The 57,671-nt window shown below is 40.3% G+C and carries 44 protein-coding genes and 3 pseudogenes (1 of these 47 running past the window's edge); 11 read left to right on the top strand and 36 right to left on the bottom strand.

Going from position 1 to position 57,671, the window contains the following annotated elements; translation table 11 throughout:
- Window positions 1–316: the final stretch of an anthranilate phosphoribosyltransferase family protein gene (locus H6G68_RS14805; protein WP_190907326.1), read on the top strand. It extends 725 nt beyond the left edge of the window; the window shows 316 of its 1,041 coding nt (coding positions 726–1,041); its start codon lies off the left edge, out of view; it ends in the stop codon at window positions 314–316.
- A gap of 7 nt (window positions 317–323) precedes the next feature.
- Here the strand turns inward: H6G68_RS14805 and H6G68_RS14800 are convergent, their stop codons facing one another.
- The 5 genes from H6G68_RS14800 to H6G68_RS14780 all read right to left on the bottom strand — a co-directional run bounded on the left by H6G68_RS14800 (window position 324) and on the right by H6G68_RS14780 (window position 4,551).
- Window positions 324–1,226 (bottom strand): MBL fold metallo-hydrolase, encoded by a 903-nt coding sequence (locus tag H6G68_RS14800; protein ID WP_190907325.1) that lies wholly within the window; start codon window positions 1,224–1,226, stop codon window positions 324–326.
- Between the two features lie 11 nt (window positions 1,227–1,237).
- Entirely contained in the window at window positions 1,238–1,621 is a 384-nt protein-coding gene (gene panD / locus H6G68_RS14795) for an aspartate 1-decarboxylase (protein WP_127051860.1), read from the bottom strand.
- A 140-nt stretch (window positions 1,622–1,761) separates the two neighbouring features.
- Window positions 1,762–2,274, bottom strand: a complete 513-nt coding sequence (locus H6G68_RS14790; RefSeq protein ID WP_190648268.1) for an inorganic diphosphatase — start codon at window positions 2,272–2,274, stop codon at window positions 1,762–1,764.
- A 193-nt stretch (window positions 2,275–2,467) separates the two neighbouring features.
- Window positions 2,468–2,656, bottom strand: coding sequence for a TLTLP motif-containing protein (locus H6G68_RS14785; RefSeq protein ID WP_190907324.1), 189 nt, complete (start codon window positions 2,654–2,656; stop codon window positions 2,468–2,470).
- A 923-nt stretch (window positions 2,657–3,579) separates the two neighbouring features.
- Window positions 3,580–4,551, bottom strand: a complete 972-nt coding sequence (locus H6G68_RS14780) for an Npun_F2552 family protein (protein WP_190907323.1) — start codon at window positions 4,549–4,551, stop codon at window positions 3,580–3,582.
- A 660-nt stretch (window positions 4,552–5,211) separates the two neighbouring features.
- Between H6G68_RS14780 and H6G68_RS14775 the strand changes: the two genes are divergently transcribed.
- Window positions 5,212–11,790 (top strand): HAMP domain-containing protein, encoded by a 6,579-nt coding sequence (locus H6G68_RS14775; protein ID WP_190907322.1) that lies wholly within the window; start codon window positions 5,212–5,214, stop codon window positions 11,788–11,790.
- Here H6G68_RS14775 and H6G68_RS14770 read toward each other — a convergent pair.
- Both H6G68_RS14770 and H6G68_RS14765 read right to left on the bottom strand, forming a co-directional pair.
- A complete protein-coding gene (locus tag H6G68_RS14770; protein ID WP_190907321.1) occupies window positions 11,787–13,214 on the bottom strand; it encodes a sensor histidine kinase in 1,428 nt (475 codons plus the stop codon). The two genes, H6G68_RS14775 and H6G68_RS14770, sit on opposite strands and share 4 nt — an antisense overlap.
- A gap of 132 nt (window positions 13,215–13,346) precedes the next feature.
- On the bottom strand, window positions 13,347–13,724 hold the full coding sequence (locus H6G68_RS14765) for a response regulator transcription factor (protein ID WP_190907320.1): 378 nt from the start codon (window positions 13,722–13,724) through the stop codon (window positions 13,347–13,349).
- A gap of 393 nt (window positions 13,725–14,117) precedes the next feature.
- Between H6G68_RS14765 and H6G68_RS14760 the strand changes: the two genes are divergently transcribed.
- Window positions 14,118–16,292 (top strand): hybrid sensor histidine kinase/response regulator, encoded by a 2,175-nt coding sequence (locus H6G68_RS14760; RefSeq protein ID WP_190907319.1) that lies wholly within the window; start codon window positions 14,118–14,120, stop codon window positions 16,290–16,292.
- 369 nt (window positions 16,293–16,661) lie between these two features.
- Here the strand turns inward: H6G68_RS14760 and H6G68_RS14755 are convergent, their stop codons facing one another.
- From H6G68_RS14755 to H6G68_RS14740, 4 genes are all read right to left on the bottom strand, one after another.
- Window positions 16,662–18,080, bottom strand: coding sequence for an aspartate ammonia-lyase (locus H6G68_RS14755; protein ID WP_190907318.1), 1,419 nt, complete (start codon window positions 18,078–18,080; stop codon window positions 16,662–16,664).
- 406 nt (window positions 18,081–18,486) lie between these two features.
- Window positions 18,487–21,450 carry a UPF0182 family protein gene (locus H6G68_RS14750; protein WP_190907355.1) on the bottom strand — a complete coding sequence of 988 codons (2,964 nt, stop codon included), beginning with the start codon at window positions 21,448–21,450 and terminating at the stop codon, window positions 18,487–18,489.
- A gap of 127 nt (window positions 21,451–21,577) precedes the next feature.
- Complete coding sequence (locus H6G68_RS14745) at window positions 21,578–23,134, bottom strand: CHAT domain-containing protein (RefSeq protein ID WP_190907317.1); 1,557 nt, start codon at window positions 23,132–23,134, stop codon at window positions 21,578–21,580.
- A gap of 32 nt (window positions 23,135–23,166) precedes the next feature.
- Window positions 23,167–24,159, bottom strand: coding sequence for a hypothetical protein (locus tag H6G68_RS14740; RefSeq protein WP_242045273.1), 993 nt, complete (start codon window positions 24,157–24,159; stop codon window positions 23,167–23,169).
- Between the two features lie 574 nt (window positions 24,160–24,733).
- Between H6G68_RS14740 and H6G68_RS14735 the strand changes: the two genes are divergently transcribed.
- Entirely contained in the window at window positions 24,734–25,159 is a 426-nt protein-coding gene (locus tag H6G68_RS14735) for a cyclic nucleotide-binding domain-containing protein (RefSeq protein WP_127051866.1), read from the top strand.
- Window positions 25,160–25,183: 24 nt separating this feature from the next.
- Window positions 25,184–26,197, top strand: coding sequence for an arginase family protein (locus H6G68_RS14730; protein WP_190907316.1), 1,014 nt, complete (start codon window positions 25,184–25,186; stop codon window positions 26,195–26,197).
- Window positions 26,198–26,224: 27 nt separating this feature from the next.
- Here the strand turns inward: H6G68_RS14730 and H6G68_RS14725 are convergent, their stop codons facing one another.
- From H6G68_RS14725 to H6G68_RS14670, 12 genes and pseudogenes are all read right to left on the bottom strand, one after another.
- Complete coding sequence (locus H6G68_RS14725) at window positions 26,225–27,613, bottom strand: cobyrinic acid a,c-diamide synthase CobB (protein ID WP_190907315.1); 1,389 nt, start codon at window positions 27,611–27,613, stop codon at window positions 26,225–26,227.
- Window positions 27,614–28,054: 441 nt separating this feature from the next.
- Entirely contained in the window at window positions 28,055–29,431 is a 1,377-nt protein-coding gene (gene opcA / locus H6G68_RS14720; protein WP_127051869.1) for a glucose-6-phosphate dehydrogenase assembly protein OpcA, read from the bottom strand.
- Between the two features lie 110 nt (window positions 29,432–29,541).
- Complete coding sequence (zwf, locus tag H6G68_RS14715; RefSeq protein ID WP_190907314.1) at window positions 29,542–31,071, bottom strand: glucose-6-phosphate dehydrogenase; 1,530 nt, start codon at window positions 31,069–31,071, stop codon at window positions 29,542–29,544.
- A 114-nt stretch (window positions 31,072–31,185) separates the two neighbouring features.
- Window positions 31,186–32,331, bottom strand: coding sequence for a transaldolase (gene tal, locus H6G68_RS14710; protein ID WP_190907313.1), 1,146 nt, complete (start codon window positions 32,329–32,331; stop codon window positions 31,186–31,188).
- A gap of 206 nt (window positions 32,332–32,537) precedes the next feature.
- Window positions 32,538–33,587: a class 1 fructose-bisphosphatase gene (fbp, locus tag H6G68_RS14705; protein WP_190907312.1), complete on the bottom strand. Its 1,050-nt coding sequence runs from the start codon at window positions 33,585–33,587 to the stop codon at window positions 32,538–32,540.
- Between the two features lie 456 nt (window positions 33,588–34,043).
- Entirely contained in the window at window positions 34,044–34,481 is a 438-nt protein-coding gene (locus tag H6G68_RS14700; RefSeq protein ID WP_190907311.1) for a DUF29 family protein, read from the bottom strand.
- Between the two features lie 107 nt (window positions 34,482–34,588).
- Window positions 34,589–34,801 carry a ssl0294 family protein gene (locus H6G68_RS14695; RefSeq protein ID WP_190907310.1) on the bottom strand — a complete coding sequence of 71 codons (213 nt, stop codon included), beginning with the start codon at window positions 34,799–34,801 and terminating at the stop codon, window positions 34,589–34,591.
- Between the two features lie 134 nt (window positions 34,802–34,935).
- Window positions 34,936–36,009: pseudogene (gene nrdJ / locus H6G68_RS14690) on the bottom strand (ribonucleoside-triphosphate reductase, adenosylcobalamin-dependent); the annotation flags it as partial.
- Window positions 36,010–36,017: 8 nt separating this feature from the next.
- The gene (locus H6G68_RS14685) at window positions 36,018–36,893 is read right to left on the bottom strand and encodes an NUMOD3 domain-containing DNA-binding protein (RefSeq protein WP_190907309.1); all 876 of its coding nucleotides are present in this window, start codon (window positions 36,891–36,893) and stop codon (window positions 36,018–36,020) included.
- A gap of 272 nt (window positions 36,894–37,165) precedes the next feature.
- Window positions 37,166–38,416 (bottom strand): annotated as a pseudogene (nrdJ, locus tag H6G68_RS14680) (ribonucleoside-triphosphate reductase, adenosylcobalamin-dependent); the annotation flags it as partial.
- Between the two features lie 213 nt (window positions 38,417–38,629).
- Entirely contained in the window at window positions 38,630–38,986 is a 357-nt protein-coding gene (locus tag H6G68_RS14675) for a hypothetical protein (protein ID WP_190907308.1), read from the bottom strand.
- Between the two features lie 16 nt (window positions 38,987–39,002).
- Entirely contained in the window at window positions 39,003–39,392 is a 390-nt protein-coding gene (locus H6G68_RS14670; protein WP_190907307.1) for a hypothetical protein, read from the bottom strand.
- Between the two features lie 141 nt (window positions 39,393–39,533).
- On the opposite strand from H6G68_RS14670, the gene H6G68_RS14665 reads away from it, so the two are divergent.
- Complete coding sequence (locus H6G68_RS14665) at window positions 39,534–40,115, top strand: Npun_F5749 family FMN-dependent PPOX-type flavoprotein (RefSeq protein ID WP_190907306.1); 582 nt, start codon at window positions 39,534–39,536, stop codon at window positions 40,113–40,115.
- 69 nt (window positions 40,116–40,184) lie between these two features.
- On the opposite strand, the gene cysE is transcribed toward H6G68_RS14665, so the two are convergent.
- From cysE to H6G68_RS14650, 3 genes are all read right to left on the bottom strand, one after another.
- Window positions 40,185–40,937, bottom strand: a complete 753-nt coding sequence (gene cysE, locus H6G68_RS14660) for a serine O-acetyltransferase (RefSeq protein WP_190907305.1) — start codon at window positions 40,935–40,937, stop codon at window positions 40,185–40,187.
- Window positions 40,938–41,173: 236 nt separating this feature from the next.
- Window positions 41,174–41,659 (bottom strand): hypothetical protein, encoded by a 486-nt coding sequence (locus H6G68_RS14655; RefSeq protein WP_190907304.1) that lies wholly within the window; start codon window positions 41,657–41,659, stop codon window positions 41,174–41,176.
- A 293-nt stretch (window positions 41,660–41,952) separates the two neighbouring features.
- Window positions 41,953–43,644, bottom strand: a complete 1,692-nt coding sequence (locus H6G68_RS14650; protein WP_190907303.1) for a DUF3352 domain-containing protein — start codon at window positions 43,642–43,644, stop codon at window positions 41,953–41,955.
- Between the two features lie 127 nt (window positions 43,645–43,771).
- On the opposite strand from H6G68_RS14650, the gene H6G68_RS14645 reads away from it, so the two are divergent.
- The 3 genes from H6G68_RS14645 (at window position 43,772) to H6G68_RS14635 (ending at window position 46,563) form a co-directional block, all read left to right on the top strand.
- Complete coding sequence (locus H6G68_RS14645) at window positions 43,772–44,119, top strand: rhodanese-like domain-containing protein (protein ID WP_190712757.1); 348 nt, start codon at window positions 43,772–43,774, stop codon at window positions 44,117–44,119.
- Window positions 44,120–44,760: 641 nt separating this feature from the next.
- Window positions 44,761–45,900 (top strand): heat-inducible transcriptional repressor HrcA, encoded by a 1,140-nt coding sequence (hrcA, locus tag H6G68_RS14640; protein WP_190907302.1) that lies wholly within the window; start codon window positions 44,761–44,763, stop codon window positions 45,898–45,900.
- A gap of 12 nt (window positions 45,901–45,912) precedes the next feature.
- Window positions 45,913–46,563 carry a DUF2834 domain-containing protein gene (locus H6G68_RS14635; protein ID WP_190907301.1) on the top strand — a complete coding sequence of 217 codons (651 nt, stop codon included), beginning with the start codon at window positions 45,913–45,915 and terminating at the stop codon, window positions 46,561–46,563.
- Window positions 46,564–46,778: 215 nt separating this feature from the next.
- Here the strand turns inward: H6G68_RS14635 and crtW are convergent, their stop codons facing one another.
- The 8 genes from crtW to aroC all read right to left on the bottom strand — a co-directional run bounded on the left by crtW (window position 46,779) and on the right by aroC (window position 54,601).
- Window positions 46,779–47,522, bottom strand: a complete 744-nt coding sequence (gene crtW / locus H6G68_RS14630; RefSeq protein WP_190907300.1) for a beta-carotene ketolase CrtW — start codon at window positions 47,520–47,522, stop codon at window positions 46,779–46,781.
- A gap of 366 nt (window positions 47,523–47,888) precedes the next feature.
- Window positions 47,889–48,338, bottom strand: coding sequence for an SRPBCC family protein (locus tag H6G68_RS14625; RefSeq protein ID WP_190907299.1), 450 nt, complete (start codon window positions 48,336–48,338; stop codon window positions 47,889–47,891).
- 19 nt (window positions 48,339–48,357) lie between these two features.
- Window positions 48,358–48,546: a CPXCG motif-containing cysteine-rich protein gene (locus H6G68_RS14620; RefSeq protein WP_016948965.1), complete on the bottom strand. Its 189-nt coding sequence runs from the start codon at window positions 48,544–48,546 to the stop codon at window positions 48,358–48,360.
- Between the two features lie 67 nt (window positions 48,547–48,613).
- Window positions 48,614–50,260, bottom strand: a complete 1,647-nt coding sequence (locus H6G68_RS14615) for a radical SAM protein (RefSeq protein WP_190907298.1) — start codon at window positions 50,258–50,260, stop codon at window positions 48,614–48,616.
- A 206-nt stretch (window positions 50,261–50,466) separates the two neighbouring features.
- The gene (locus H6G68_RS14610; protein WP_190907297.1) at window positions 50,467–50,721 is read right to left on the bottom strand and encodes a SemiSWEET transporter; all 255 of its coding nucleotides are present in this window, start codon (window positions 50,719–50,721) and stop codon (window positions 50,467–50,469) included.
- Between the two features lie 169 nt (window positions 50,722–50,890).
- Window positions 50,891–52,678, bottom strand: coding sequence for a tetratricopeptide repeat protein (locus H6G68_RS14605; RefSeq protein WP_190907296.1), 1,788 nt, complete (start codon window positions 52,676–52,678; stop codon window positions 50,891–50,893).
- Between the two features lie 107 nt (window positions 52,679–52,785).
- Window positions 52,786–53,349, bottom strand: coding sequence for a hypothetical protein (locus tag H6G68_RS14600; protein ID WP_190907295.1), 564 nt, complete (start codon window positions 53,347–53,349; stop codon window positions 52,786–52,788).
- A gap of 163 nt (window positions 53,350–53,512) precedes the next feature.
- Window positions 53,513–54,601, bottom strand: coding sequence for a chorismate synthase (gene aroC, locus H6G68_RS14595; protein ID WP_190907294.1), 1,089 nt, complete (start codon window positions 54,599–54,601; stop codon window positions 53,513–53,515).
- A 247-nt stretch (window positions 54,602–54,848) separates the two neighbouring features.
- Here aroC and H6G68_RS14585 point away from each other — a divergent pair, with 247 nt between their 5' ends.
- Window positions 54,849–56,243: a PIN-like domain-containing protein gene (locus tag H6G68_RS14585; RefSeq protein WP_190907292.1), complete on the top strand. Its 1,395-nt coding sequence runs from the start codon at window positions 54,849–54,851 to the stop codon at window positions 56,241–56,243.
- A gap of 67 nt (window positions 56,244–56,310) precedes the next feature.
- On the opposite strand, the gene H6G68_RS14580 is transcribed toward H6G68_RS14585, so the two are convergent.
- A complete protein-coding gene (locus H6G68_RS14580; RefSeq protein WP_242045272.1) occupies window positions 56,311–56,715 on the bottom strand; it encodes a hypothetical protein in 405 nt (134 codons plus the stop codon).
- Window positions 56,716–56,858: 143 nt separating this feature from the next.
- Between H6G68_RS14580 and H6G68_RS14575 the strand changes: the two genes are divergently transcribed.
- Window positions 56,859–57,200: a hypothetical protein gene (locus tag H6G68_RS14575; RefSeq protein ID WP_190907291.1), complete on the top strand. Its 342-nt coding sequence runs from the start codon at window positions 56,859–56,861 to the stop codon at window positions 57,198–57,200.
- 123 nt (window positions 57,201–57,323) lie between these two features.
- On the opposite strand, the pseudogene H6G68_RS14570 reads toward H6G68_RS14575, so the two are convergent.
- A pseudogene (locus H6G68_RS14570) lies at window positions 57,324–57,671 on the bottom strand (photosystem II q(b) protein); the annotation flags it as partial.

The following is a 57,671-nucleotide window of genomic DNA, read 5'->3' as shown; positions in this document are numbered from 1 at the left end:
CACAGCAATCATTGGATTATCTTCACCAACAACATCCCCAGAATTAGAACGGCTACACCTTGTACCTCGTGAATACGGTTTTACTACCAAAAATGTTCCCCTTACCACTACAGAAGAATTAATCAAGGATATGCAATCAGTTTTGGCTGGTCAAGTAAGTGAACTCATGCAAACAGCCTTATGGAATGGTGGTTTTTATCTATGGCGCAGTGGCTTTTCTCCAGATGTACAAGCTGGGATAGCCAAAGCCACAGAATTATTTAGCAGTGGAGCAGTAGCTGCTAAACTTCAAGAACTGAAGATTGAATTCAGGTAACTGGAAGTTACTTACTCACAGGCAATACCATACCTTCACAAGCTAGTAATACATTAGGAAATGTAGACTTCAGTTTGTTTTGAATTTGGTCAAGAAAAACATCATCGTCGTCTGGATGATGGTGTGAGATTACTAACCTTTGCACACCAGCACTTTGAGCTAAATCAACTGGAGTTTTCCATAGTAATTCAGCATATTCATGGTTTTTATTAGTTGGAGGCGTATAGGTAGCATTGGTAACTAGTAAATCAACACCTTTAATGATTTTTAGAATCTGCTCTTGCTCTTCTAAATCAAGACTCTGATGTAAATCAGTCACGTAGGCCATGCTTTGATCTCCCCAACTGACCAGGTAGCCAATAGACCGCTGATTTCTATTAATTAATGCTGTTGTAATTTTTACATCACCTAACTCCACTGTATTACCAGGAGTCAAATGATGAAAAAGCAACTCTGACTGCATCACTTGTAAAGGGTAAGGAAAGTGCGGTTGGAGCATCTGATCGCACAGACATTGTTTGATTGATGCACCATTTGAGGCCGCTGTTCCATAAATATGGAAGCAGTTGCCTGTAATAAATGCAGGAGCAAAAAAGGGAAATCCTTGGATGCGATTTGATTGGGAGTTAGTAAAAAATAAATGAGCTTCTAGAGGCTCTTGCAGATGTTGCCAAGTTTTACCTAGAACCCGTAAACCAGTACCTCCATCAAAAATCAAGCGTTGTCCTGCTATATTTATTTCGACACAAGCAGTATTACTACCATAGCCGCAGGTATGACTGTTTGGGGTAGCAATTAAACCGCGTACACCCCAAAATTTAACCCAAAACTCCCCAGCAAGGTTATTTAGCGTGGGAGTTAATTCTTCATTGACGTAGCTTTGGGAATCAGACAGCTCAAAATTTGACATTTTTCTTGAAATTAGAGCTTACTGAGCAGGTCATCGTAGTTTCGTACTTCCAGCATCCGGTTTTTTTCGTCCACAATGACAACCGTAGGAGAGTAATGTTTTAACTCTTCCAGTGTAAACTGCCCGTAAGTCATTATAATCAAGCGATCGCCAATAATGCCTAAACGTGCGGCTGCTCCATTTAATTGAATGGCTCCTGAATTAGCGGTAGCAGGAATTGCGTAAGTAATAAAACGCTGACCATTAGCATTATTCACTACTTGTACTTGCTCATAAGGTAAAATACCAGCTTTATCTAAAAGTACTTCATCAATGCTGATACTACCCACGTAGTTGATATTTGCTGCCGTGAGGGTACAGTTATGAATCTTAGCCAAAAGGAGAGTGCGCTGCATTTCGGTTTGGGTTTTTCTGCAACAAGTGAGAGTGGTTTTAGTCTGGTGAGAGGGTTGTTGGTAGTTTTTTTCAGTTTTGTCATGGGTAATTGGTATTTATTATACCCATTACCCATCACTTATTACACATTACCAATCATCTATTTTTTAGCAGCTTTGATAAACTTCTCTACTAAGGGTGCAACCCTCTCTACATCCTGCCAACCGAGTATTTCTGTCACCTTTTTTTCCAAATTTTTATAAGTGCGGAAAAATTCGGCAATTTCATCTAGACGGTGGGGAGGCAAGTCTTTCAATGATCTTACATGGGCGTAGCGTGGATCTTTGTCGGGAACACAAAGAATTTTTTCATCACGATCGCCACCATCAATCATTTCCAAATAACCAATTGGTCTTGCCGCAATGACACAACCAGGAAAGGTCGGTTCATCCATTATTACCATACCATCGAGCGGATCGCCATCATCCGCTAAGGTGTTGGGTATAAAGCCGTAGTCATAAGGGTATTTTACCGAAGATGAAAGTACTCGGTCTAAGGCAAAAGCTTGCAAGTCTTTATCAAATTCGTATTTATTTTTACTCCCGCCAGGAATTTCAATCAGAACATTGATCACACCCGGTTTCGGTTGGGCAGGAATAAGGGTTAAATCCACAACAAAACTCCTCTGCTAAAAGTAAATCATGGGTACACCCAATTTGGTTCCCCGTGTAGAATTTTAGAGCAATTGTGGATCTCTGCCCAAGCTATTCATTTCCATGCCATTTTTTAGTATCTTTATACTAAATTAATTAACCATCTAGTTGCTGTACATGATATATGACTGTTGGAATGCTTTTACATCTTATTCACTCTTTACTTCTGTCCAGATAATAGGTTAGCTGTTGCTGACTATTCTGAACATCGGGTGAGGAATAGTAAGAAATGATAAATACAGGGAGGATCAGGGTTACGAGAGCGATCGCAGTTCCCACAATGTCTGCCAAACGTTGGGAATATGTATCGGAAGAATTGGCAGACTGGCTATTTGAATTCATACAAAATTGTGGTTCGTCATATCACTTGTAGGTTCACTCTCTATAAAGAGAGTCTCAATACTATTTTAGCTATTTTTTTGCTGTAAACTCTGTAGCTTTAAAGAATCTCATCCAGTTTCAAAAGTGGCATATTAGGTTTTTATACATGACATTTTTGTTACAAATTAAGTTTCAAACATTTGATACTTTATTTGCTGACTAAATATGTGCAGATAATTTCTGCATCTATGTCAGGGTTGGTTAACATTGTGATCATTATCACTGCATTATTAATTACTTTGTCCATTTAATTTGATGTTTAATCAACCGAGTTGATTGGGATGACTTTTTTTGAGTATAACATCTGAAAAGGCTTTTGGTAAGAGTATTTGCGCCGATATTATTAGGTTTGATACACCATCGATTTAGATAAACCCACTTAAAGCATTTTGGGTGTTGTCAATTTCTCAACTGTAGATACACAGAAATATCGATACATTCCGGAAAATCGGAATAATAATATTTTTTCCATAGAATATCTCCATTGCCAAATATCAGTTACTGTGAAGCTGTTTCGCCTTTTTATTAAGTGATTTTCACCAAAAGTCTTTCTGGATTTAAATTTTCCAGCATAGCGATTATTACGGTTTTTTTTGTCAATCTCTATATAAGTAGATAAATAACATCTAGATGGTAGATATTTGCTTGCAGCAAACAATTAGCAATATTAAAAGTTTATAAATAATCATCGCAGTTGCAGCAAGAGGAAGCGATGAAAAAACCGCCTTTGTACTAGGGCGGTATGCTTAAGCAATCAGAGGTGATCACAGCCTACTTACTTGTTGTGTAGATGGTTATAGTCAAGCCATCATTATCTACTATCCTGATTTTATTGAGATTAAGAAAAGATTATTTGCAGGTTAAAGTATTATCTATTTCCACCTTTATCCCTTGCCATAAGCACTCATTGGTTCCTTAATAAAGCGGATGTAAAGATGCTTAAATGTGGACTTAATCACACGAGGCATGGCAAAGTCGATAGGCATTAACTTTTCAGGTAATTGCCAATCTTCTATTTGTAGTAAATCTGGGGATAAATTAGGAAAGTCAATATCACTTAATTCGGGACAAATTCCTAACCTTTGGGAAGCGGCAACAGTGGGAACTTGTGCGGGTGAAACTTTGAGAACTTCCAACATTGCCCGATCTAAGGCAAAAACATTTGTCGAAGCTGCTAAAACCTCTAATTGACGAGGTTCACCACCACTAGGTCCATTACCTTCATGCCCAATAATTCCATCTAAAATAGTTAAATCGGGATTAATTGTTCTCGCAGTTTCTACTAACATTTCTCCGAATCTGTTAGCATCTTTGCCTGCTTCCATGTGCCACCAAGCTTTCATTTTACCGGGGACGCAACCGAAGAGATTTTTTACTCCTAAAGTTAGGGTTAATTGCATATGAGATTTAACTTTGGGTAAGTTAATAATCACATCTGCATCCATTGCTTCTTTAGATACGAGCAAATGATTAAAATTGTCGTTAACAGTTTGATAACGTTTACCGTGAAATTCGACAATTGGTAAATTCAGTTCTTCTAAAATTGGTAATAATCCATTTGCGACTGCTACACCTTTGGCACTACCAAAAGCGGGACTATCTCCTAAAAATGGCTTACCACCAACTGCAATTACCATTTCAGCAACGGCGCGAACTAATTCCGGGCGGGTGGTACACTCTTTAGTAGGACGAGAACCTGTGAGTAAGTTGGGTTTGAGTAAAACGCGATCTCCTGGTTTTACAAAAGCAGCCATTCCCCCTAAAGGTTCTAGCAGGGTTTCCAAGGATTCTCTTAAAGCCTCTTGTGCGTAAGATTTAGCCCGAATCAGGCTGACGGATGGTTTGTGTGTTTGCATGGTTAATAATTGCGTGATCTTAAAATAATATAAACGAAATTTAATTGGGAAACCACTCAATATCAATTAATTAGTCAGGAAAATAAGGGCATTCTGGATAAGAACTCACAGCATTTTGAGTTTTAATTTTCACAAACCCTAATAAATCTTTGTAGATGGAATTAGATTTAAAATCTAATTAGGAATCTTGATTTTCACTAAGTAGCCATCATGAACTGTGTACACCAGGAGGGATGAAAATAAGTCCTTTCACCTTCCCCGATTTTCAAGTCAGGTAGGTGAGAAAATTTATAACTATGTCATTGCGAACGAAGCAAAGTGTTCGCGAAGCGTGCCGGAGGCTTCAGCAATTACAATCGAGTATTTTATATTTCGTTACATAGTTCGGTTTATTTGTGCCTATCTACTTCATTCTGGGGGGTTAAAATGTATGAGTTTACTTTTGGGACTCAAAACATCGCACAGAAAGCCTGACAAACGCTGGCATAAACGGGTCGTCTCACCGTGATAGTCCAGGATCATGGCTCCTTACATACCAGCCTTAAACCTTTAACATAGGATTACAGTGCAATCAACTTTAGAAATAGAATCAGCCTGAAAGTACTCCTTCTTCAGGTACAGAGTGCAGAAAACATCAAAAAATTTCTTAAGGATTAGACTATGGCAACTGAACAGTTAACTAGAGATAGCGACAATCTCGATTTAAAACAGCTATTGACAACACTGAATGCTGTTAAAAAAGGTGACTTTTCTGTTCGGTTGCCTATAGATCAAACTGGCATCGCGGGGAAAATAGCCGATACGCTCAACGATATTATTGACCAGAATGAGCGTATGGCTACAGAGCTACAGCGAATTGGCAATATTGTTGGTAAAGAAGGTAAGATCATCGAACGCGCCTCTTTAGGAAATGTGAGCGGTTCTTGGTCAGATTGTGTTACTTCTGTCAATACTCTAATTACAGATTTAGTCCAACCGACTGCCGAAACTACTCGTGTGATCAGGGCTGTAGCCAATGGCGATTTATCCCAGACGATCGCTACAGAAATTGATGGCAGACCCCTCCAGGGAGAGTTTCTCCAAACTGCCAATATCGTTAACACAATGGTAGATCGGCTTGGTTCTTTTGCATCGGAAGTGACGCGGGTAGCGCGGGAAGTGGGAACGGAAGGGAAATTGGGCGTGCAAGCCGAAGTTAAGGGAGTGGCTGGTACTTGGAAAGACTTGACCGACAACGTGAACTTGATGGCGGGTAATCTTACGGGGCAGGTGCGGAACATCGCCGAAGTTGCCACAGCGATCGCTAATGGTGATCTTTCCAAGAAAATTACTGTTGATGTTAAAGGTGAAATTCTCGAACTCAAAAACACCGTCAACACGATGGTGGATCAACTTAACTCCTTTGCATCGGAAGTAACGCGGGTAGCGCGGGAAGTGGGAACTGAAGGCAAACTGGGCGTGCAAGCCGAAGTACGCGGTGTGGCTGGTACTTGGAAAGATTTGACCGATAACGTGAACTTGATGGCAGGTAATCTTACTGCTCAAGTCCGTAATATTGCGGAAGTAACCACAGCAGTAGCCAATGGCGACCTCTCCAAAAAAATCACTGTAGATGTCAAAGGCGAAATTTTGGAGTTGAAAAACACCGTCAATATCATGGTGGATCAGCTTAATTCCTTTGCATCAGAAGTTACAAGAGTTGCCCGTGAGGTGGGTGCAGAAGGAAAATTAGGCGGTCAAGCCGAAGTCCGGGGGGTAGCGGGAACCTGGAAAGACTTGACTGATAGTGTGAATTTCATGGCGGGAAGCTTGACGGCACAAGTGCGAAATATTGCCCAGGTGACAACGGCGGTTGCTAACGGCGATCTGTCCAAGAAAATCACCGTTGACGTAAAAGGTGAAATTCTGGAGTTGAAAAATACCATCAACACAATGGTGGATCAACTTAATTCCTTTGCATCGGAAGTGACAAGAGTTGCGAGGGAAGTGGGAACCGAAGGAAAACTGGGTGTGCAAGCCGAAGTACGCGGTGTAGCGGGAACTTGGAAAGACTTGACCGACAACGTGAACTTAATGGCAGGTAATCTTACTGGGCAAGTTCGCAACATAGCCGAAGTTGCCACAGCGATCGCTAATGGTGACCTTTCTAAAAAAATCACCGTTGACGTGAAAGGCGAAATTTTCGAGTTAAAGAATACCATCAATATCATGGTGGATCAACTCAGTTCCTTTGCATCGGAAGTAACGCGGGTTGCCAGGGAAGTGGGAAGTGAAGGCAAACTGGGCGTACAAGCAGATGTTAAAGGCGTTGCGGGGACTTGGAAAGACTTGACCGATAGCGTGAATTTCATGGCGGGAAGTTTAACGGCACAAGTGCGGAATATTGCCGAAGTGACGACAGCTGTGGCAACCGGCGACCTTTCCAAGAAAATCACTGTCGATGTCAAAGGTGAAATTCTGGAGTTGAAAAATACCATCAACACAATGGTGGATCAACTCAATTCCTTTGCATCGGAAGTGACGCGGGTTGCTAGAGAGGTGGGGAGTGAAGGGAAACTGGGCGTACAAGCAGATGTGAGGGGTGTGGCTGGCACTTGGAAAGACTTGACCGATAGCGTGAATTTCATGGCCGGAAGCTTAACGGCACAAGTGCGGAATATTGCCGAAGTCACCACAGCAGTCGCAACTGGCGACCTTTCCAAAAAAATCACTGTGGATGTCAAAGGTGAAATTCTGGAGTTGAAAAATACCATCAACACAATGGTGGATCAACTTAATTCCTTTGCATCGGAAGTAACGCGAGTTGCGAGGGAAGTGGGAACAGAAGGTAAATTGGGTGTGCAAGCGGAAGTCCGGGGGGTAGCGGGAACCTGGAAGGACTTGACCGACAACGTGAACTTAATGGCAGGTAATCTTACCGGGCAAGTGCGGAATATTGCCGAAGTTGCCACAGCGATCGCTAATGGCGACCTTTCCAAAAAAATCACTGTGGCTGTGAAAGGCGAAATTCTGGAGTTGAAGAATACCATTAATGTCATGGTGGATCAACTTAGTTCCTTTGCATCGGAAGTAACGCGGGTTGCTAGAGAAGTGGGAAGTGAAGGAAAACTGGGAGTACAAGCAGATGTGAGAGGCGTGGCTGGGACTTGGAAAGACTTGACCGATAGCGTGAATTTCATGGCGGGAAGCTTAACTGCACAAGTGCGGAATATTGCCGCCGTCACCACAGCAGTAGCTAACGGCGACCTTTCCAAGAAAATCTCTGTTGATGTCAAAGGTGAAATTTTAGAGTTGAAGAACACTGTCAACACAATGGTGGATCAACTTAATTCCTTTGCATCGGAAGTCACAAGGGTTGCCAGGGAAGTAGGAACCGAAGGGAAACTGGGAGTGCAAGCGGAAGTTAAGGGGGTAGCTGGGACTTGGAAAGACTTAACCGACAGCGTGAATTTCATGGCGGGAAGCTTAACGGCACAAGTACGTAACATTGCCGAAGTGACAACAGCAGTAGCTAACGGCGACCTTTCCAAGAAAATTACCGTTGATGTTAAAGGCGAAATTCTGGAGTTGAAAAATACCATTAACACAATGGTGGATCAACTCAATTCCTTTGCCTCGGAAGTAACGCGGGTGGCACGGGAAGTGGGAACTGAAGGTAAATTGGGCGTGCAAGCTTATGTCAGAGGAGTAGCTGGCACTTGGAAAGATTTGACCGACAACGTTAACTCAATGGCGGGGAATTTAACAGCACAGGTGCGGAATATTGCCGAAGTTACCAAAGCAGTAGCGAATGGCGACCTTTCCAAGAAAATCACCGTTGATGTCAAAGGCGAAATTCTCGACTTGAAAAATACCATCAACACAATGGTGGATCAACTGAGTTCTTTTGCATCAGAAGTCACAAGGGTGGCGAGGGAGGTGGGAACCGAAGGTAAATTGGGCGGTCAAGCGCAGGTGCAAGGTGTAGCGGGTACTTGGAAAGATTTGACCGACAATGTGAACTCGATGGCGGGGAACTTGACGGCACAAGTGCGCGGTATTGCTAGAGTGGTGACAGCGGTTGCTAATGGTGACTTGAAGCGGAAACTGATGCTAGATGCCAAGGGAGAAATTGAAACCTTGGCAGAAACAATCAACGAGATGATTGATACCCTGGCGACCTTTGCCAATCAAGTCACCACAGTGGCGCGGGAAGTGGGTATTGAAGGTAAATTAGGCGGTCAAGCTAAAGTACCTGGGGCGGCTGGGACTTGGAAAGATTTGACCGACAACGTGAACGAACTCGCGGCCACCCTGACAACTCAGTTAAGAGCGATCGCAGAAGTAGCAACAGCTGTAACTAAGGGTGATTTAACTCGCTCCATTGCGGTTGAGGCATTAGGGGAAGTAGCAATCCTCAAAGACAATATCAACCAGATGATTGCCAACCTGCGGGAAACAACGCAGAAAAACACAGAACAAGATTGGTTAAAAACGAACTTAGCCAAGTTTACGCGAATGCTGCAAGGTCAGCGAGACTTGGAAACAGTATCCAAACTTATTCTTTCCGAACTGGCACCGCTGGTAGGAGCGCAACAAGGCGTATTCTATTTGATGGATAGTGGAGAAAATGCAGCATATCTAAAATTACTTAGTAGCTACGCTTATCGCGAACGCAAACATCTGGCTAACCGCTTTTACTTGGGTGAAGGCTTGGTAGGACAATGCGCTTTAGAAAGAGAACGAATTCTGCTGACGGAAGTGCCGAATGATTATGTGAAAATTTCCTCTGGTTTAGGAGAAGCAACTCCATTAAATGCCGTAGTGTTACCGGTGCTATTTGAAGGACAGGTGACAGCGGTGATTGAATTAGCCTCTTTCCGCCGTTTTAGCGAAATTCATTTGACATTCTTTGATCAACTCACCGAAAGTATTGCGATCGTCCTCAACACCATTGCGGCTTCGATGCGGACCGAAGAATTGCTCAAGCAGTCCCAGTCTTTGGCAGAGGAATTGCAAACCCAGCAAAGTGAACTCAGAGAAACCAACAAGCGTTTAGAACAACAAGCCCAATCACTGAAAACATCTGAGGATTTGCTCAAAGGTCAGCAAGACAAGTTACAACAAACCAACGCCGAGTTAGGAGAAAAGGCAGATTTGTTAGCTCTGCAAAAGAAAGAAGTCGAGCGCAAAAATCGAGAAATTGAACACGCTAGAAGGTCTTTAGAAGAAAAGGCAGAACAACTAGCTCTGTCATCAAAATACAAGTCTGAGTTCCTTGCTAATATGTCCCATGAACTACGGACACCGCTAAACAGCTTGTTGATTTTAGCTAGGCTGTTGGCAGATAACGTCGAGGGCAATCTTACCAGTAAGCAAGTCGAATATAGCCGTACAATTTACTCAGCAGGTACTGACCTTTTGGCACTGATCAATGACATTCTCGATCTGGCCAAAATCGAATCTGGAACGATGTCAATTAACATGACCCAAATGTTGTTGACAGAGTTGGGCGACCATATTGAACGTACCTTTAGGCAAATAGCTCAAGATAAAGGCATCTCTTTCTCCATTGAATTGGCTGCTGAATTACCAAGAACCATTTATACCGATGCCAAACGCTTGCAACAAGTGTTGAAAAATCTGCTTTCCAATGCTTTCAAATTTACCGAGCGTGGTGAAGTAAAATTGCGGATTGATGTGGCCAAGCAGGGATGGAGCCTCAACCAGGACACCTTAAATCGCTCCGAGATAGCGATCGCATTTTCAGTAATCGATACGGGTATTGGTATTGCCCCAGATAAACAAAAGGTGATTTTTGAGGCGTTCCAGCAAGCTGATGGCACTACTAGTCGGAAATACGGTGGTACGGGATTAGGCTTGTCGATTAGCCGGGAAATCGCCCGTCTCTTTGGCGGAGAAATTAAACTTGTTAGTCACCCTGATCAAGGTAGTACGTTTACGTTCTACTTGCCACAATTCAGTTCTGAGCTAGGAGTACAGATTTCTGAGCCGAAATCGCCACTCCTGAGTGCTTATTCTCCCTCAACAATTCTGAATGATGATCGCACTAATCTTGAAGAAGACGACTATGTGCTACTAGTTGTCGAGGATGATATTCACTTTGCTCGCATCTTGCTAGACATAGCGCGGCAGCAAGGATTTAAAGTTATAGCCGCCCAAAACGGTAGCGTTGGGTTAAGCCTAGCCCAGCAATTCCAGCCTTCAGCCATTTTGTTGGATGTGCGGTTGCCAGAGATGGATGGTTGGACGGTGTTGGATCGCTTGAAACATGACCCAAACACGCGTCATATTCCTGTACATATCATGACAGTTGAAGAAGGGCGACAACGCAGTTTGCAATTAGGAGCGATCGCATATGTGCAGAAACCCGTAACTAGAGAGACAGTCTCTGATGCATTGACCAAAATTAAAGGTTTTGTTCAGCGCCGAGTGAAAGATTTGCTGATAGTCGAAGATGATGATGATCAGCGACGGAGCATTATCGAGCTAATTGGCAGCAGCGATGTGACGATTACGGCTGTTAGCACTGGTGCAGCAGCCCTAGAAGCCATTCGCTCTCAGCTTTTTGATTGTCTTGTCCTCGATTTAGGACTACCGGATATGACCGGTTTTGAACTGATCGAGCAGCTTAAGCAACACCCCAATGGTGAAGCTTTACCAATTATTGTCTACACCAGTAGGGAAATTTCCCCAGCCCAAGAAACTGAACTCAAACGGATAGCGGAGACAATCATCGTCAAAGACGTGCGAACTCCTGAACATCTCCTCGATGAAACCGCATTACTCCTGCACCGCGTTCAGGTAAATCTGCCTGAACCGAAACGTCAACTGCTGGAACAATTGCATTCAACAGACGGCTCCCTCACGAGCAAGAAAGTTTTGATCATAGACGATGATATTCGTAACATCTTTGCCCTGACTAGTATGTTGGAACGCTATCAAATGCAGGTGATATACGCTGAGAATGGCAGTGAGGGTATGAAGATATTAGAGAATACACAAGATATTGATGTTGTTTTGATGGATGTGATGATGCCAGAAATGGATGGTTATGAAACAACACGCCAGATCCGCCAAAACGACCGATTTAAATCTTTGCCGATCATTGCACTGACTGCTAAAGCCATGCTCGGCGATCGCGATAAGTGTATTGAAGCAGGCGCATCAGATTACATCACCAAACCCGTAGATATTGAACAGTTACTTTCACTTTTGCGTGTTTGGCTGTATCGTTAAATTCTCGCTTTCAGCGGTAAGCAAATCGTAAAAGTTGCCCCCTGATTGGGTGTGCTGTTGGCTGTGATACTACCATGATGAGCTTCTACAATCTGCTTGGCGATCGCTAATCCCAAACCGTTGCTATTACCTTGACGGGAGGGATTAGTCGTGTAAAACTGCTCAAAAATCCGGGGTAAATCATTCTCACTGATGCCTATCCCCTGGTCTTGAATTTTCACAACTGCTAGAGCGTCCTCGTTGTACCCAGAAATAAAGACCTGGGAATTTGGCACTGAGTGTTTTATAGCATTGTCGAGTACATTTAAAATCGCTTGTAATAGCCGTTCTGGATCACCCACTAGCATGAGGTCAACGACATTTACTCGCGCTGATATACTGAAGGCTTGCATTCGGGGTTCCATTGTCCCAACAGCACGGTTAATTAGATCCCGCAGTGAGATAGGTTGTTGTTCCATCTGAGAAACACCCGCTTCCAAACGTCCTAGATCCAGCAGGTCATGAATCAGTCGTGATGAGCGTTGGATCTCGTTCTCGATAGTTTGGAAAAAGCGATCGCGCAATTGGGGTTCTTCGTATGCTCCATTTCTGAGTGCGTCTACTGTTACCTGAACATTGCTGATGGGTGTGCGAAGTTCGTGAGAGACATTTGCTAGAAAAACCCGACGCTCTTGATCTAGCGAAGCCAACCGTTCACTCATCCGGTTTAACTCCACCGCTAATTGATCTAACTCATTGTTTTCATGGATATCAAGCTTATCGCCAAAATGACCGCTGCCCAAACGAATCGCAAAGTTACGCATAGTTTCAATTGGTTTTGAGAGACTGCGAGCAAAACGAGTGCTGATCAGCGCACATAGCAAGATTGTCAGCGATAGTGTCCCCAAAACGTTCCAAATCACTCTAGTAAACTGGTTCTGAACCTGTTTTAGAGTGATAGACATTCGCACTATGCCCAGTAGTTGATTGTTACGCACAATTGGTCTAGCGACGTATAGGCGATCTTCTGTCGAGAAAACTCCTTTTGTCACACCTTGTTGTGGACGATTTTGCAAAGCTTCCCATACACCAGGAACCTTGTACCAGTCTGTTACCTTTTTATCTCCTTGGGGATCAGAAGTAGCTAGTAGACGACCTTGTTGATTAAAAATGCGAAGCGTCACATTTTGTGGCGCACCATACCGCTTTACCAGCACCTCTACCTGCTGAAGATTCGTTTCTGCTAAAGCATCTCCTGCACTCTCGCTCAAGGCAATTGTCCAGTTATCCAAATCAGCTTCCCGTGTTCGCATCAAGTAGATATGGAATGACCACAGGATGTAGCCTGCCATCAAAGAAGTTCCCAAGGTTATTAGTAGCAGGTATGTGGCTAAAAGCTTGGCATGAATGGTATTTAATTTTCTACCAGGAAACCAATCTTTCATAAAAAAACTTGATGGTAGTTTGGAAAGCCAGTGGCTTTAGCCAGGAGAGTTTGAAGAAGACACGGGGACACGGGGACACGGGGATAATCTCTCCGCGTCACCGCGTCTTCCCCTCTGAAGCGGTCTCTTCGGTCAATCAGACTCATTCCCGGAACGACGGCGCAACACTGCTTTGATTCGTGCCAACAGTTCACGGGTGTTGAATGGCTTGGTGACATAATCATCTGCACCTGCTTCCAAGCCCCAAATTTTCTCAATATCCTGATCTTTGGCTGTGAGCATGACAATAGGAATATCTGAAAATGCCCGAATTCGCCAGCATACTTCCATCCCGTCAACCTCCGGTAGCATGAGGTCGAGCAAAATTATATCTGGTACTTCCTTGTGAAACTGTTTGATGGCGCTATGTCCGTCTGCTGCCGTTGTCACGGTATAGCCTTCTTTTTGCAGCGTGTAAGTAAGGCTTTCGCGTAGGGATGCTTCGTCATCTACCAGTAAGATATGCGGCATTTTACACTAGTAAAGGTTCTCACTCTAGACTGACAAGGAATTCTTGCCCCAACATCCTCCCCAGGAAATAAATTTGGTGGGTAAACTAAGCTGTTAACGGGACTTAGGCAGGGGGCAGGGGGCAGGGTGCAGGGGGCAGGGTGCAGGGGTGCAGGGGTGCAGGGGGCAGTGGGATGAAAACAACTGTGTGACTTACACTGTATTAGATTTCAAGAAACTGAAGAATCTTTAATGCTGAGTTTTTTCTGAATAAATAACCATGTAACTGCAAATCAGGCTTCATTTGGCTGAAATTTGTAACTTTAGATAGTTGCAACATAGTGGGCAAAAGGTAGACAGTGGTTAACTAGAAGCTGAACAGCGTTTCTTTATATCAAAACAAATATTTTTTCTATGGTATCCAGTGCAAAAGTAAACATTCTCATGGTTGATGACCATTCAGAAAATCTGCTGGCTTTAGAGGCGATACTTCAAAGCCTTGGTCACAATCTCGTGAAGGCTACATCAGGGGCCCAAGCTTTGAGATGTCTGCTTACTCAAGATTTTGCCGTAATTTTACTCGATGTCCAAATGCCAGATATCGATGGATTTGAGACAGCAGCTTTAATTAGACAACGAGAGCGATCGCAATACACCCCCATAATTTTCTTAACAGCATTTAGTAATAGTGAGTCGATGGTGTTTAAAGGGTATTCCCTGGGCGCAGTAGACTATCTGTTCAAGCCAATTGACCCGGAAATATTAAAATTTAAGGTAGCAGCATTTGTTGAATTGTTTGAGAAAACGATGGAGGTAAAACAACAAGCAGCAGAACTGATCACCGCCAATGCTCAATTAAGAAGAAGTGAAGAACAGTTTCGTTGTTTAAGTGCTTGCTCTCCTGTGGGTATTTTCTTAACAGATATCGCCGGACTGTGTACATACACAAACCCTCGCTACCAAACTATTTTGGGTATTACTCCAGAAGAAAGTTTAGGAGAAGGGTGGTTGCGATCGCTACATCCACAAGACCGAGAACAGGTACTTGCAGAATGGTTGATCTGCATCCGCGAAGGTAGGGAATACTCCCGTGAGTTTCGCATACTGATGCCAGCAGGAATTTTGCGTTGGGTAAACTTTCACTCATCACCAATGCTTTCTGATCAAGGCAAAATCATCGGTTATGTGGGTACAGTCGAAGACATTAGCGATCGCAAACAAGCTGAAGAAGAACGCACCAAATTACTCCGTGAGCAAGCAGCCCTCAAGGAAGCGGAAGCCGCAAACCGCATGAAAGATGAGTTTTTAGCTACCCTTTCTCACGAACTCCGCACACCTCTCAACTCGATACTTGGTTGGTCTAAACTGCTCCGCAATCGCAAATTAGATGAGAAAACCACTGCACGCGCTTTGGAAACAATTGAACGCAATGCACTTTCGCAGGAGCAACTTATTGAGGATATTTTGGATGTCTCACGGATTATTCATGGCAAATTATCTTTAAATATCTGCCCCGTCAATCTATTACCTATAATTGAAGCGGCATTAGATACTGTGCATCTGCAAGCTCAAGCTAAAAATATTTTATTTAGTTTTTTTGTCGTCACCGACACGGGGCAACATAGGACAATAACCCCAATAAATCAGGAAGAACTTACTTCTTCACCCCTATCATCTACCTCTATTTCCCCCGTCTTAACTTTTCGCGTCTCAGGTGATCAAGAACGGTTGCAGCAAATTGTTTGGAACCTACTGACTAACGCCATTAAGTTCACGCCCCAAGACGGTAAAGTAGAAATTAGTCTATCAGTCATCAGTAGCCAAGAAACACAACAGACGGAGCAGAGGTACGCTCAGATCCAAGTTACTGATACGGGCATTGGTATCAAACCAGACTTTATAGATTGTGTTTTTGAGAGCTTTCGTCAAGCTGATGGCAGCATAACTAGAAGCCAAACGGGACTGGGACTGGGGTTAGCAATTGTCCGCCATTTGGTAGAACTACATGGCGGAACCGTCTATGCAGACAGTCCTGGTGAAGGGCTAGGATCGACCTTTACTGTGAAATTGCCTCTTTTAGAAGCAAAAAATAGTCTGCCACATAAGGCCTCTGGTGTAACTACAGAAATAGTGGAAACAATAGATCCAAATTTTTCAGTTTCCCTACACCCATTACCTCTTGATAATTTAGAAGTGCTGATTGTAGACGATGATATTGATACACTATCTCTTCTCACCTTAGTGTTACAGGACTCTGGGGCTAAGGTAAGGGCGGTTGCTTCCGCTGCCGAGGCATTCTTAGAAATTCAAAAATGCCCACCAGAAGTATTAATTAGTGATATTGGAATGCCCGAAGAAGATGGCTATAGACTAATCCGCAAAGTGAGGCTTATGGAAGCAGAACAAGGAGGGCAAATTCCTGCTATTGCGTTAACGGCCTATGCCAGAGAGGGAGATTCCACAGAAATACTAGCAGCAGGTTTTAATATGTGTGCTTCTAAGCCGATTGAGTTAACTGCATTGATTAATATGGTCACAAAACTGATGGGACGAAAGTTAAAGTGGAAGCAATGCAATTTAGTGATATAGCAGGAGTCAGGAGTCAGGAGTCAGGAGTCAGCACTTCTCTTCTCCTGTCGGAGACACTACGTGAACGAGACGCTTCGCGAACGGCTACGCTCAGTGAACGGAGGAAGAATTAGAAGAAGATAAGAATAATCTTGAACCTGGAAAAGTGATAGGTAAATGAACAGTTTCAACGCTTATTCCTTGCACCTGATTCACCTTTTTTAACCTTCAAACTCTTGGTATATCTAAGTTCTAGCTTTATTAAGCAAGTCCTAATTATGTTAAGAGAACTCCACAAAAAAGACGATCCAATTTGTGAAATCAAAACGACTTTTCCTCCCCCTGCACCCTGCACCCTGCCCCCTGCCCCCACAAATACGGGATATTTTTTTATTTGGAAGTCTCTAAAGGAACGATTGCACTCATTTGCTCTAAATCTAATACAGTCGCTAATTCCGCTTCTGTCATTAATTCTTTTTCTAGAACTATTTGACGCAGTGATTTTCCGGTTTCTAAAGATTCTTTAGCCACAGCAGCAGCATTTAAATAACCGATATGCGGATTTAAGGCGGTGACTAATGCTAAACTACCTTCGGCATAAGCTAAACATTTTTCTGTGTTAGCGGTAATGCCTTGAATACAACTTTCAGTCAGGGCAGAAATGGTATTACCCAAAATTTCGATACTGTGAATTAAATTATAGGCAATGAGAGGCATCATCACATTTAATTCTAATTGTCCAGCTTGGGCAGCCAGTGCGATCGCACTATCGTATCCCATTACCTGAAAACATACCATTGATGTCATCTCTGCCATTACCGGGTTATATTTCCCTGGCATAATTGAAGAACCAGGTTGGACTGGAGGCAGTTGAATTTCCTTAAATCCGGTTTTAGGGCCTGAATCCATTAAACGCAAGTCATGGGAGATTTTCACCAAGTCCTGGGCTAAATTCCGCAATGCACCGGAAACATTTACAAAAGCACCCATACTTTGCATTGCAGCCATTAAATGGGGTGCAGGTTCTAGGGGAAATTCTAATAATTGCGAAAGCACTTCTACCACCCGTTGGCGATATTCAGGGTGAGTATTCATTCCCGTACCCGCAGCACTACCACCTAAACCCAACACCATCAAATCCCCAGAAGCGATATAGAGACGGTTTTGATGTTCTGTGAGAATATAAGCCCAAGCCCGGAAATTTTCACCCAAACGCACAGGTACAGCGTCTTGTAGGTGGGTTCTTCCAGATTTGACAATATCTTGAAATTCCACAGCTTTTGCTTCCAAAGCTGATATCGCTAATTCTAAAGCTGGGTGTAAAGTTTGGGAAAGCGCCAATAAACCACCAATACGAATTGCTGTGGGGATGACATCGTTGGTAGACTGCCCATAGTTTACATGATCGTTAGGACTAACTCGTTTGTAGTTACCTTTTTCATCACCGAGAAGTTCCAAAGCACGATTTGCAAGAACTTCGTTAATATTCATGTGGTGAGAAGTTCCCGCACCTGCTTGGTAAACATCGACAACAAATTGATCTCGTAATTTACCTGCTAAGATTTCATCAATAGCTTGGATTATGGCTTTACTGATATCTGCGGGAATGCAATTTAGTTCAGCGTTGACAATTGCGGTAGCTTTTTTAATAAACAAACAAGCATCAACGTAAGTAGGTAAAGGTTTAATCCCGCTAATGGGGAAGTTTTCGATAGCCCTTTGGGTTTGAATACCGTAATAAACATTACTAGCAATTGAGCGATCGCCCATTGAATCCCGTTCTATGCGAAAATCTGTATTGTCAGTCATAGTATTGTTTGAATCATCTCAAAATACAAATCATGCCATGTAGTTGCGCCAAAAAACTAATTTGCAAGTTTTGTAAGTAGTTAGACAAAATGAAATTAGACTTCTTCAGACATCCTCTAAGGCAACTCAAAAAAATACAGCAGAATTCAGGAGTCAGGAGTCAGGAGTCAGGAGTCAGGAGTCAGGAGTAAAACTGGCGAATGTGTCTAGGTTTCAATTTTGATTTTGTACCTCATTGATCTGCAATCTGTTGTAACCCTCTTTTGTCACTTTCCGAGTTTTCCTATTAATAAAAAGTTTTCAAGAGACGCAATATCAATTAACAGAATCAAAAACACTTTCCCTGCACCCTACACCCTGCCCCCTGCCCCCTGCCATAAAAAGATGGGGCATTTTTTAGAAGTCCCTAACCTGGTGGTATTCCTTCTTCTTCCACAGGACGAATAATCGCCGGTGCTGGTGTTAAGTCTGACTGAAAAATCGCCTGCAAAGCTTGTTCCAAAGTTTGCGCCATGACAATTCGATTTTCATAAGCGACAACTACCCGCACCAAAGTGGGCAAACTATTTTGTGTAGCTTCTAAATAAATTGGCTCAACGTACAATAAAGATTGCTCAATGGGAACAATTAAAAGATTACCCTGAATTGCACTAGAACCTTGACGATTCCATAGAGAAATTTGCTGAGAAATTACGGGATCTTGGTTAATTCTGGCTTCTATTTGCTCAGTTCCATAAATCAAGCGTTCTTTAGGAAAGTTATATAACAGCAATTTACCGTAGTTCTCGCCATCTGAACGCGCTGCTAACCAAGCAATTAAATTTGTTCGTTGTTTGGGTGTGTAGGGAATCAGCAATATAAATTCTTCAAAGGCAACATTAGGAAGACTAGTAATTAAATAGTAAGGTTCAACTGGACGGGTTTGGGTTCCATAAATTTCATTGGGAATTTGCCATTGGTCTTCCCGATTATAAAATACTTGGGCATCGGTCATATGATAAACCATTAACCGTTCCGATTGAATTTTAAAGAAGTCAACCGGATAGCGAATATGACTGCGGAGATTTGCAGGCATAGCTGAAAGCGGTTGAAACATTTGCGGAAAGATTTTTGACCAAGAAACAATGAGGGGATCTTTTGGTTCAGCAATGTAAAATCGCACTGTGCCATTGTAAGCATCAATGACGATTTTAACGGAGTTACGAATATAGTTGATGCCGTCGCTACCTGTGTCAGAATATGGATAGTGATCGCTTATTGTATAAGCATCCACTATCCAGTAAAGATAATTTTTTGCCCCTGGAAATTGTAGATTTTTATTGTCAGGATTCGCATCAGCAGCTACTAAATAAGGCTCACTGTCAAATTTCAAAAAAGGTGCAATGGCGCGAATTCGTTGGTTAATATTTCGCCGGAATAATACTTTAGTTTTTGGCAAAAAATTTCGTGTGAATATCATTTGCCAGTCTTTTAAATAGGTAGCAAATAACCAGCGTCTCCATAGAGAACCAATTCTAATTCCACCTTTACCATCGTAAGTATTATAAATATTCTCACTGCCACTGGGATAGTCTAATTCTTTCACTTTCGTGCCAGTCATGACATGAGTGTTAGTAATTTCTCCGTAATAAATTCGTGGTTCCTGAATAGGAATGCTTTCTCGAATGGCTTCACTAGAAGTAGTTAATGCACTACTATTACCGCTAATATCTTTAACAAAATATTCTGGTAAACCACCAGGAGCAACTTTATTAACGGGACTTATAGTAAAGCCGTAACCATGAGTGTAAATTAAATTGCGATTTACCCATGTCTTAGCTTGTTGTGGTACAGCGTTATAGTCTAATTCTCTGGCGGCAATTAATACCTGCTGTTTTTCTGTTGATTGTGATTGAGTTGTAATTTGGTAGCGATCAATATCGGCATCAGGAAACTGATAATAGGGACGAATTTGTTGTAATTGACGGTTAGTTTTTAAGAGTGGTTCTTGATCCCAAAGACGGATATTGCGAATTGTGAGATCATTGGCTTTGAGATCAGCTTGAGTTAATTTTCCTTGGGGGTTAAAGGTTTGAGAATTAATTACTTCTAAATTGAATGCTTGACGAGTTAGAGCAATAGTACGCTGTATGTAAGGTTGCTCTCGCTGTAATTCATTCGGCTGAACGATTAAATACTGCACAACAGCAGGTACAATAAAATCACCAATAACTATTAAGCCTAGATAAACACTCACCGCGTAAATTATCCAGCGATGATGCCGAGATTTGGATTTCCAAAATAAAGTTTGCCATAACAGGTAAAATGCGATCGTTACAGCTAAAACACATAACATGGTTTCAGCAGGCAACTGTACGTGAGCATCGGTATAACTAGCACCAAAACTCACCCCACGGGGAGAATAAACAAGTTTATAGCGACTCAGCCAATAACTAAAAGCCACTACCAACATCAAACAGCCACCCAAGCCAAATAAATGACGTTTTTGTGGTGGTAAAAAGCCTGGAAAAATGCCTTGACTGAGGCTATCTCCTGATAAAAGATAGGTGAGAATAACGGCAATAAAGCCATATAAACATAATCCAACCAGCCAAAATGCCAATAGTTCCCAGACTGGGAGGTAAAAAATATAAAAGCCGATATCCTTACCCAATAAAGGTTCTGTGCTGTTAAAAGGTGTGGAATGGGAATAGAGAACTATCTTTTCCCAATTGTGAGACAGCACCCAGCCAAAAACGAGACTGAGAATAACTGCGATCGCTCTGAGGCAAAATTGAGAATATACTAAAAGTGCGATCGCTATTACCAAAGCTAAGACGAAATACCAAGCTTGTGAAATAACCCTGTTGGCTAAGTTCCAAATTGTCTCCAATTGGAATAAAGGGGGAAGTAGACTAACCTGATTAACCTCCCCATACCAATAAGTTAGGGTAATTTCCCCATAATGCGCCACAATAAACCCCACCAAAAAACTTAGTCCTAAACTCAAAGGAAGTAGCCAGTGTAATCTAATTTCTGTCTTTCCTAAATCAATTTTGGCGGTTTCATCAACTTTGGCATACTGGGGACTAAGAAACTTTGTTAATTCCCTACCAAATCTTTTTTCCTCATTTCTAGCTGGCTCAATGTTCAGAAAAGAGGGATATTTCAGTCGATTTGCTACTGCAAGATTTCCTAAAAGATAGGCAAAACTAATGCTAACAACTCCCACCCATAAACCACTCTGAGTTATTAAACGCAGCAGAAATGTTTGTAAATAGCCAACTTCCTGAAACCAAAAAATTTCCGCTCCCAAATGGGAAGTTAAAGCCAATATTAACAACAACCCTAGGGATATTATAAAAACTCTCAAGCACCATTTCCAGAACATTCCTTTGACACCCCTGTTCCCTGCTGTAACTGTTAACAAATTCCCTGGGGTTAAATACCTGTTGCAAACCGCTGTAATTACGAATTACGTATCCCTAGCGGGACCGGAGGCACTATTACGAATTATTTTAATTCCAGTTACCAATCATAGTGAAAGCAGACCAAAAGTAAGGATGGGATAGGTCTATCTTACCTAAATTAGACAGTTCTGGAGGTAGAGAAATGCGCTTTTCTGGGGATAGATATAATTGTTCATCGGCTATGCGAACTTCGCCCTTCAGCATGGCTAACTGAGCTTGTCTGAGAGATTCAGAGCGCAAGGAAGTCATCTTTAACTGCTCGTAAAATTTAGTCATCAGTGCCAGAGAACCTTGATCACTCACATACCAGAGGCTACCTAATACCGATTTTACCCCTGCCTGCACTGCTAAACCAGAAAATCCTAATTCTACTTCTTGACTACCCAAGGCAGTTCTACAGGCACTCAAAACTAACATTTCTACTTTAGGATTTTTACTCCATTGTAATTCTTGAGATAACTTTCTCAACTGCTGTAAGTTAATTTTTTCATTCCAAAGTTGAATATAAGAATTATTGATTTTTCCTGGTTTAAAATCACCATGAGTTGCTAAGTGAATAATCCCATAATTCTGTTTATTACTAAAAGCCTTGAGATTATTTAGGGTAGATGCGTCATTCAAAAATATCTGAGCCTGACTTTGCCAAATTTGTTTACTTACGGCATCTATTTCTATGGGAACAGAAGGTAAAGGCTCTTGTCCTTCTGTACTTTGCGATATCCCCATAGCCAGGATATCCGAATTGACAATAGGAACATAACGAGTATCTGTGAGGCTAAAACTAGGGATAATACCAATACTATATTTTTCAATCAAGAACTGTTTACCATCATGTAAAGCAGCAATAGGAATAGTTCGCAAGCCGCTATCCAGAGAAAAGATTAAGGTATTGATTTTATTAGCTTTTAAGGCTGGCTCCAGAGGCTCAATTATCCACTTATAGAGTTGTTGAGCGCTTTTAAAGTAATCGTTGCGTCTATTATTAGTAATTTTAGATCTAAACTCTTTAGCAACTTTTTGGATATTGCTGTTTTTGGCTTCTTGGATATCTTTGCGGAGAATTTGAGGCTGATATGCAGGAATTTGTGTTGTAACTTGTAAGCTTTTATAATTGCTAGAAATATTTTTTTGATTTTCAATTGGCGGTATCATAATTAGACTCAATTTGTCTTTTAGAGCAGTTACGTAAATAACTGCCGCTTTTCGATTTGTTTTTTTAGAAAGAATGGCTAAATTGTTAGCAATCCCTTCTGCTGAAGTAATATCTCCAAAAAAGTCAGTACCTAAATATGCCCCAAATTGAAAAGCTTGTAATTCTTCCAACTGCTTCACAGCTTCTTCTGGTGTTGCTGCTGAAAAATCTCTATCAAATTCATTTCTATCTACAACAATTTTATCAGGATTCTGATTATCATCATTAGGGTTAAGAATTTCTTGAGGATCAGGATTAGTGATATCTGACTGATTCCCAGGGTTAACAACCTCTTGGGGATCAGGATTAGTGATATCGGACTGATTTTGCGATTGTGCCTGAACTGATTTCAAGAAACCGAGAATTAAAATAACCGACAAAAAAATTGACAAGAATAAACGATTAAATTTCATCAATCCGATCCTAAATATTGATGTAAATTACACTAAAAAGAAAGACTATAACCGATACCTAATATAAAGCGGCTACCATCACCTGCATTGCCAGTAATATCGCTAATTCCTGGTGTTATTACTAAAGGAATTTTCTTAAATGGTGCGACAGATAAACCCAAGCCTAAATCTTGTCCTGACCATTCAATGATTGCACTCACGGGTTTTGCAACTTGCATCGCTACACTCCCAAAAACACCAACTGAATCAATCTTTTTGTTAATATCCGATTCTGAACGAAACTGTCCACCACCCACACCAGCGGATACATAAAGGCGACTAAAAGGTTTGCTATCACTATCTTGTAAGCGAAACATTTTAGTAACTACACCGTAACCAGATGTACCTCCATCGGTGTCACCAAACGTTACAAAATTCTTCACACCGACAGCTACAGCCATATCATTTGGTAGTCGGCGATGTAATTTTAAACTAATGTTTCCATCTTGGAAAGAATCCAGATCAACAATACCTATATTTACATCTAAACCAACCGATTTGTTAGCATCACCTAAGCCTATACCCACACCTAAAACTCCATCTGCTTTGTCGGTAAAGCGAGCGCGAGATTGTAATCCTACCGCAATAGAAGCTCTTCCCCAAGATTTACCATAAGCAGATGGTGTCAGCATAGTAATACTGGGAGTTGAAAGCGGTCGCGCTTTATTATTTTCTAGTACTAAGGGTAACTTTTGTGGTTTAAAAGGCTTTTGCTCTGGGTAGCTAGGTTCTGTTGTTAAATGATTACCATTTTGATCAACGTTGATTTCTGGAGCCTGAGTTAAATAATCAGAAGGTATTGATATAGCTGTGGGAGTGATTGGAGTTACAACTTCTGATTCTTTTTTTCCTACAGTTGGAAATTCTTTTATAGGACTTAGGACTGTCACTTGACTAGGAGTAAATTTATCCTCATGAATAATTTTGCTATGTACATTGTTATAAATTTCTATGAGGGAATAATTCTCTAAAAAGTACATAATCATACCCGATGTGCGTGAGTTGAGATGCTAAAGTTCCATACAGCAGAATTCAGGAGTCAGGAGTCAGGAGTCAGGAGTAAAACTGGCTTTGTGTATAGGTTTCAATTTAGATTTTGTACCTCCTAACTACGCAACCTGCTATAAGTCTCAAATGGGGATATTATATCCTGTCCAGTTGAATACTTATGATTAGGGGTTGACACGGAGACACGGAGAGTTTTTTTGATAAACAATTAGCAGGACTTGATATAAATACCCTTTATTTAAATGCCCCACAGTGGTAGTTATTATATCAATACTCCAGACAGTTTTATGACCAAGGTAAAAATAAAGTTACTTAACACTACAGGTTTAGGGATCAGTTTTCTGCCAATGGCTAAGACTGAGGGATATACTTCTCAAGGAAATATACAAGTGTTCATGCTCATCATCTACTTACTGATTAACTGGTATAATATTCTCCAGACCCTACATCTACCCTCAAGGGGTTAGGTCAAAATCGTTGTTAATATGGCTAATCGCCTTCTCACTTCAGATTTGAAACTTGTAAAGATTGTTTGATTAATAACTAGTAATTATGCTCACCAGCGTTGATCGGTTGTTATTTGTCCGGCGCGTCCCCATTTTTAATGAATTGCGAGATGATTTTGTAGTTCGGCTGGCTTCAGTGATGAATGAACTATCATATCCCGCTAATTACAGTATTTTTAAACAGGGTGAAGAAGGGCGATCGCTCTATATTGTTGTATCTGGTAAAGTCAAAGTTCATATTGGGGAAACCAAATTAGCAGAAGTTGAGCAAGGGAAATACTTCGGGGAAATGGCTGTATTTGATACTCAACCCCGTTCCGCCACCGCTACGACTGTAGATCCTTGTGAATGTTTAGAACTCACCCAAGAGCAACTTTATGATGCGATTGAAGAAACTCCAGAAATTGCGGTGAATATTATTCGTGAACTATCGCGGATAATTCGCCGACTGAATGAAAGTATTAATCATTAGTCATTGGTCATTGCTTAATTCAATATGTTTGCCACTTATTTTCATCCGCACACCTGCCAAACCTCTAAAGCAATTAATTCGATTTCTTTTGTAGGTTATTCATTTCCTCATTACAATCACATCAGACAAGAAATTTCTAAAAAAATCACTATTTATCCATCTTTGCCTGTTAAGAAAGTTAAATATAGTGAATATCTGCGAGTTCATAGTCATGATTATCTACAAAAGTTAATTTTCAAGGCATTGGGAAAACCACTTAATGAATCATTGCGTTCCTTACCACTTATGGGTATTGAATGCGAAGGGTTTGAATATTGCCTACCCGGTTATGTATATGGCTTGGGGGGAATATTTGCTGCTATAGATGAAATAAAAAGAGGACGTTTAGAACGTGCCTACTGTTTTTGTTTAGGAGGACATCATGCACATAGAAACTGGGGACATGGATATTGTTTACTTAACCCTTTAGCAACAGCAGCAAAATATGCTCAGTCCCAAGGTTTCCATAAAATATTAATTATAGATTGGGATATTCATCATGGAGATGGTACGCAATCAATTTTTAGCTGTGACGATAGTGTTTATTGCATTAGTATCCATACTGCCGTTGATATATATATGTCTAAAGCTTCTAATTTAAGCTATGGGACAACGACGATGGCAGAAAAAATTGGTCATTGTAATATTCCTCTTATTTCTGAGGGAATAACACCAGATATTATTGCAGAAATAGGATTAGATGGGAAATTTTACCGAAGTCATGAAAGTTTATCAACCTTCCGTCATGCTTTAGAAAATTTACCCTGGAATCCTGATTTAATTTTCATCTTTTCTGGGTATGACTCACATCGAGATGATTGTGGTAAAGGCATTACAGATTGGACAAATAGAGACTTTCAAGAATTAACTAAATATGTTTTAGATTTAGCTAAAAAAGTATCCTGTCCAGTTATTTCCAGGCATGGCGGTGGATATTGTACACCTGTGACCATATCAGCAGCATTAAGTCATATAGAAATTTTAGCTAATTATAAATAACTCTTAAGTTATCCTGTAAGAAAAATTTTATTCACCAAATTTTTGAGCTTGTTGCAGAAACATTTGGGGAATTTCTACACTTTCTCCCCAATGTTGATGAATGTATGAAGCATGAACATTAGGTAAATTCCAACCTTCAAATCCTGTATTTTCTTCACAATCATAACGATATGTATCAAATAATGGTTGTGAAGAATTAGTAATTAAATGAGAACGATGAAACTCATGTCCATAAATATTTGTTCCAGCATCGAATAAGAAACTATTTTGTAAAGCTATCCCATGACGATATCCTAAAGTTAACTTTTTATCCATTTGTGCCGATGTTGGTAAAATTCCCACCATCGACCAAGATTTACCTTCAAAATCAATAATATTTTCACTTAAATACATCAATCCTCCGCATTCTGCAATTGTGGGAATTCCGGCTAAAATAGCTTTTTTTACTTCTTTAATAACGCTGGTATTTGCGGCTAATTGTTGTGCAAATACTTCGGGAAATCCACCACCAAAATAAAGTCCTTGGATATTTTTTGGGAATTCTGTATTTTCCAAAGGACTCCAAAAAACTAATTCTGCACCTAATTGTTCCAGTAAATCTAAATTGTCTTGATAGTAAAAATTAAAAGCTTGATCTCGTGCAACTGCGATTCTGATTTGAGATTTGAGATTGGGGATTTTTGATTTGGGAGATTGAGGATTAATAACTGAAATTGGAGATACTTGAAGTAGTGGTAATAATCTTTGCCAATCAAAGCAATTATCGCCTAAATCTGCCAAGCGATTGACTACATCATTCAATTGTGGTAATTCAGATGTGGGGACTAAACCAAGATGACGGTCGGGTATAGTGATGTTATCTTGTCTTCGTAAAACGCCGAGAATCGGTAATTGTAGCGGTTTTAGGGAATCTTTGAGCAGGGATAAATGGCGATCGCTTCCCACCCGATTCAACACTAACCCAGCAATTTTAATTCTACTATCCAAAGAACAATAACCATGTGCGATCGCAGCCACCGAACCAGACAACCGACTACAATCAATCACCAAAATCACAGGTATGTCTAATAACCGTGCAACGTGCGCGGTACTCGCAAAATCAGTTGGTAGTTGATTTTCTTCTCCAGTCCCCTTCACCCCATCAAATAAACCCATTACCCCCTCAACTAGAGCATATTCGCACCTTGGGGAATGACGATGAAAACATTCTTGGACATAACTTGCCGAAGTCAGCACAGCGTCTAAATTCCGACAAGCACGACCAGTAACATACTGATGAAACATCGGATCAATATAGTCTGGCCCCACTTTAAAAGATTGCACCTTTGCACCACGACGGCACAAAGACGCTAAAAGGGTAAGTGTCACAGTTGTCTTACCCACCCCGCTACGTTCTCCAGCAATGATTATTGACATTGGTAATTAGAATTATTTCATTCACATTTTTACTATAAACGCCAATTATCTAGTTTTAGCGAATAACCTCAATTCTGAGTTCTTTGATAATGAATTAAACCCTTTCATTTCCCAAAAAATCCTTCATTCCGTCCCAATACTTGTCGGTTAAGCTAAAAACATTAAATTAGGTAGGTTGGGGAGCCATCGCTTTGGACGGGTTTCCCGGCTTGTGGCGAATGGCGTTTGACATTAGGAAACCCAACATTTACGGACTTTTGTTGGGTTGCGCTGTCGCTTAACCCAACCTACAAAAACTGAGTTCTTTGATAATGAATTAAACCCTTTCATTTCCCAAAAAATCCTTCATTCCGTGAAATCCTTAAATCTGTTAAATCAGTGATAAAAAATACCCCCTTACATCACAGCAAGAGGGTAAAAAAGTGAGGAATAAATTACCAATTATCGATTTTCCAACTTCAAAGTTTGTGCTATCACCGCCAAACTTTCCTCAAATAAAGCCTCACGACCCCAGCGTTGTACCTGTTGACTCAACAAAACTTCTGCTTTCTGTTCCGAAAGAGAACTTACCTGTTGAAACAAACCAGCAGACTGAGCGCCACCGTGAGTTTCCATCCGCATACAACCACCCGTTTCCGAGCAAATTAAAGTTCCGCAATTAGCTTGAAGATTAGTAGAACTCAAGCGCAAAGCAATCAAATCACCAACAATGTCACCAATATCAGCAATGGGAACACCTGCTAATTCTGCTTCTATTTGTTTTTGGTCTTGAGCCAAAAAACGAACGCGAGTGATATCATAATCACCTGTTTCCTTTGAATAAGAAACAGCCTGCCATTCCAACCGACTTGCCAACCAACCCAAAAACAGCAAACCTTGAGCAGGGTTGCCCTTTTCGTAATCAATAGCTACACGGTCAATTTCTCTCAAACCAGCACGACGCTGAGGTGCATCATAAGCTTCAGCAGTTAACTCTTGCCATGCAGCCAAACGCCGCCAGTTCAAATCAGCCAGAGGTACACCCGTTTCTACCAATTCTTGCAAAGTCAATAAATCATCTTCTGGAGTATTAAAGTTGCAAGAATCAACAATCACATTATTACAAACTGCTGCTAACCTTTTAAACAAAGGGTTATGAGCATCTGGTGTAGCCTTCCACCACAAAAACTTAGGCAAACCACCAATTAACAAAGCTGGAATCATCCCTCCAACTCTTTCCAAAGCTGCCACAGTCCCTGTGAGAGTAATGTATTCACAGCAAACTAGTGTACTGGAAGATTGCTTTTGAATTGGACAATAGGCGGAAACTTGCGCCTTTACCCCCTCATCTTCCCCAGCAATGGGACACAAAGCAATAATGCGGCAAGGGTTACGGAGCGCGATTTCATCAGCAATGGTAGGACTAGTGGCGCTGAAAGTATAGCCCATAGCCGCGCCATGATTATCTCCCTGTGGTCCGCTGTGCTGCTTTTTGAAGTATTCTTCCCGTAAAACCGTGAGAGTTTCCGGTGTGGCAGTACCAGTTTCTGGTAATTCATGCTTTTTTTGTACTTCCCGCAATGCTGCGTCTGTTTGTGGCCCCAAAATACCATCGATGGGACCGTTGTAAAAGCCTGTTGCAGCTAACAAATACTGGGTTTCTTCCGGTTCATAAACCACCAAAGTAAATGTCGTAGCGCGGGTTGCAGCAGGTAGTCCACCGTCATCGCCTGTAATACCATAACTTTGCCAGATTTGAGTTAATTCCGCTTCTATTTCTGTGAGCGAAACATCCTTAGGTGCTTGTAGTGAAAAAATTGTTGGAGCTTGTGTAGCCATAGTCTATTTTGGATTTTGTCAGTTATCAGTGGTTATTTGTCAGTTGTAATTAGTCATTAAGTCATCTACTTTTACTAATGACCAATGACTAATGACTAATGACTTTATTCTTAGAGTCTGCGCCAACGGCGACCATCTTGGTTAATCAAGAATTCTGCTTCTGCTGGTTCCCAAGTACCGGCTTCGTATTGAGGAACGGTGGTAGGATCTGCCGGTGCGTCCCACACGGAAAGGGCTGGTGTGACTACCTGCCAAGCTGCTTCCACTTCGTCTGCCCGTGTGAAGAGTGTTTGGTCGCCCATCATACAATCGAGGAACAGGCGGTCATAGGCATCAGAAGTAGCTTGGATGCCAAAGGAACCATAACTAAAGTCCATATCAACGGCACGAGTGCGGAATTCTGCCCCTGGCATTTTCACATCAAAGCGCAGGGAAATGCCTTCATTCGGCTGAATTCGCATGGTCAAAATGTTGGCGTTGGTCTGTTGAGCAGCGGAAGTAAACATTTTGGAAGGAACTTCGCGGAAGTGAATGGCAATTTCGCTCACCTTTTTCGGCATCCGCTTCCCTGTTCTGAGGTAGAAAGGAACACCCTTCCAGCGCCAGTTATCCACCATGAACTTCATCGCTACATAGGTGGGTGTTGTTGAGTTGGGATCTACTCCCGGTTCTTCCCGATACCCAGCTACTGGTTGTCCTTTCATCCAGCCAGCACTATACTGCCCACGAATTGCCGAACGTGAGAGATTATGAATATCAGCTAGACGAGTAGCCTGTAGTACTTTAACTTTTTCTGTGCGGATACTGTCAGCATCCATTGAATTGGGTGCTTCCATTGCCGTCAAGCAGTAAAGTTGCATGAGGTGATTTTGCAACATATCCCGCAGTGCGCCGGCGCTTTCATAGTAACCAGCCCGGTCTTCAACGCCTACTGTTTCCGCTACGGTAATTTGTACGTGGTCAACAAATTGGCGATTCCACAAGGGTTCAAAAATGGCGTTAGCAAAACGGAACACCAGCAAGTTTTGAACTGTTTCTTTACCTAAGTAGTGGTCAATGCGGTAGACTTGGTTTTCTTTGCAATATTTCTGCACTATTTGGTTCAGACTTTGGGCAGAAGCCAAATCCCGACCAAAGGGTTTTTCAATAACCAAACGATGTTTGTAGGGATCGTCTAGCATTCCCCCTCCCCCTAGCTGTTTGATAGCTTCAGGAAAGAAGTTAGGGGCAACGGAAAGGTAGAACATTCGGTTTCCCCTTGTTCCCCGTTTCTCGTCTAATTCACTTAATAAGGTTTTCAGTTTTTGGTAACTTTCCGGGTCGTCTATATTCCCAGGACAGTAGAATAAACCTTGAGAAAAGTCTTGCCACAGTTCCCCTAGTTCGACACTACTATGAGCTTCTTCCATGCCCTTCTGCATTTGCTCGCGGAAGTACTCATGGCTCCATTCTCGACGTGCTACACCAACAATGGTGGTTTCTGGAGGAATACGTCTTTCTCTCCGCAATTTGTACAGTGCTGGTACTAGTTTGCGCCAGGTAAGATCCCCGGAAGCGCCAAAGATAACTATAATTTGGGGTTCGGGCATCCCTTGCTGTTGTAGACCAACGCGTAGGGGATTTTCTAGCAGACTGACCATAACAATTTAGGATTTTAGATTTTGGATTTTGGATTGGGGAAGAGGTAATTGGTAATTGGTGATTGGTAATAGGAAAGGAATATGACCCATTACCCATTACCTATTACCAAACCTCTATACTGGTGACAATAGCTTGACTTTGCCTTCTAAAGAGTTCATTAGTGACTGGAAGGGCTGGACAAATTTGTCAATACCTTCAACGAGTAGTTCGTCCATTACGTTATTGATGTCAATGTTGATGTCCGGTTCTTTCAAGCTTCCGATGAGGGTGTACGCTTCTTCTACGCCTGTTTCCAGACGATTGGCAACATCGCAATGGTCGGCACAAGCTTTTATTGTGGCTGGTGGTAGGGTGTTAACGGTGTCTTTGCCAATTAGTTCGTTGACATACATGACATCGCTGTAACTGGGGTCTTTGGTGCTGGTGCTGGCCCACAATAACCGCTGTACTTTTGCGCCTTTTGCTGCTAAGGCTTGCCAAGCATCAGTGCTGGTGATTTTCTTGTATTCTTGGTAAGCTATCTTGGCATTAGCGATCGCAATTTTCCCTTTGATAGCTCGCAATCTCGCTTCATGGTTGATGTCATCAACGCCAAGCTGCAATTTCGCATCTATCTTACTGTCGATGTTGCTATCAATCCGGCTGAGGAAAAAGCTGGCTACAGAAGCAATTTTGCTAATATCCCTACCTTCACTAACCCGTTTTTCTAAGCCACGAATATACGCCCAAGCTGCATTAATGTAACTTTGGACTGCAAACAACAGCGTCACGTTGATATTAATTCCTTCAGAAATGGCTTGTTCTACAGCGGGTAAACCTGCCTGGGTTCCAGGAATTTTAATCATCACATTTTCCCGCCCAATTTCCTGGAAAGCTCGACGAGCTTCAGCTATTGTGGCTTGGGTATCATCAGCTATAGTTGGTGGGACTTCTATACTCACATAACCATCTAGGGCATTCGTGGCTTCATAAACAGGACGCAAAATATCACAAGCATTGCGGATATCTGCAAAAACTAGGGATTCATAAATTTTGTATGTCGGTAAACCCTCACGAATTCCAACTTCAATATCGGCATCATAAATGGCATTACCAGTAATTGCTTTTTCAAAGATAGCTGGGTTGGAGGTAATACCAGAGATTCCTTGATTGTTCACCAAGTTTTCGAGTTCCCCTGATTGAATAATGTCACGGCTCAAATTATCCATCCAGATACTTTGACCGTATTGTTTAATCTCTAATAAATGATTGGTTGCCATAGCTATTTTTTAACTCCTAATTAACAGTGTTTTCTAGTAAAGTTAATAAATTTCCTCAGTTGATGGTGGTTTTTCAATTTGACATCAAACAACTGAGATGAATCTTTAAATTCACATACAAACATTGCTAGTGCTGCATTCCAATCCCAAATTACCCATCTTCAGCTTCATTACTGGCATCAGCAAGACGCTTTTTTCAACTTCGTCTAATGACCGTTTTGAATAAAAGACTCGACTTTAGCTACATCCTGTTTACTACCAATAATTAAAGGTGTGCGTTGATGTAGTTTTTTCGGAACTACGTCTAAAATATCTACTAATCCTGTAGTTGCTTTACCTCCAGCTTGTTCAATCACAAATGCTAAAGGTGCAGATTCATAAAGTAGGCGTAATTTACCTTCTGGTTTTTGCAGTGTGCCGGGATAGAGAAACACACCACCTTGAACTAAAATTCTATGTATATCACTCACCATCGCGCCACTATAACGAGCGGTATAACCTTCGGTGCGATGCACATAGCGAATGTATTCCCTAATGGATTCATCCCACTGCCAGAAGTTACCTTCATTAACGCTGTAAACGGAACCGTGGTCAGGAATCTTGATATTTTCTTGTGTGAGAATAAACTCCCCTAAACTGGGATCAAGGGTAAAGGAATGAACTCCCTTACCTATAGTATAGACCAGCATCGTGCAGGGGCCGTACAGTATGTATCCAGCGGCAATTTGCTTGTGTCCGTTGGTCAACAGGTCAGTAGCTTTACCATCGCTATCGTCTCCTTCCTGTTGACGGATGGAGAAAATCGAACCTAAGCTGAGATTAGTATCTGTGTTAGATGAACCATCTATTGGGTCATAGAGCAAGGTATAACGACCAATTGGGCAGTTTTCGGGGATATAGTAGGGGTCTTCCATTTCCTCGGAAGCTAGGCGACAAACTAAACCGCTTTGCTTAAATACTGAGATAAATACGTCGTTAGCGTAAACATCCAAATTTTTGACAGATTCTCCCTGGACGTTGACTTCCCCAGTAAATCCCAGAACGCCTTCCATTAACCCGGCGTTGCTCATGCGACGTGCCACTAGTTTACCAGCTAAGGCAATGCGATTCATCAGCGCACTCAAATCCTGTGCGTCTGCCGAAAAACTTTGCAATTGCTGGAGTACGTGACGCGATAAGGTTGTACAATCACGATCTAGGGCTTTGTCTGTAGCGTAGTTGATAGACAAATCTAAAGATTCTGAGGCTTGAGCCATTTTTGTTACTCCCTAGCGTTTTGCTTTTGGGTCAGTTTTCTCAATGGCGATTTTTGGTCGCTGCCTCTATCTTAGAAAGGTATTTTGATAACTAAAGATTGTTTTTAGATAAACTAAAGAATTGGATATTTTGGGCTGCTTTTTCAGGAAGATAGGGAACAGGGAACTCTTAACAGGGAACAGGGAAATTTGGTTTAGTCCTTGAGCGAGCAGTCGGGTATCTGTGGATTTAAGTATTTTTTCTAGCTAATAAATAATTTATTGGTAACAATGAACAAATTTTCCACATCTGACGCGCTCTACAAGAGACTTACACATCTTTTTTATCTCACGCAGAGGCACAGAGGCACAGAGAGAAATCAAGCGTGTAGTCTAAGTACGTTAAAACTGCTGTAATTTCTAATTTTGTATATATATTTTTCATCTTGTTAATCCTTTAATCCTGGACATCCTGATTCAGACATCATCAGCAAATACTGAGAGTGCAGCCATTGCTCGGTTGCAGATATCTTGTTTGTTTACCATTTGCTGAAGCTCAGATGAATCGTATTGTCCTTCATTAATCTCTAAAGATGCTTGGTTAATTGCTTGACGGTATGCGCTTTCTAGAGATTCGCGGAGTTCGCTATCATCAAGGTAGGTGCCTTTAGATTTGGGACGAGCGTTTAAGTTTTGAATTTCTAAAATAGCATTGCGGATAGATACATCCCAAGATCGGGTTGTGCGTTTCTCTATTTCTTGCTTGATCAAGTGCAACAGAAGAATGATGCCATAACTACGAATTTTATTGAGAATATCCTTTTTGCTCATTTCTTCCATTTCATCAATCATCAATAGCGCACTGGATATGTTGCCTCTTTTTAATAATTCGCGCAATTCTAAAAGTTCTTCCATCTGGACTTAACCTGCCATACAAAACCTAGATATTCTAGACTTTATTCCGCTTTTACAGTTATTAACCGTTAACATTTGGCATTTCATAGTTAACGGTTAAGAAAAGATTAATCAATTGAAATTTGTTGGGGGCCAGTGGCTTTGCCATTCTGAACCCGCGAAGTAGGGGAACTGCTGGAACTAATATGTTGATCTAGCCAACTTTTCACAGGATCGTCAGCTAAGTTCAGCCTGAGGACACCAGAGACAAAACCACCCAAAAATGAAGCTGGATGCTGGGCAAATTCTTTCAATAAGGGCGACAATTCAGTAATAAACATTAGACTCTCCAAGTATTGCTCTTAAAAATTATTAATTCTTCATCAATCGTAACCTAGAAAGTTATTTCCGGTAATGGGTAATGGGTAATGGGTAAGAATTATTTCCGATTACCGATTACCTATCACCCCATTACCTATGAAGTTGGTGCTTGATCTGGAAACATACATTTGTCAGAATCGCAACCACTGGGGCCTGCTTCTGATAATTCCCCTAAATCGTAACGACTTAAAGCCCCACAGAAATCATCTGTTGTACGTCTTGCTTTCACTTCTGCTGACAAGCGTTCATAAGTGGCTTTGTCTATTGGTTCAAAGGGTAAACGTGGGAATGATTGCAAATCGTCAAACCGCGCTAATAAAGCCGCTGAAATATATCCTTCATCGTTTTGAATGGCTTCATAGATGCGTGTTCCCAAGGGTTCAACTTCCTCAGAACGTAGTTCTAGAGTAGCTGAGGTGTTATGGGTGACATAATGACTCTGCACTTGCATGACGAAATCTAATTGGGCTAAGGCTGAGAACTTAGACACATCAATCACATCTGCACCGGGTAAATCTGCCCAAGATACAGCAACAGGTATTTCTACAAGCCATTCGGTACAACGATAATCAAAAGGATCGTTGAGTAAGTTGCCGTTTTCGTCTTTGTCAGATTGAGATGGTATGACGTTGTAACCATAGTCTATACAAGCTAGGGCTACGGGGTCATTTTTACGGAAGGTGATCCGACGAATGAATCTTTGGGCTTTGGGGGGATGCCAACCGGAACTAGCACCAGTTAGGAGGGATTTAGTGCCACTGGGTTGGACTGTGGTACAACGGTTGGGGCGTTTGATATTATGGCGATCGCAATATTCCCACACTACTTTATGGACTACATCTTTCCAAAAGTTGAGATATTTTTGTTCACCACGTTTGAAAACCAGCCCTTCGGGGGTTTCAGGTCTACCTTCCTCCCACCAGCGTAACCAATCTGTCCCAAAAGCATGGACAAAGAAGTCAAATAAACCGGTGAAGGAAACACCAACAATAGGATCTAGTTCCCGACTGTATTGATAGCGGGGTTCGAGGAATTGGTGATTTAACAGTGCGGCCACTGACAAAGCACCTGCTGTAAATGCTTCTTCTTGTTCTTTGTAGTTATCGGGATCAAGTTGGTTTAAGTGTACCTCAGACAAATTACAGTGGAAGTCAGCACCAATAATCTCCAGTTTTGTTACCCTAGAGGCTTTTTATCCTCTAGTTCTACAGGTTCTATATTCCCTGTAGCTCCGCGTACCTTTTGTACGGATGACTGTAAATAATAGAGAAATTCTTTTCGACTACAGGGTTTTCCCACAACAATTTGGCAGATAGTTCTAATGTCCAAAATGTTGTATTCCTTTTGAATTGAATCCCACAAAGGCTGAAAGAAGCTTTTGAGCTTGTTTAGTTTTAAAGAAAAAAGTTGCTCAGAATTGTCTAAGGCGAAAGAATAGGCCAATGCTTGGATACCTGAATTTGTGAATGAAGTTTTGCCATGCTGTGCTTGGATTGAACAATGCTTTGAGCAAAAACGCCTTTGAGATGCTTTATGTTGTATCACCTCAAAGTTTTGTTGGCATAATTCACAAATTAAAGTATATCTGGGAGCTATCAGTCCTGTTTTCTGTCCTTTTCGAGATTGGTGATAAGCTTTTCGCTTTGGACTATTGAGAAACTTTTCTTTAAATTCAGGATCTGCAAATCTAGCTTTTGCCTTAGCACTAATTTTATCTCTGGTTTCCTCAGTTTGAGTAACACCATACATTGGGTTTTTACTCCCAAAGGTATTCATGCCTCTGACTTTAGCAAATGATTTCCATTCCTGTTTCAAGTGTTCAAATACAAAAGGAGTGGGCTTGATAAGTTGTCTTAAGTCTTTTTCTTGCAGAATCGTAACTTTTACGTTGTACTCAGACTGAAAAAGCTGAACTTTTGGCAGGTCATACGTAAAGTTGAATGCACCTTTGATGTCAACATATTCACCTGTCTCCAGTAGGAAATCAGGTTTATACCTAACTCCGTTGGAGAGTGTATAAGTTTTGTGTTCGTATGTCCAACCAATGTTCATATAGTCCAAGTATCTTGCGTAAATGTATTCAAGACTAGACCTGAGACAATGCTCACCGTAGAAACCTGAGTAGCCATAAAAATTACTGGTCATACGTACCCCCACACTCTTGGAGATTTATATTCTAGAAAACGATTTTCATTGTAATCTAGTGTCACTCTCTACGCTGTACGGTGTCAATAGCTTTTTAGTTCTATTGATTACCACGGGATTAGCTTCTCAGCTTTCCCCGTATTTGCGGGGTTTTTTACGTGAGGCAAGTGTCAAAAAATACCACACGGATTCAATCCATACCTACCCAAACGATGCTCTAATTCTTGAGAATCAATGCTTGAGTAGCGTTCTTGTATCCATTCTTTGGCTTTTCCTTGCTGATATGCTTGCAAGAAATCTGTTTTCAGTCCTGCTGTGGTTAGTAAATCAATATTGGCTCTAGCGACAGCTTCACCAGCCCATTGAATTGCCCCTTCACCGCTGTAATATTGTTTACGTACAGCAGCAATGGATTCTTCTAAGGTTGGCTTGCGGTGAAATACTCTAGTATGGTTAGCCATTCTCAGAGAATCTCGCTCTGGATCAATGCGCCAGTTGCCTTCTGTGTCTTGTTGCCATAGGTTATCCTTGGCAGTTGCACCTTGTTCATCCTCAGAAACAAATTGACGCATACCCGCGCTTCTGCGGATATTGCCTGCAACAATTGTTACAGCAGCTTCGTCAATCAATAAGCAGCATTCAACTGAATTTAATTGTCTACCTAAAGCCTTATTGAGAATAGAGGCGCAACGCTGATATAATCCAGGCAACTTCACAGGATTAGCCATACCGCCAAAGCCTTTGAGGGTTTCCCCAGATTGGCGCACGTCGCTAATATCTACAATTACTTGAACGTCACCTGTATGGTCAGTGAGCGAAGTCGAACTGAAGCGTTCATCGGTAGAGAGTTCTAAAAGGGTTTGATAGGATTTTACCCAACCTTCTCGACTGTCTCCAACGTGGATAGTAGCGGTGTTAGCTTCTATATTGGTTTGTGTAAATTCATGACGCTGTTCTTTAGGAGTGCTGCCAATTTCACCTGTGATGGTAATATTTAGGCGATTACGGATAGGAGGCAGTTGATTAATATACTGTGGTTCAATGATAGCACCTGTACCACAGCCCATCATGGCTAAGTCCATCATCAAACCGAAGGCTTTCCAGTCTACCAAGTTGGTAGAAGTGCAGTTATAAGCACCGGAGAAGTTTTTGGGTTTGGTTAACCAATCTGTACCTCCAACCCACATCCAGCGACCACTGGGTAGAGCTTTCATGTTGCGCTGCATTTTGTCTAAAAGGGCAGCTTCTTCACGGGTGAGTTTTCCCAGTTCGACTAAACCGCGTAAAGTGCGATCGCACACCTGATCATAAGTTTCTCTTAAACCGGCCTCTGTACGACGGCTGTAGGTTCTAAAAAACACAGGATTGGCTGCTGGAGCAGATTCGGGAAAAGATGCACTCTGGCGTTTACGTTCCAGTTCTTGAACCATAATAAGGTCTTGTTGCTGACTAACAAATTAAGACTATAACGCCAAGTAGTTAGAGGATGGAAGATTGATAAATTTACCACTTTGCGCTATGTCTTATTTTGTGTAAATTCTGACTATATTTTAGTTTAAGTACAAAACCCTGACTTTGAGCCAGGGTTATACATCCTAAAAGTTTTATATATCAGTTTTATCAAAAAAGCTTATCATCTACTACTAAGCATTGATAGTAAGTAAAGATTCTAATTCGTTGATATCTGTTACAACTTTACGTAATTGCTCACTGAAATAGACAACTTCATAATTAGGTGCAAGTTCTTTTTGTAGTTGTTTCCACAGACTAATACCTTCTTGTTCAAAAGCTGCTTCTGCTTCTGGACTCAAATCTGGTGAATTACCGGGATCTTGCCAATTTAATGTTGCATTATAACTGGTCGCCCAATTTTTTAGGCGGTTAATGGTTTCTTGGCTGAGGGGCAGTTTTGCTGGATCGATATTACCAACTTTATCAGCATCTGCCCACCATAAAGGGTCGCACCCATAATCAGCCATTAGTTTAATTTTTATTGCCATAGCTACTACGGTGGAATTATGGTGATGAGGCTGGATTAGCTCCAACTATATAACCATTATCGCCTACCGTCACTGCTATATACTGCTTTTTTCCATTAAAATTTACTTCATAGATTTCTCTTCGAGGTTCTACTGTTCCTTGATAACCAAGAAACATTCCACTGGTTACAGCAGCCATAACAACATCGGCGATTTCATCTTCAGAAATTCCCCGTTTGGCAAAGTCTTCTTGATGTTTCTCCAAAATGTGTAATAGTCCACTTCCTCTTTTACCAGGTTTTCCTTCTTCTAAAAATACAATTTTGCCATCAGCTTGTTTAGCAATCTTTACTATTTTCTCAGGGGTATGTTTAACCAGATTTTGGACAAGTTCGGAAATCAAGGCTGATTTTTCAGCACTATTCATTTTTTTCTCCTTGAATTGGGGGTAAGTTCTGTTTTGTTGTTGACATACCCCAACGTAGAAGTGTAATTTTAGTAGACCAAGAATTTTTAGGTGCGGATTACCGTACATCGTTGAAAATATTAATTACAACCATATTTAAAAATGTCCCTAGTACCTTGGAAAAGTTTAATTACTCGCGCACTACATCGCAACCGCAGTCTTGTTTATGCCCGTTATCTACAACTTGCAACGGTGCGAGAAAATGGTTTACCGACAAACCGCACTGTAGTATTTCGTGGTTTTCTGGAAGATACAAACCAGTTAAAATTCATCACCGATATTCGTAGTGCAAAAGCTGAACAAATATCCAAACAACCAGCAGCAGAAATTTGCTGGTATTTCCCCAAAACCAGAGAACAATTTCGTATTACTGGAGAATTAACTTTAGTAAGTGCTGATTCTCACCCACATTTACAACTGGCAAGAATAAAAATGTGGCAAGAATTGAGTGATGCAGCTAGATTACAATTTGCTTGGCCTCATCCTGGTAAAAAGAGAATAACCACACCGGAAGCATTTACACCACCTATACCAGACTCTATTCAACCAGTAGAAAATTTTTGTTTATTATTGCTTGAACCTACAGAAGTAGATCATTTAGAATTGCGGGGTGAACCACAAAATAGATCAGTTTATCACCACAATGAGAACCAGGAATGGTTTACTGAAGCAATAAACCCGTAATTTTAATTTTTGGTGTTTAACAGGAAGTAGCTAAAATTCACCTCTGCTCCTTGCCCCCTTGCCTCTTCCCTATATTCCCGCACCATCAAAGAATTCCTGAATCTGTTTATCTCTGATATTACAGAAGTTGTGTTCTTTTAGTAATTCATTTTCTTGAATGAAGTTACCTACCAAAACTGGAGTTTTTGCGGGATTTTGGAGAGATTGAATTTGTTCTTCTAGTGCTTCAATGCGGTCAACTAAGGTGCGAATTACTTGGGCTTCTGAGTCTGGTAAATTGCTGTGTTCTAGAGGTGAAACTCGAACTCCAGCACGGTAGATAATCCGTCCGGGTACGCCGACAACTGTACAACTAGAAGGAACATCCCTCAACACCACTGAACCAGCACCAATGCGGACGTTATCACCAATTGCGATATTTCCTAAAACTTTTGCCCCCGCACCAACGACGACATTTTCGCCTAATGTGGGGTGACGTTTGCCGCTTTCTTTACCTGTTCCCCCCAGGGTGACACCTTGATAAATCAGGGCATAGTTGCCGATAATGGCTGTTTCACCAATTACTACTCCCATACCGTGGTCAATAAATACTCCTTGACCAATTACAGCCCCTGGGTGAATTTCAATCCCGGTTAAAAACCGAGCTATGTGAGAAATGAGCCGGGGGAAAAAGGGAAGACCAATACTACGCAACCAGTGAGCAAAGCGATGGAACATGAGAGCTTGTAAACCTGGATAGCAAAACAAGACCTCCAACCAATTTCGGGCAGCTGGGTCACGTTCAAAGATGATGCGAAAATCGGCACGTAGTATAGAGAGCATCGAGGTAGTACCCTTGGACAGCATTGCGAGCTACTTTCCCATTTTATCGTTACTTGGGAACTAGGAAGACAGGGAGATGGGGAGATGGGGACGCGGAGATGGGGAGATGGGGTGACGCGGGGAGGGGAAGACGCGGAGATGGTGGACGCGGGGACGCGGAGAAAATTAAGAATTACCTGCCCCCTGCACCCTGCACCCTGCACCCTGCACCCTCCCTATTTATTCCCTATTCCCTATTATTGCGCTACTGTCAAAGTGTAGTTACGTTTGACACCAGGATTAAATATACCTACCCAAATGCGATAAGTGCCTCTTTTCCATTGGCTATCGCTCACACTCGCATCTTTACTTTTACCTGTGTCATCTCCACAACGGATTGTCCCATCGTCTGGGCCTTTAATGAACAGAGTAGTATCACCACCGCTGTTGACTAATATTTTCAGGCTGTCAAAGTCTTTTTCTAAAACGAGGATGTGGTCAGGATTTGGATCTGCAAAACCGATACAAACTTTTTTATCGCGATCGCGGTTACTCATTGCAGATAAGGAATAAGAACCGCCTGTATAGCCAGTTCCCATTCCTTGTGCAGGTTCAAAACCTGGTGATAGCTTGAGAGTTCCAAAATTTGCTGTCTGGGCTGCTGCCGGTATCGCTATCATAGCGGTAATCGTAGCCAACAACCAGCCACCTCGAAATTGAAGCCAGAAACGAAAATCTTTCATCTTTTTTTGGGGGAATACCCCATCCTTAGCGTAGCAGGACTGTATAGCAGTTGCCAGATCGGTGAGGACAGGCAGTAAATATAAGTCAGACACCAAGGGACTTTCCACCCTGTTAAAAGTTCCCTATTTCCTGTTCTCTGCTATATATACTAATTTTATTTGTAAACAGCGCTATTTAGTACTAATTACATGATCTGGAAATGTGACACAAATAGTACTGTTTCCTTGATTTGGTGAATTTCACAAACTGTGCTTCTCAATCAAATTTGATTTGAAGAGAAAACATAGAAAATTTAAGAGCGATGAAGCTGGAAGAATACACCGCCTTTTAGAGTTCCTGGCTCACGGCTATAACTACTAACTGTAAGCGATCGCAGATTGTTAAACAGTGGTTTGCCTAAAACTTCCACAAATTTGAGCAAGGGTAGTTGACGTTCGAGAAGTTTTTGGCTCTTTTCCCAGTCTACATAGATGTAGCCTTGGTTAAGTTGGGGAATAGGGGCGATCACATCTTGAAAATTGGGGTTGTCAATTAAGGATTTTTCCTTGCTACTCAAGACTTTGTCCATTGTCTTTAAGTCTGAGGTAAAAATCTCATAATTACCCTGGCTTGTATGCACCCCCTGAATTTTGGCTGCGACGCTGAGGGCTGATTTATCTTCAGTAATAGCTGTTAACTCTGTCCAAGCGGAGACTCTTTGCTGATTGAGAGTAAGGGAACTGACATTTAAGCCTTTGCTACTGGCAATTTTATCTAAACGGGCTATACCTTCTACTAACTGCGGTGTTTTTTCCACCACAAACACCCAATTGGGGGTTGTATTTCCTTGATTGGGTAAAAGTGCGTTATTTTCAGTGAGCGTAGCGATCGCATATTCTCCCACTACCCAACTAAAAATATCCTCTCTAAAATTTAAACCCCAATCTTTCTGCACATCTACCAAAGGTTTTACCCAGCGAGAAATAGCCTCTGCTGATGAACCGTATATTGTCGCTGTTCCTTGTCTCCAGAGTTTTGCTAAATCACTGTCAGCTAAATTACTTAAATTCGCCCCAGAAATTGCCAAACCTGCTGATGCGGGAATATACTTCAATGCTCCCACAGGTTGAGATAGTGAAGCAGACGGAGGCGTAACGTCTGTGGATGTTAAAGTAGATGTTAAAAACGTGCTTTCCGCCAGCAATCCTTGAGGATTTAATACCAAAGACAGAATTTGGCTATTATAAGTAGATTCTGCCAGTTCAAACCCTTGCCAATTAGCAACTTCGGGCAGATTTAGGAAAGCTACAGCTACAGCATTTTTAGGTATTTGTTGAGTAGCTTTTTGATATTCCGGAGAACTGGTTAAATTCAAATCCGGTGCTTGGACATTATTAATAGCTTCTCGTAGCACTTTGGCATCATTAGCAAACAAAACAAAATTATCAACAACCGCACCAGCTAAAGCAGTTTGGCTTTTTGCGGATGCTAATGTTTCTTGGGTCTCATAAAGTAACTTCACACCTTTGTATTGTTCAACAGCTAAATTAGCCCCAGCTAAAGACCGTTTGGAAAACAACAACTCGATAAACTCACGGCTTTGGGCTGGGTTCTCTGTTGCTAACGCCATCAGATACCCTGATTGTAGTCCGTTTTCTGGATCGCGGTCTATATCTTGGCTAGTTACAGCCAATGTAATTTCATTTCCCAGCCAGGGTTTAATATCTTCTTGATAATTTATGCTAGTTTTAGCCAATAAATTGGTTTTAATCTGGGAAATTTCCCCTTTTTGCTCCAATCCCTGTAATCCATCAGGATTTACCAGCAATGATACGATCACAGGTGACAGCTTTGATACAAATATAGCAGCACCAGGTTGAGAGCCATAAGTCACTAGGCCAATCGGACTTTTGGCAAAAAACCAGTAAAAACCAGCAATACTAAACAGTAGCAGGGCGATCGCACCAGCCACTAGGAACCTGAAAAATGAGCTTTGACTGTTCACATTAGACCTAGTAAATGCTCCGTTTTTGATTTTAGGCTAGAAGCGCAACTTCTATGCATTGAAAAAGAGGATTTTTCTGATTTTTTCTGCCAACATAAATAATATTAGGATTGTTTAGAAAAACTACATGACAGGTCAATCTTTTATCCAAATTAGCGTAGAGGAACTAGCACAACGTCTGGCTGCTGGTGATTCTGGACTACAGTTGGTGGATGTCCGAGAACCCCAAGAAGTGGAAATAGCCAGCATTGAGGGTTTCGTTAACCTTCCTCTGAGCGAATTTGCTGAATGGAACGAAGAGATTTCTACTCGCTTTGATTCGGAAGCGGAAACCCTTGTGCTGTGTCATCACGGTATTCGTTCTGCTCAAATGTGCCAATGGTTAGTTGCACAAGGATTCACAAATGTTAAAAATATTGGTGGTGGTATTGCTGCCTACTCTATATTAGTTGATCCTTCGATTCCCCAATATTAGGGAAGAGATGGGGGAAACCTGATTGGTAAGCGACAGAAGATGATTTATGGTTTTAGGTATTTCCAAAGAATAAATTACCCCAAAATTGTAGCGACAGCGTCACCCATCATTATTCCTTAAATCCATAGTGTGTTAAAGACTACCGTCCTAACACAGCCTACAAATGGGAGATTTTTATTTGCAAGTTCCTGAGAGGATGTTTGGAAAGTTATAAACTTTACCAAAGAACCTCTCTCCTTGTAGGATAAAGGCTTGAAAATGCCCATACCCTTTTAGGGAAGGGAGTTAAGTATCTAGGTTTTATTGGTTTCATAAAATACTTTTAAAACATCCTCTCAGGATTCCTACAGCTATGAAAGCGACAAAAGGCAAAGATTATATTTGTAACTTAAAATACTGCTTTTTTTAATGTACTGTGAGAGTATACGGGAAAAGATGAGATGATACTTTCAAGATAGAGATTGTAGCAATCAGCAAACTAGTTTAGTAAATACGCTTAAGTAGAGTTTTGCTTTAAATTATCATTACATAACCATATAATTTGCTATCTTAAATTAATTAATACTTAAAATTTTTTGGTGGTAAAAGCCACAAGTTTTTTCAACCTTTGAATAAAATTTGCCTTCAGTAAAACATCTCCTATGCAAGTTCAGCTAACCAATCGACAACAGCATATACTTTGGGCAATTATACGCCACTATATCGCTACCGCAGAACCTGTTGGTTCAAAAGCTCTAATTGAGGAGTTTGACCTGGGTGTTAGCTCCGCTACCATTCGCAATGTCATGGGAGTTTTAGAAAAATCTGGGTTAGTTTATCAACCGCACACTTCTGCTGGGAGAATACCTTCTGATTCTGGTTATCGTATTTATGTTGACCATCTGATTACACCTTCTCTGCAAGATGCTACGCGTAATTTGCTTCTCCGTGCGCGTAGCCTTCCCCAAGAAAGGAGTACGGACGCTGTAGGTAAAGAGGTGGAAGCCGCATTACAACAACTTCGGCCTTGGGAAGATTGGGGTTTGGAAGCGCTATTACAAGGAGCAGCCCAAATTTTGGCAACTTTGAGTGGCTGTATTACCTTGATTACTATGCCGCAAACCAACACAGCACAATTAAGACATTTGCAATTGGTGCAAATTGAATCGAGTAAGATTATGCTGATTGTGGTGACTGATGGTTATGAAACACATTCCAAGGTGATGGATTTATTCACAGCTTCATCAGAAACCAAACCAGAGCCAGAGGTAATTGATCACGAGTTGCAAATTGTATCTAATTTTCTGAATAGCCACTTAAGAGGCCGCAGTCTGTTGGAATTAGCTAATCTGGACTGGAGTGAATTAGATCAAGAATTTCAACGCTATGGCGAATTCTTGAAAAATTCATTGGTAGAATTGACTCGTCGGACTTTTGCACCAGCTGCTACACAAATTATGGTGCGGGGTGTAGGAGAGGTTTTGCGTCAACCAGAATTTTCCCAAGTACAGCAAGTACAAACGATTATCCATCTCCTGGAAGAAGAACAAGAACAGCTATGGCGGTTAATTTGTGAGGAGCCAGAAACAGAGGATTTGGGTAAGTCAAGGGTGACAGTTCGTATTGGTGCAGAAAATCCATTAGAACCGATTCGCACTTGTACTTTGATTTCTTCTACCTATCGTCGGGGTTCTGTCCCAGTGGGAAGTGTGGGAGTTTTGGGTCCGACTCGGTTAGACTATGAAAGTGCGATCGCTGTTGTAGCCGCAGCCGCAGATTACCTCTCAGAAGCTTTTAGTTAAACTGCTTAAATCATGTTCAGAAAAATTTCTTTTGGTTTGTTATGGCTAGGATTTATTTCCTACGCCTTTTTATTTGCTCCTCCTGACAATTTCCCAGAGAGTTTAGAGTTAATTAAAAATCTTTCTACTGGTCAATGGCAAGGCATTAACCCTTTAGTTATCGCCTTATTTAATATCATGGGTGTATGGCCTTTAATCTACAGCGCCGTTTTATTTATTGATGGTAGAGGGCAAAAAATCCGCGCTTGGCCATTTGCTACTGCTTCTTTTGCTGTTGGTGCATTTGCTCTTTTACCGTATTTAGCTTTAAGAACATCCAATCAAGAGTTTGTAGGTAGAAAAAATCTATTTATCAAAGTTTTAGATTCACGGATAAATGGGATTTTATTAACTTTAGGTGCAGGAATTTTATTTGTCTATGCTTTACAAGGAGACTGGAGTAACTTTGTTCAGCAATGGCAAACTAGCCGTTTTATTCATGTTATGAGTTTAGATTTTTGTATGTTAAGTCTATTATTTCCCGCTTTATTAGGAGATGATATGACGCGACGAGGTTGGAAGCACAATCAATTATTTTGGTTATTTGCTGTAATTCCCTTATTTGGGGCTTTAATATATTTGTGTGTGCGTCCACCTTTACTAGAAAGTTCACCCACAAACTAAAGTTTAGCAATACACAAGAAAAGCCAGCTTTTGTAGACTTTATTGTTGTGCCGCACCCCAGAGATTGTCGGCACAAAATTAATACATAAAGACATTATTTGTATAGGGTTAATATTTGATTTTTGAACATATACGTAGGGTGGGCAATGCCCACAATATGCGGGTTTTGGTGGGCAATGCCCACCCTACAATACTATTTTTATAAAAAGAGTAAATTATTTGTATTGCTTATAAATGTCAGGTAGCTGCCACCAAGCTGCATGGGGATATTGATGATGTTCTTCGTGATAACCAAAGTGATAGCAAGTTATAAAAGACCACCAAATAGGACGGTTAATAGTTTGGGCGCGATGAGGTTCATTATAACCATCAATTGGTTCTGTATGAGGTAAGAAAGTACCAAAATAAAATAATTGTAATGAACTTAACAGGGAAGGAATTACCCAAAAATAAGTGAGATTATTACGAGGTATATGAAGAGTGTAAACTATAATATTATAGATAATCATTAAAGTGATAATTTGAAACCAATTCCAGTAACGCATCATGAAATAAAAATACCAAGCCAAGAAACTTTTGTGTTTACCATCATGAAAATCGGGATCTATTTCACTAGCTGGGTTATGGTGGTGTAACCAATGCTTTTTTAAAAGTTTGTGATATGGTAAAAGACCATAAAGAAAGAGGCACAAAGAACCCATAAAATGATTAATTTTAGGATTTTGCGGAAACACTATTCCATGCATAGCATCATGGGCTGTAATAAATAATCCTGTGTATAAAAATGTTTGCCAAAGGATGATAGGAGATAACATTAAAAATTTGATATTGGAGATATCAATAGACATTAAAAAGGTCAGACTAATAGCCCAAACGCTAATAATCACAATAGCAATAAACATCCCTTGGGCTGGGTTTAATTTTGGTCGAAACCTAAGTAGTGGTTTGAAGTTAATCATGCTTTTACACCTAGTATAATTTCAGTAAAAATTCCTAAAATATAGTCACAGCAGAATAGTCCAACCATTAGCCATAAAAGCTTACAAATGGTTGGTGTTTTCTTAGTGGCTGGTGTTAATAATCTAAAATATGTAGAAATATTAAGACACTTTAAGTATTATTGCACAATACCGCCAGACCAAAAATTGTTTTCAGTTTGGAAGTTGGATTATATACGTGATATTACTTATTTTTAGTAATATTAAAGCCAATAATATTAAGGCTCTATGCTGGATGAATAGAGTGATATGATTGGTAATATAAGTGTTTTAAAAGGCTTTACTGAATCAAACACTTATAATAGCTAGTATATATTTTTACTTAAATTATTGTGATTCGCATTCCCGCTTAGTCACATAATGACGATAACGGAACATCGCTTCTAATTGAACTTGTACTAACCAACCACTGACAAATTCCACACTATCGCCACCAGGCATAGAAAAAGCGATATTATCAGTTAATCTAGTTTTGCCATTTTCTAGCTCAAATTCATGGCGATGTACCCAAGACTCAAAAGGACCGGATATCTGTTCATCAGTAAACAGTTTATGTTGTTCATATCCAGTATGACGCGCTAACCAAGTCAAAGGTAACAGGCCAAGAAACAACCGAAATTCTGTAATTGCACCTTCATTTAGTCCCCCCTCACGACGAATTACTTGGATTGGTTGCCAAGGTGGGGTAAGTAGTTGTAAAATGTCTGGTCTTTCATGAAATTTCCAAACTACTTCTACTGGTGCGTTAATAATGGAGGAATGTTTAAATTGCAGCATAGAAATAAAAACCTAAAACTTAGCCTTCGTATTCACTATCAATTTCAATATCTAGGGTATCTTCATCAATCCTGACATACAAGATATTAGGACGACAGCAAACTTGACAATCTTCTATATAACTTTGCTGCATTCCAGCACTAAAATCAATAAAAGTTAAATTTGGTTCCCCACAATAAGCACAATAAAATTCCGATGTATTTTGCATCTCTAGAGATTATCCTTAATTTCATAACTCTGCGTACCTCTGCGTTTTCCTCTTTTTCCCTCTGCGTTTATAAATTTACAATTTCTAATTGCTGAGAGGATGAACGAAAATGACTGGTAGCTTCACTCAAATGCTTTATTAGTGTAGACTGAGGTAACGGACCTTGCAAGTGATTCCAAGGTAAAACTTGCTCAGTTGACCAATTAGCGTAAACATAGAAATCTAAATCGGGAATTTGTCCTTTAAGTTGCTTAAAAGCGCGTTTGTAGCTTCCCAAAGAATCACCAAAGTCACGAGTTAACTCTAGCAGATGAGAGAGTCTGCGATCGCCCCTCGATAACAAAGCCTGTATAATTGACCAATTATAGCTTTCTGGACGAAAATCTATCCCTTGGGGTTTTAGGTTTTTTTGTAAAAACTGTAACCGCTTCTCGGCTTGTTTATTCACCCCAAACCATTGAAAAGGCGTATGTGACTTAGGAACAAAGGTACTGCATCCCAGTGTTAACCGCAAACCAGGAGCAGCTTTTTTAACGGTTTGCATCATGGCTACAGTTTCTTCTAAATCTTCCGCTTCTTCTCCTGGAATTCCCGCCATTCCGTATAACTTCAAACTTGATAAACCACCAGCTTTTGCATTTATGGCTGCTTGGATAATTTCATCATTATATAACTTTTTATTGATGATTTGGCGTAATTTGTCCGAACCACTTTCTATGGCAATGGTAAGCGATCGCGTGTCTCGTTTCGCCAAAGTTTGAGCTAATTTAACCGTTACCGTATTCGTTCTGACTGAGGCAACACTCAATCGAACATCATCATATTTGGGCTGACTAATATAATCTAATAACTCTGTAAATTCAGGATGTTGAGTAACTGAAGCACCTAATAAACCCAAGCGATTTGTAACTTTTAAACCCCGTTCAATAGCAGGAATCAAAGAAGCTTCTAAACTCGCAGTTCTAAAAGGTAAAGTTAAATAACTCGCTAAACAAAAGCGGCACATTTCTGGACAACTCCGCACCACTTCCACCATAAAAATATTTTCCCATGCTGCTTTTTCTGTCACCACAGTAGAAGCAGAGAGAGTATTTCCTCGGTAAGTTTGCTTTTGGATAACTTCGGGAATTTCAGCCGCAATGGGATTAATAGATTTTATTTCTCCATCTTTTGTTTTATATTCAACATAATATAAACTAGGAATATAAATTCCGGGAACTTGTGCTAATCTTTTTAATTGAGTATCTCTATCAGCATTTCTAACTTCTTTATAAGCATCAATAAAATTACCCAGCAGATTTTCTCCGTCTCCCAATAAAATTACATCAAAAAACTCAGCAAAAGGTTCTGGGTTGGCTGTGAGAACTGGCCCACCACCAAAAACTAAAGGATGTTGTTTATTACGAAAACTAGTCCGAAGGGGAATTCCTAAAGATTCCAAAAGATTGAAAATATTCACATAATCTAATTCCCAAGACATAGAAAAACCTAAGATTTCTGGCTGTCTAGGAAGTTGTTCTTGAGTATCAGTAAATAAGCGACTTACCTGCAAATCATCACGCATAGCCAAAGTCGCCCAAACCACTTGATAGCCAAGGCTAGTTATCCCCACAGTGTACTCATTGGGAAAAGCGAAAATCAGCGGGATAGCATCATTATGGGGGTTTGCAGGGGTGAATAGAAGGCGTTCAGAGTCAAATACAGATGATGTCACAGTGGTTTTTTAATGAGTTATCTATATCTAATTGTAAACCAGATACAGCAGAATTCAGGAGTCAGGAGTCAGGAGTCAGGAGTAAAACTGGCTTAGTGTCTAGGTTTCAATTTTGATTCTGTACCTCATTGATGTGCAATCTGCTGTAATAATAAATTTGCAGGTTGGGTTGAGGAAGGAAACCCAAAATCCCTACCAATATAATTTTACTTATATTTAATTTTCAGCCAAAGAATAATAAAATTAAAAAATAAAGTTATACCATTAGCTAAAATAATCGGTAATGCACCGAGAATGATTCCATATATTAACCATAGAAATAAACCCGACATAAAAGTAATCAGCATGACGAATGAAACATCTTTTGCTGATTTTGTCTTCCATGTTTTAAACATCTGGGGTAAGAAAGCGATAGTTGTTAATAAACCGGCTGCGAACCCTAAAAGCGTGATGAAATCCATGTTTGATATTTTTCTGAGAGAGTATAATTTTACATATTAATATAATATAGTTTATTTTCAAAATAAGGGCAGGTAATATGCCCGCCCCACAAGATAAGATAATTGATTTTTTGGTATTCCCTTATTAAACAATTCGGGAATATATCATACGCAGATTTTATTTTTTATCCTACTGCTTTTTCAGATAAGCTTTAGCCCAAGCATAACGGTATAAATCTTTTTTCAAGAGATAATTAACTAACTCTTGACACTGTTTTTCATCTTTTGTCTTTTTCAAAACTGACTTAATTTCTGAATCTGTATCTCTGGGATTAGCGCCACGTTTGATTGCTTCTCTAAACCAGTTATCACCTTCAAGATATTTACCTTGTTGATAACAAATAGCTCCCATTAATGTATAAGGATGATGACTATCTGGTTGAAACTTCATTGCTTGACGAGCGCAAATCTCTGCATCACCTAATTTATCAATATCTCGAAATGCTCCACCTCTAGTAGTGAATAAAGCTGACTTGAGTTTATTATCTGAAATCGTGTCTAGTGGTAAGTTATTTGTTAACTGTAATGCTAATTCTGATTGATCTGCTTTGCGTAAATGACTACTAGCGTTTGCTAAATTCCATCTATCACCAGTGCGTTTAAATTCCTGCTGATAAAAATCAGCTTCGATACAGTGGTATTTAGTCCAAATCCTATTATAAAAAAGGTGGTTTTCTTGCAACCAACCAACATCTTTCGGTTCTATTTTTTCACCTTGTTCTAATTTTTGCAAGATAGAATATAAAGGACTACTTGGTGATTTATATTCATCATCGAAAACAGCATATTTTAACTTTAAGCCAGAAAATAGCCGTTCTTGAACCAAAATGATAATATCTTCACGTTCATTATTTTTTAACCATTCAATTTCTAAATCAGTTAATGATTCATTTTTATATTTTAAATGATTAAGGTATTTATCATTAGCTAATTTGATTGTTTCTACTAATTTACGCTTTTTCAGAAAATTAACATCTTGTTCAGCTAAAACATTACCTAAATCAATATTTTTTAGAACTTTATAAAGATGAGATTTTGGAGATAAATCCTCATATTCTGTGGCTTGATACTTAATCTTCAAAGCTACAAATTCTCGTGTTTTTTCCTTTTCATCAGCAATAGAAATGGTTTCAATAAGTTCTTGTTCTTTTAACCAATTAATTTCCGGGTCAATTAAATTTTCTTCTGCTTCTAATTTTTTCAGAATTGTATATAATGGACTTGATAAAGATTTACTTTGATATTTAGTCGCTTGATACTTTTCCTTTAACTGTGAAAAATATTCTCTTCTTGTTGCTTCTTGTTGTTTAACAAACCCCAAAGTTTCTGATAGTTGTTTATCTAGCAACCATTTATATTCTGTCTCATTTAAACGTTCTGAGCTATCTATTTTTTTGAGAATAGGGTAAAGAGGACTAGAAGGTGATGAATCTTGATATTGAGTAGCTTGGTATTTAGATTTTAAAGCAGTAAAATTTTGACGTTTAATAGCAATTGATGTTGTTGCTTTAAAACCATGCAATACTAGCCAATTAAATTCTTTTTCAGTAAGAAAATCACCTGATTCAATTTTACACAGGATAAAATATAAATCGCTGTTTGTCCAAGAAGTATTATAGCTCTCAGTTTTATATTTTGATTTTAATTTGGTAAATTCAACACCTAAACTTATCCTTTCTTTACTTCTATGTTGCTGTTCTTGTTGAATAAATTTAAACGTTGTTGAAAGTTGTTCTTTTTGCAAGTAAATAGATTCTAAATCAGTAAGTTCAATTCCTAAATCAGCTTTTCTGAGAATAAAATACAGCGGACTAGAAGGTGATGAATCTTGATATTGAGTAGCTTGGTATTTAGATTTTAAAGCAGTAAAGTGTTTAACGCGATTTTGGTAGTCTTGATCTGTATTGATGGTAGTCATAGGAAATATTGATGCAGTTAGACTTGATTAAGTATGACTACATCAATCAAAAGGGGCATTCCAAATAAACACCCCATGAAAATTAACTTTAGAAAATCAAGTGAAATCTACAACCGTGAACACTGATCCTCTTTATTACCTTTGACAATGTTGCTTCCTCCCGTTGGTGCAGGACGATTTTCTTTACATTGCAGATTACCATCAATTTTGTTATTTCTGATGGTAATTCCTCCTTTGTTTTTAAACGCCTGTAAATTACCACCTATTGTGTTACCGCTTGCAGCTAACTTAGCAGCATTCTCTTCAAATTGTAAGTCTTGATTGATGCGTGAATTGATAATATTTGCTGCTCTCGATTTCTTGATTTGGATATTACCACCAATCACTGATCTAGAGTCAACAACTACATTTTTTGCATTCTCAGCTTGAATATTTCCATTTACATTTACTTTACTGGCTTTGAGTGTTGCATTGGACTCTACTTTCACATTCCCCTTGACTTTTGTTCCCGACAAAATACAAGTAGCACCGCTAGGTACTCGAACATTATCAACTGTAATAGCCCTTAATGTACTGCGGCAGGTAATTTCTTCAGCCAAAACAGCAGAGGAGTAAGGGATAATTCCTACTGCACTCAAAAGAGTTATTGCTAAAAAATATTTTGTTTTCATGCTAAAACCTCTGATAACAAACCTACCGACAGTGGCTTAAAAGAAAGAGTTCCCAGTATCGGTAAATTTATCTAAAATGAGTTTTAACAGTACGGTAGAACGGGAGCAGAAGTTCAGTGCAATCGCTGCTGATAACCATAAAAACTACACAATGAGGAAATCTCTACAACACCTTACACTGCCCATAATGCCTTAAAAGATGGTCACATAAAACCAAAGCCACCATCGCATCAACCATCGGCACAGCACGAGGTAAAACACAAGGATCATGTCTTCCTTTTCCTGCTAAAAGGGTTTCTTCACCTTCACGAGTTACGGTTTTTTGTTCTTTTCTAATGGTTGCAGTTGGTTTAAAGGCAACTCGGATAATGATATTTTCGCCGTTAGAAATTCCCCCTTGAATCCCTCCAGAACGATTAGTTACAGTACGAATTTCGCCATTTTCATCAATATAAAATTCGTCGTTATGTTCAAAACCTGTTAATAAAGTTCCCTCAAAACCTGAACCGATTTCAAAACCCTTACTTGCGGGTAGTGACATCACTGCTTTTGCTAAATCTGCTTCTAATTTATCAAATATCGGCTCACCTAAACCCTTGGGAACATTCCGCACCACACACTCAACCACACCACCGATAGAATTACCATCTCTACCAGTTTGTTCAATTAATGAAATCATGGTGTTAGCAATTTCGCCATCTGGACAGCGGACGATATTGCTTTCTACATCTTCTAAAGTGACAGTATTCGTATCAACAACGCCTTCTAAATCTTTAATGCGCTTAACGTAGGCGATAACTTCCACATTTGCAACTTGACGAAGAATCTTTTTAGCGATCGCACCAGCTGCTACTCTTCCTATTGTCTCACGGGCTGACGACCTACCACCACCTTGCCAATTTCTAAATCCATATTTTGCATCATAGGTAGCATCTGCGTGAGAAGGACGATACTTCTGCGCCATCTCATCATAATCTTCAGGACGAGTATTTTTATTTCTGACCAAAATTGCAATGGGTGTTCCCAGGGTTTTACCTTCAAAGACTCCTGATAATATCTCACAGGTGTCCGCTTCTTTGCGAGGAGTCGTGATTTTACTTTGTCCTGGCCGTCTTCTGTCTAGTTCAAATTGAATTTCCTCAGCGGAAATTTCCAATAGTGGGGGACAACCATCAATAATAACGCCCACACCGCCTCCGTGAGATTCGCCAAATGTCGTAATTCGGAAAAGATGACCAAAAGTGCTGCCCATGATGTTGAGGAAATACAGACCGGAATCTGTATTTTACATGGAGTTGAGCATTTAAAACACTATGCAATACCGAAATCCTTGGTTGACAGTAAAGGTTTGAAAATTGATTTGCATATAGGAGGTGATAGCTTTGAAGGCCTTTGTGAGAAATATGGCAAAAACACAAATTAGCAGTTTATACTTTTTACAAAACTGCCGATACTTAGCATTATAATTATACTAATATTCTTAATCTAATCCCCTCTACATGAAAAACTTATTTTCCTGGAGACTTCTCCCATCTGAGGCTGATTTTTCAAATTTGTGGGAAAATGCAACTTTTGTCTTTGATACCAATTTTCTTTTAGATTTATATCGCGTATCGCGCCCTACCGTAGAGGATTTTCTCAAAATATTGGAACATCTCCATCTCCAAGACAGAATTTGGCTGCCTTATCAAGTAGCCGATGAATTTTTGAGCCGCCGAGAAGAAATCATTGACTCTGAGGCAGCATCTTTTAAGAAAGCTCTATCAGAACTGGAACAATGGAAATCTGAACAACAGAAATTTAACAGTCTCCGAGGTAAACTTAAGTCAGCAGGAAGGATTGTAGCTGCTGAAGTGGAGGATTTGTTTGATAACCAGAAAAACTATTTTGATGCAGTCGATGAGGTAAAGAAGGTTTTTCAAGAAAAGATAAAAGAGCTTGCCGATTCTCATTTCCCATTTAATCCAGACAATGACATAATTTTGGAACGTCTTCTCTTAATATTTGATTCAAAAGTGGGAGATCCCTATGATAAGCAAAGTTTGCAGAGCCTATATAGAGAAGCTAAAGATAGATACGAAAAATCACAACCTCCTGGCTTTATGGATGCTAGAGAAAAGGAGGATGAACGGAAGTATGGAGACTTTATTCTTTGGAAACAAATATTAGATTTTGCGAAAACAGAATCTCTACCAATTGTTTTTGTGACAGGAGAGACAAAAGAAGACTGGTGGATCAAAAAAAATGGACAAATAGTTGCTCCACGTATAGAACTAAGACGCGAATTTCAGGAATATGTCAAACAGCCATTTTGGATGTATCGAACTCAACGTTTTATTAAAATGGCTAAGAATAAATTGATAGTTGATATTGATGTAAGATCAATCGAAGAGACAAATGCAATTGCCGATGCTGACTTAAGTGATGAAGAAGAGAATGAAGCTATTAAGGAAGCAATTGAACAATTAATTGAACAAACGAAACCACAATTGTCTACTTCGGCAATGGCAAAAAAATTAGTAGAACAAATGAAACCACAATATTCTACTTTGGAAATGGCAAAAAAATTAGTAGAACAAGCGAAACCAGAATATTCTACTTTGGAAATGGCAAAAAAATTAGTGGAACAAACAAAACCAGAATATTCTACTTTGGAAATGGCAAAAAAATTAGTGGAACAAACAAAACCACAATATTCTACTTCGGATATAGCAAAATTAATTGAGCAAACGAAACCACAATTTCCTACTTCAGATATGGAAAAATTAATTGAACAAATGAGACCAGCATTTACTAATTCAGATATGGAAAAATTGATTGAACAAATGAGACCAGCATTTACTAATTCAGATATGGAAAAATTGATTGAACAAATGCGAAAGAGCTACAGATGAGGGGTCTATAAGCCTGTAGTAGTAGGTTGGGTTGACGCAAGGAAACCCGACACCACATTACGGTTTATCACAAATGAAGACGATATTTAGCTAAGTTCAAAATCTCTTGATGATTTATTTCTGATTGTTTTGGATCTTGTAATTCTAAACTTTCAACTAAATAACTATAAAGTTCTAAACATTTTTCATGATTTTCTGGCTGATTCAATAAATCATCACCAGCCTTTAAAGTATCAAAAGCAAATTGATAATTTCCCTGTTCACAATGATGATAAAAAGCATCAATATAATCATTTAAATCATCTTCCCAATCCCAATTTTCCAGCCAATCACCTTCTAAATCATCAACATAAAGATGAATATAATCTGAACCATAATTTTGTTTATCTAGCTGCAACTGTTGGGATGCTTCTAGATACTTTTCATCTACCTCGGAACTGCACAGATTATCAATATTTACATCTTGAATCATAAAATTACCATCCTGTAAATCCTTAAATCCTGGACATCCTGATTCTGACAAAAAAATTAAGTATTTTGTACTGATGTAACAATATTTATTCTACCTATATAGTATGTGCTAAATTATAGCCAAACTTGTAAATTACAGTAATCATGGGCTTCTTACTAAGAATATTCGGCTTCGGTTTGCTGATATTGGGCATCTACTTGGTTGGACAAAACATCATTTTCACAACCAACGTTTATCCTTACTGGTGGAGAGGAATAGCTGCGGACACATCTGTACTTGCACTAACAATAGGAGTAATGATATTAATATTCTTCCCCAGAGGTATGAAAGAGCTAGGCTGGATACCCGTAGTTACTGGAATTATCCTTGTATTTATGAGTAGTCGAGCCATTCTCAATCCCACGAGCCTATGGCAATTTTTTCTATCATTAATTCTCATGTCAGGAGGCTATAAAATGTTCATCACTGGACGCTTACCTGTGTAAAAAAAGAGAGTAGAAAAACTCAAACTTTCTCTCTGCGCCTCTGCGTCTCTGCGTGAATAAACAAAAAAAACGCCCCCCATCAAGGAGAGCGTTTCTTATTCTTATTTAACTAAGCTCGAAATATTAACCGTTGATTGCAGGAGCGCTCATTGCAACAGGAGCAACATCACCAGCAGCCAAGTCTAAGGGGAAGTTGTGAGCGTTACGCTCGTGCATTACTTCCATACCCAGGTTAGCGCGGTTGATTACGTCAGCCCATGTACCGATGACACGACCTTGAGAATCAATGATTGATTGGTTGAAGTTGAAACCGTTTAAGTTGAAAGCCATTGTGCTGACACCCAAAGCGGTGAACCAGATTCCAACTACTGGCCATGCAGCCAAGAAGAAGTGAAGTGAACGGCTGTTGTTGAAAGAAGCGTATTGGAAAATCAAGCGTCCGAAGTAACCGTGTGCTGCAACGATGTTGTA

Source organism: Anabaena catenula FACHB-362, assembly GCF_014698735.1.
In the GTDB taxonomy this organism is placed as follows: domain Bacteria; phylum Cyanobacteriota; class Cyanobacteriia; order Cyanobacteriales; family Nostocaceae; genus Anabaena; species Anabaena variabilis_A.
This window is presented reverse-complemented; position numbering and strand designations above follow the sequence as displayed.

Excerpts from the sequence above, each read along its gene's own strand:
- H6G68_RS14695 (WP_190907310.1), bottom strand. The coding sequence starts at position 34,801 with ATGTTTATTACTGAATTGTCGCCCTTATTGAAAGAATTTGCCCAGCAT.
- H6G68_RS14685 (WP_190907309.1), bottom strand. The coding sequence starts at position 36,893 with ATGAACATTGGTTGGACATACGAACACAAAACTTATACACTCTCCAAC.
- zwf (WP_190907314.1), bottom strand. The coding sequence starts at position 31,071 with ATGGTCAGTCTGCTAGAAAATCCCCTACGCGTTGGTCTACAACAGCAA.
- H6G68_RS14755 (WP_190907318.1), bottom strand. The coding sequence starts at position 18,080 with ATGACTGACAATACAGATTTTCGCATAGAACGGGATTCAATGGGCGAT.
- H6G68_RS14775 (WP_190907322.1), top strand. The coding sequence starts at position 5,212 with ATGGCAACTGAACAGTTAACTAGAGATAGCGACAATCTCGATTTAAAA.
- H6G68_RS14750 (WP_190907355.1), bottom strand. The coding sequence starts at position 21,450 with ATGTTCTGGAAATGGTGCTTGAGAGTTTTTATAATATCCCTAGGGTTG.
- H6G68_RS14800 (WP_190907325.1), bottom strand. The coding sequence starts at position 1,226 with ATGTCAAATTTTGAGCTGTCTGATTCCCAAAGCTACGTCAATGAAGAA.
- H6G68_RS14745 (WP_190907317.1), bottom strand. The coding sequence starts at position 23,134 with ATGAAATTTAATCGTTTATTCTTGTCAATTTTTTTGTCGGTTATTTTA.
- crtW (WP_190907300.1), bottom strand. The coding sequence starts at position 47,522 with ATGATTAACTTCAAACCACTACTTAGGTTTCGACCAAAATTAAACCCA.
- H6G68_RS14665 (WP_190907306.1), top strand. The coding sequence starts at position 39,534 with ATGTCCCTAGTACCTTGGAAAAGTTTAATTACTCGCGCACTACATCGC.
- H6G68_RS14605 (WP_190907296.1), bottom strand. The coding sequence starts at position 52,678 with ATGACTACCATCAATACAGATCAAGACTACCAAAATCGCGTTAAACAC.
- fbp (WP_190907312.1), bottom strand. The coding sequence starts at position 33,587 with ATGGCTCAAGCCTCAGAATCTTTAGATTTGTCTATCAACTACGCTACA.
- H6G68_RS14730 (WP_190907316.1), top strand. The coding sequence starts at position 25,184 with ATGTTTGCCACTTATTTTCATCCGCACACCTGCCAAACCTCTAAAGCA.
- H6G68_RS14585 (WP_190907292.1), top strand. The coding sequence starts at position 54,849 with ATGAAAAACTTATTTTCCTGGAGACTTCTCCCATCTGAGGCTGATTTT.
- H6G68_RS14645 (WP_190712757.1), top strand. The coding sequence starts at position 43,772 with ATGACAGGTCAATCTTTTATCCAAATTAGCGTAGAGGAACTAGCACAA.
- H6G68_RS14610 (WP_190907297.1), bottom strand. The coding sequence starts at position 50,721 with ATGGATTTCATCACGCTTTTAGGGTTCGCAGCCGGTTTATTAACAACT.
- H6G68_RS14785 (WP_190907324.1), bottom strand. The coding sequence starts at position 2,656 with ATGAATTCAAATAGCCAGTCTGCCAATTCTTCCGATACATATTCCCAA.
- H6G68_RS14780 (WP_190907323.1), bottom strand. The coding sequence starts at position 4,551 with ATGCAAACACACAAACCATCCGTCAGCCTGATTCGGGCTAAATCTTAC.
- H6G68_RS14635 (WP_190907301.1), top strand. The coding sequence starts at position 45,913 with ATGTTCAGAAAAATTTCTTTTGGTTTGTTATGGCTAGGATTTATTTCC.
- cysE (WP_190907305.1), bottom strand. The coding sequence starts at position 40,937 with ATGCTCTCTATACTACGTGCCGATTTTCGCATCATCTTTGAACGTGAC.
- H6G68_RS14625 (WP_190907299.1), bottom strand. The coding sequence starts at position 48,338 with ATGCTGCAATTTAAACATTCCTCCATTATTAACGCACCAGTAGAAGTA.
- H6G68_RS14725 (WP_190907315.1), bottom strand. The coding sequence starts at position 27,613 with ATGTCAATAATCATTGCTGGAGAACGTAGCGGGGTGGGTAAGACAACT.
- H6G68_RS14575 (WP_190907291.1), top strand. The coding sequence starts at position 56,859 with ATGGGCTTCTTACTAAGAATATTCGGCTTCGGTTTGCTGATATTGGGC.
- H6G68_RS14670 (WP_190907307.1), bottom strand. The coding sequence starts at position 39,392 with ATGAATAGTGCTGAAAAATCAGCCTTGATTTCCGAACTTGTCCAAAAT.
- H6G68_RS14580 (WP_242045272.1), bottom strand. The coding sequence starts at position 56,715 with ATGATTCAAGATGTAAATATTGATAATCTGTGCAGTTCCGAGGTAGAT.
- H6G68_RS14700 (WP_190907311.1), bottom strand. The coding sequence starts at position 34,481 with ATGGAAGAACTTTTAGAATTGCGCGAATTATTAAAAAGAGGCAACATA.
- aroC (WP_190907294.1), bottom strand. The coding sequence starts at position 54,601 with ATGGGCAGCACTTTTGGTCATCTTTTCCGAATTACGACATTTGGCGAA.
- H6G68_RS14600 (WP_190907295.1), bottom strand. The coding sequence starts at position 53,349 with ATGAAAACAAAATATTTTTTAGCAATAACTCTTTTGAGTGCAGTAGGA.
- H6G68_RS14735 (WP_127051866.1), top strand. The coding sequence starts at position 24,734 with ATGCTCACCAGCGTTGATCGGTTGTTATTTGTCCGGCGCGTCCCCATT.
- panD (WP_127051860.1), bottom strand. The coding sequence starts at position 1,621 with ATGCAGCGCACTCTCCTTTTGGCTAAGATTCATAACTGTACCCTCACG.
- H6G68_RS14655 (WP_190907304.1), bottom strand. The coding sequence starts at position 41,659 with ATGAAAGATTTTCGTTTCTGGCTTCAATTTCGAGGTGGCTGGTTGTTG.
- tal (WP_190907313.1), bottom strand. The coding sequence starts at position 32,331 with ATGGCAACCAATCATTTATTAGAGATTAAACAATACGGTCAAAGTATC.
- hrcA (WP_190907302.1), top strand. The coding sequence starts at position 44,761 with ATGCAAGTTCAGCTAACCAATCGACAACAGCATATACTTTGGGCAATT.
- H6G68_RS14770 (WP_190907321.1), bottom strand. The coding sequence starts at position 13,214 with ATGAAAGATTGGTTTCCTGGTAGAAAATTAAATACCATTCATGCCAAG.
- H6G68_RS14760 (WP_190907319.1), top strand. The coding sequence starts at position 14,118 with ATGGTATCCAGTGCAAAAGTAAACATTCTCATGGTTGATGACCATTCA.
- H6G68_RS14620 (WP_016948965.1), bottom strand. The coding sequence starts at position 48,546 with ATGCAAAATACATCGGAATTTTATTGTGCTTATTGTGGGGAACCAAAT.
- opcA (WP_127051869.1), bottom strand. The coding sequence starts at position 29,431 with ATGGCTACACAAGCTCCAACAATTTTTTCACTACAAGCACCTAAGGAT.
- H6G68_RS14740 (WP_242045273.1), bottom strand. The coding sequence starts at position 24,159 with ATGATTATGTACTTTTTAGAGAATTATTCCCTCATAGAAATTTATAAC.
- H6G68_RS14765 (WP_190907320.1), bottom strand. The coding sequence starts at position 13,724 with ATGCCGCATATCTTACTGGTAGATGACGAAGCATCCCTACGCGAAAGC.
- H6G68_RS14675 (WP_190907308.1), bottom strand. The coding sequence starts at position 38,986 with ATGGCAATAAAAATTAAACTAATGGCTGATTATGGGTGCGACCCTTTA.